At 42.8% G+C, this 57671-nt stretch carries 61 protein-coding genes, 1 other RNA gene and 1 other annotated feature (2 of these 63 cut by a window edge); of the genes, 12 read left to right on the top strand and 50 right to left on the bottom strand.

Annotation, left to right across the window (positions count from 1 at the left end):
- The 4 genes from LG307_RS15920 to LG307_RS15935 all read right to left on the bottom strand — a co-directional run.
- Window positions 1-60: the start of a nitrilase-related carbon-nitrogen hydrolase gene (locus tag LG307_RS15920; protein WP_148987725.1), read on the bottom strand. The gene continues 831 nt to the left of window position 1, outside the view; the window shows 60 of its 891 coding nt (coding positions 1-60); it begins with the start codon at window positions 58-60; the stop codon falls past the left edge of the window.
- 340 nt (window positions 61-400) lie between these two features.
- Window positions 401-556, bottom strand: a complete 156-nt coding sequence (locus tag LG307_RS15925; protein WP_082153507.1) for a YrzQ family protein — start codon at window positions 554-556, stop codon at window positions 401-403.
- Between the two features lie 22 nt (window positions 557-578).
- Window positions 579-773 (bottom strand): hypothetical protein, encoded by a 195-nt coding sequence (locus LG307_RS15930; protein ID WP_047969446.1) that lies wholly within the window; start codon window positions 771-773, stop codon window positions 579-581.
- A 15-nt stretch (window positions 774-788) separates the two neighbouring features.
- Window positions 789-1262: a PRC-barrel domain-containing protein gene (locus LG307_RS15935; RefSeq protein ID WP_404443955.1), complete on the bottom strand. Its 474-nt coding sequence runs from the start codon at window positions 1260-1262 to the stop codon at window positions 789-791.
- A 186-nt stretch (window positions 1263-1448) separates the two neighbouring features.
- Here LG307_RS15935 and LG307_RS15940 point away from each other — a divergent pair, with 186 nt between their 5' ends.
- A complete protein-coding gene (locus tag LG307_RS15940; RefSeq protein ID WP_404443958.1) occupies window positions 1449-2072 on the top strand; it encodes a hypothetical protein in 624 nt (207 codons plus the stop codon).
- A gap of 94 nt (window positions 2073-2166) precedes the next feature.
- On the opposite strand, the gene LG307_RS15945 is transcribed toward LG307_RS15940, so the two are convergent.
- The 6 genes from LG307_RS15945 to LG307_RS15970 form a co-directional block, all read right to left on the bottom strand.
- Entirely contained in the window at window positions 2167-4569 is a 2403-nt protein-coding gene (locus LG307_RS15945) for an ATP-dependent RecD-like DNA helicase (RefSeq protein WP_404443961.1), read from the bottom strand.
- Between the two features lie 18 nt (window positions 4570-4587).
- Window positions 4588-5244, bottom strand: a complete 657-nt coding sequence (locus tag LG307_RS15950; RefSeq protein ID WP_404443963.1) for a tetratricopeptide repeat protein — start codon at window positions 5242-5244, stop codon at window positions 4588-4590.
- An 87-nt stretch (window positions 5245-5331) separates the two neighbouring features.
- Window positions 5332-6447 carry a tRNA 2-thiouridine(34) synthase MnmA gene (gene mnmA, locus LG307_RS15955; protein WP_404443966.1) on the bottom strand — a complete coding sequence of 372 codons (1116 nt, stop codon included), beginning with the start codon at window positions 6445-6447 and terminating at the stop codon, window positions 5332-5334.
- Between the two features lie 18 nt (window positions 6448-6465).
- Complete coding sequence (locus LG307_RS15960) at window positions 6466-7614, bottom strand: cysteine desulfurase family protein (protein WP_404443969.1); 1149 nt, start codon at window positions 7612-7614, stop codon at window positions 6466-6468.
- A gap of 46 nt (window positions 7615-7660) precedes the next feature.
- A complete protein-coding gene (gene cymR, locus LG307_RS15965) occupies window positions 7661-8077 on the bottom strand; it encodes a cysteine metabolism transcriptional regulator CymR (RefSeq protein ID WP_088018959.1) in 417 nt (138 codons plus the stop codon).
- Window positions 8078-8109: 32 nt separating this feature from the next.
- A complete protein-coding gene (locus tag LG307_RS15970) occupies window positions 8110-8784 on the bottom strand; it encodes a YitT family protein (RefSeq protein WP_404443971.1) in 675 nt (224 codons plus the stop codon).
- Between the two features lie 172 nt (window positions 8785-8956).
- On the opposite strand from LG307_RS15970, the gene LG307_RS15975 reads away from it, so the two are divergent.
- Together LG307_RS15975 and LG307_RS15980 are read left to right on the top strand one after the other, a co-directional pair.
- Complete coding sequence (locus tag LG307_RS15975) at window positions 8957-10228, top strand: replication-associated recombination protein A (RefSeq protein WP_404443974.1); 1272 nt, start codon at window positions 8957-8959, stop codon at window positions 10226-10228.
- Window positions 10229-10338: 110 nt separating this feature from the next.
- The gene (locus tag LG307_RS15980) at window positions 10339-11040 is read left to right on the top strand and encodes an RsfA family transcriptional regulator (protein WP_404443976.1); all 702 of its coding nucleotides are present in this window, start codon (window positions 10339-10341) and stop codon (window positions 11038-11040) included.
- A gap of 50 nt (window positions 11041-11090) precedes the next feature.
- Here the strand turns inward: LG307_RS15980 and LG307_RS15985 are convergent, their stop codons facing one another.
- A complete protein-coding gene (locus LG307_RS15985) occupies window positions 11091-11858 on the bottom strand; it encodes a ThiF family adenylyltransferase (protein WP_404443979.1) in 768 nt (255 codons plus the stop codon).
- A 200-nt stretch (window positions 11859-12058) separates the two neighbouring features.
- Here LG307_RS15985 and LG307_RS15990 point away from each other — a divergent pair, with 200 nt between their 5' ends.
- The gene (locus tag LG307_RS15990) at window positions 12059-12514 is read left to right on the top strand and encodes a hypothetical protein (protein ID WP_404443981.1); all 456 of its coding nucleotides are present in this window, start codon (window positions 12059-12061) and stop codon (window positions 12512-12514) included.
- Between the two features lie 174 nt (window positions 12515-12688).
- Here the strand turns inward: LG307_RS15990 and ssrS are convergent.
- From ssrS to LG307_RS16015, 5 genes are all read right to left on the bottom strand, one after another.
- A non-coding RNA gene (gene ssrS, locus LG307_RS15995) (6S RNA) lies at window positions 12689-12878 on the bottom strand.
- A gap of 65 nt (window positions 12879-12943) precedes the next feature.
- Window positions 12944-14716 carry an aspartate--tRNA ligase gene (gene aspS / locus LG307_RS16000; RefSeq protein WP_404450476.1) on the bottom strand — a complete coding sequence of 591 codons (1773 nt, stop codon included), beginning with the start codon at window positions 14714-14716 and terminating at the stop codon, window positions 12944-12946.
- Between the two features lie 3 nt (window positions 14717-14719).
- Window positions 14720-16000 (bottom strand): histidine--tRNA ligase, encoded by a 1281-nt coding sequence (gene hisS, locus LG307_RS16005; protein WP_404443984.1) that lies wholly within the window; start codon window positions 15998-16000, stop codon window positions 14720-14722.
- A gap of 250 nt (window positions 16001-16250) precedes the next feature.
- Complete coding sequence (locus LG307_RS16010; protein ID WP_404443987.1) at window positions 16251-16439, bottom strand: hypothetical protein; 189 nt, start codon at window positions 16437-16439, stop codon at window positions 16251-16253.
- Between the two features lie 107 nt (window positions 16440-16546).
- Window positions 16547-16723, bottom strand: a complete 177-nt coding sequence (locus tag LG307_RS16015) for a hypothetical protein (protein ID WP_010196002.1) — start codon at window positions 16721-16723, stop codon at window positions 16547-16549.
- Between the two features lie 133 nt (window positions 16724-16856).
- Between LG307_RS16015 and LG307_RS16020 the strand changes: the two genes are divergently transcribed.
- A complete protein-coding gene (locus LG307_RS16020; protein ID WP_404443990.1) occupies window positions 16857-18656 on the top strand; it encodes an SH3 domain-containing protein in 1800 nt (599 codons plus the stop codon).
- A gap of 57 nt (window positions 18657-18713) precedes the next feature.
- Here the strand turns inward: LG307_RS16020 and dtd are convergent, their stop codons facing one another.
- From dtd to LG307_RS16065, 9 genes are all read right to left on the bottom strand, one after another.
- The gene (dtd, locus tag LG307_RS16025) at window positions 18714-19154 is read right to left on the bottom strand and encodes a D-aminoacyl-tRNA deacylase (RefSeq protein WP_404443993.1); all 441 of its coding nucleotides are present in this window, start codon (window positions 19152-19154) and stop codon (window positions 18714-18716) included.
- A 20-nt stretch (window positions 19155-19174) separates the two neighbouring features.
- Complete coding sequence (locus tag LG307_RS16030) at window positions 19175-21373, bottom strand: RelA/SpoT family protein (RefSeq protein WP_404443997.1); 2199 nt, start codon at window positions 21371-21373, stop codon at window positions 19175-19177.
- Between the two features lie 379 nt (window positions 21374-21752).
- The gene (locus LG307_RS16035; protein ID WP_404444000.1) at window positions 21753-22265 is read right to left on the bottom strand and encodes an adenine phosphoribosyltransferase; all 513 of its coding nucleotides are present in this window, start codon (window positions 22263-22265) and stop codon (window positions 21753-21755) included.
- Window positions 22266-22279: 14 nt separating this feature from the next.
- Window positions 22280-24625, bottom strand: coding sequence for a single-stranded-DNA-specific exonuclease RecJ (gene recJ / locus LG307_RS16040; protein WP_404444003.1), 2346 nt, complete (start codon window positions 24623-24625; stop codon window positions 22280-22282).
- A gap of 22 nt (window positions 24626-24647) precedes the next feature.
- Entirely contained in the window at window positions 24648-24920 is a 273-nt protein-coding gene (locus LG307_RS16045; RefSeq protein WP_404444005.1) for a hypothetical protein, read from the bottom strand.
- 228 nt (window positions 24921-25148) lie between these two features.
- Window positions 25149-25469 carry a lipopolysaccharide assembly LapA domain-containing protein gene (locus LG307_RS16050; RefSeq protein ID WP_404444006.1) on the bottom strand — a complete coding sequence of 107 codons (321 nt, stop codon included), beginning with the start codon at window positions 25467-25469 and terminating at the stop codon, window positions 25149-25151.
- A 21-nt stretch (window positions 25470-25490) separates the two neighbouring features.
- Window positions 25491-26381, bottom strand: coding sequence for a cation diffusion facilitator family transporter (locus LG307_RS16055; protein WP_404444008.1), 891 nt, complete (start codon window positions 26379-26381; stop codon window positions 25491-25493).
- Window positions 26382-26505: 124 nt separating this feature from the next.
- On the bottom strand, window positions 26506-28755 hold the full coding sequence (gene secDF / locus LG307_RS16060; protein ID WP_404444010.1) for a protein translocase subunit SecDF: 2250 nt from the start codon (window positions 28753-28755) through the stop codon (window positions 26506-26508).
- 176 nt (window positions 28756-28931) lie between these two features.
- A complete protein-coding gene (locus LG307_RS16065; RefSeq protein ID WP_404444013.1) occupies window positions 28932-29213 on the bottom strand; it encodes a post-transcriptional regulator in 282 nt (93 codons plus the stop codon).
- A 143-nt stretch (window positions 29214-29356) separates the two neighbouring features.
- On the opposite strand from LG307_RS16065, the gene spoVB reads away from it, so the two are divergent.
- Window positions 29357-30913 (top strand): stage V sporulation protein B, encoded by a 1557-nt coding sequence (spoVB, locus tag LG307_RS16070; protein ID WP_404444015.1) that lies wholly within the window; start codon window positions 29357-29359, stop codon window positions 30911-30913.
- 59 nt (window positions 30914-30972) lie between these two features.
- On the opposite strand, the gene LG307_RS16075 is transcribed toward spoVB, so the two are convergent.
- A complete protein-coding gene (locus tag LG307_RS16075; RefSeq protein WP_404444017.1) occupies window positions 30973-31641 on the bottom strand; it encodes a DUF421 domain-containing protein in 669 nt (222 codons plus the stop codon).
- A gap of 133 nt (window positions 31642-31774) precedes the next feature.
- Between LG307_RS16075 and LG307_RS16080 the strand changes: the two genes are divergently transcribed.
- Entirely contained in the window at window positions 31775-32164 is a 390-nt protein-coding gene (locus LG307_RS16080) for a TIGR04086 family membrane protein (protein ID WP_404444019.1), read from the top strand.
- A gap of 43 nt (window positions 32165-32207) precedes the next feature.
- Here LG307_RS16080 and yajC read toward each other — a convergent pair whose 3' ends face one another.
- From yajC to nadB, 14 genes are all read right to left on the bottom strand, one after another.
- Entirely contained in the window at window positions 32208-32471 is a 264-nt protein-coding gene (gene yajC, locus LG307_RS16085; protein WP_010195975.1) for a preprotein translocase subunit YajC, read from the bottom strand.
- Window positions 32472-32515: 44 nt separating this feature from the next.
- Window positions 32516-33655, bottom strand: coding sequence for a tRNA guanosine(34) transglycosylase Tgt (gene tgt / locus LG307_RS16090; protein WP_404444022.1), 1140 nt, complete (start codon window positions 33653-33655; stop codon window positions 32516-32518).
- A gap of 223 nt (window positions 33656-33878) precedes the next feature.
- Entirely contained in the window at window positions 33879-34907 is a 1029-nt protein-coding gene (gene queA / locus LG307_RS16095; RefSeq protein ID WP_404444024.1) for a tRNA preQ1(34) S-adenosylmethionine ribosyltransferase-isomerase QueA, read from the bottom strand.
- A gap of 244 nt (window positions 34908-35151) precedes the next feature.
- Complete coding sequence (locus LG307_RS16100; RefSeq protein ID WP_404444027.1) at window positions 35152-35349, bottom strand: DUF2905 domain-containing protein; 198 nt, start codon at window positions 35347-35349, stop codon at window positions 35152-35154.
- Window positions 35349-36350 (bottom strand): Holliday junction branch migration DNA helicase RuvB, encoded by a 1002-nt coding sequence (gene ruvB, locus LG307_RS16105; protein WP_404450477.1) that lies wholly within the window; start codon window positions 36348-36350, stop codon window positions 35349-35351. The genes LG307_RS16100 and ruvB overlap by 1 nt, the downstream gene beginning before the upstream one ends.
- Before the next feature lie 42 nt (window positions 36351-36392).
- A complete protein-coding gene (gene ruvA / locus LG307_RS16110; protein ID WP_404444031.1) occupies window positions 36393-37004 on the bottom strand; it encodes a Holliday junction branch migration protein RuvA in 612 nt (203 codons plus the stop codon).
- Between the two features lie 166 nt (window positions 37005-37170).
- Window positions 37171-37737, bottom strand: a complete 567-nt coding sequence (locus tag LG307_RS16115) for a BofC C-terminal domain-containing protein (protein WP_404444034.1) — start codon at window positions 37735-37737, stop codon at window positions 37171-37173.
- A 166-nt stretch (window positions 37738-37903) separates the two neighbouring features.
- Window positions 37904-38659 carry a YhcN/YlaJ family sporulation lipoprotein gene (locus tag LG307_RS16120; protein WP_404444036.1) on the bottom strand — a complete coding sequence of 252 codons (756 nt, stop codon included), beginning with the start codon at window positions 38657-38659 and terminating at the stop codon, window positions 37904-37906.
- A 100-nt stretch (window positions 38660-38759) separates the two neighbouring features.
- Window positions 38760-39500 carry an NAD(+) synthase gene (gene nadE, locus LG307_RS16125; RefSeq protein ID WP_404444038.1) on the bottom strand — a complete coding sequence of 247 codons (741 nt, stop codon included), beginning with the start codon at window positions 39498-39500 and terminating at the stop codon, window positions 38760-38762.
- 32 nt (window positions 39501-39532) lie between these two features.
- On the bottom strand, window positions 39533-40543 hold the full coding sequence (locus tag LG307_RS16130; protein ID WP_404444041.1) for a phosphotransferase: 1011 nt from the start codon (window positions 40541-40543) through the stop codon (window positions 39533-39535).
- Window positions 40497-41987, bottom strand: coding sequence for a SafA/ExsA family spore coat assembly protein (gene safA / locus LG307_RS16135; RefSeq protein ID WP_404444044.1), 1491 nt, complete (start codon window positions 41985-41987; stop codon window positions 40497-40499). Before safA ends, LG307_RS16130 begins: the two co-directional genes overlap by 47 nt.
- A 352-nt stretch (window positions 41988-42339) precedes the next feature.
- A complete protein-coding gene (gene nadA / locus LG307_RS16140; RefSeq protein WP_404450478.1) occupies window positions 42340-43443 on the bottom strand; it encodes a quinolinate synthase NadA in 1104 nt (367 codons plus the stop codon).
- A gap of 4 nt (window positions 43444-43447) precedes the next feature.
- A complete protein-coding gene (nadC, locus tag LG307_RS16145) occupies window positions 43448-44290 on the bottom strand; it encodes a carboxylating nicotinate-nucleotide diphosphorylase (protein WP_404444046.1) in 843 nt (280 codons plus the stop codon).
- Window positions 44247-45878 carry an L-aspartate oxidase gene (nadB, locus tag LG307_RS16150; RefSeq protein ID WP_404444049.1) on the bottom strand — a complete coding sequence of 544 codons (1632 nt, stop codon included), beginning with the start codon at window positions 45876-45878 and terminating at the stop codon, window positions 44247-44249. The genes nadC and nadB overlap by 44 nt, the downstream gene beginning before the upstream one ends.
- A gap of 135 nt (window positions 45879-46013) precedes the next feature.
- Here nadB and LG307_RS16155 point away from each other — a divergent pair, with 135 nt between their 5' ends.
- Window positions 46014-47156, top strand: coding sequence for an IscS subfamily cysteine desulfurase (locus LG307_RS16155; RefSeq protein ID WP_404444051.1), 1143 nt, complete (start codon window positions 46014-46016; stop codon window positions 47154-47156).
- Between the two features lie 4 nt (window positions 47157-47160).
- Complete coding sequence (locus LG307_RS16160; protein ID WP_404444054.1) at window positions 47161-47697, top strand: transcription repressor NadR; 537 nt, start codon at window positions 47161-47163, stop codon at window positions 47695-47697.
- Between the two features lie 117 nt (window positions 47698-47814).
- Here LG307_RS16160 and pheA read toward each other — a convergent pair whose 3' ends face one another.
- The 10 genes from pheA to LG307_RS16210 form a co-directional block, all read right to left on the bottom strand.
- Window positions 47815-48675 (bottom strand): prephenate dehydratase, encoded by an 861-nt coding sequence (gene pheA, locus LG307_RS16165; RefSeq protein WP_404444056.1) that lies wholly within the window; start codon window positions 48673-48675, stop codon window positions 47815-47817.
- Between the two features lie 51 nt (window positions 48676-48726).
- Window positions 48727-49170, bottom strand: a complete 444-nt coding sequence (locus LG307_RS16170) for an ACT domain-containing protein (protein ID WP_404444059.1) — start codon at window positions 49168-49170, stop codon at window positions 48727-48729.
- 69 nt (window positions 49171-49239) lie between these two features.
- Entirely contained in the window at window positions 49240-50523 is a 1284-nt protein-coding gene (gene obgE / locus LG307_RS16175; RefSeq protein ID WP_404444062.1) for a GTPase ObgE, read from the bottom strand.
- A gap of 55 nt (window positions 50524-50578) precedes the next feature.
- Complete coding sequence (locus LG307_RS16180; protein WP_404444065.1) at window positions 50579-51109, bottom strand: Spo0B C-terminal domain-containing protein; 531 nt, start codon at window positions 51107-51109, stop codon at window positions 50579-50581.
- Window positions 51110-51321: 212 nt separating this feature from the next.
- Entirely contained in the window at window positions 51322-51612 is a 291-nt protein-coding gene (rpmA, locus tag LG307_RS16185) for a 50S ribosomal protein L27 (protein WP_148987769.1), read from the bottom strand.
- 12 nt (window positions 51613-51624) lie between these two features.
- A complete protein-coding gene (locus tag LG307_RS16190) occupies window positions 51625-51951 on the bottom strand; it encodes a ribosomal-processing cysteine protease Prp (protein WP_339147038.1) in 327 nt (108 codons plus the stop codon).
- A 15-nt stretch (window positions 51952-51966) separates the two neighbouring features.
- Complete coding sequence (gene rplU / locus LG307_RS16195; protein ID WP_064100111.1) at window positions 51967-52275, bottom strand: 50S ribosomal protein L21; 309 nt, start codon at window positions 52273-52275, stop codon at window positions 51967-51969.
- A gap of 15 nt (window positions 52276-52290) precedes the next feature.
- Window positions 52291-52379: a sequence feature (ribosomal protein L21 leader region), on the bottom strand.
- A 58-nt stretch (window positions 52380-52437) separates the two neighbouring features.
- Window positions 52438-53889, bottom strand: coding sequence for an Rne/Rng family ribonuclease (locus LG307_RS16200; protein WP_404444069.1), 1452 nt, complete (start codon window positions 53887-53889; stop codon window positions 52438-52440).
- Window positions 53890-53921: 32 nt separating this feature from the next.
- Complete coding sequence (locus LG307_RS16205; RefSeq protein WP_404444072.1) at window positions 53922-54791, bottom strand: M50 family metallopeptidase; 870 nt, start codon at window positions 54789-54791, stop codon at window positions 53922-53924.
- Window positions 54784-55566: a peptidoglycan DD-metalloendopeptidase family protein gene (locus tag LG307_RS16210; protein ID WP_404444075.1), complete on the bottom strand. Its 783-nt coding sequence runs from the start codon at window positions 55564-55566 to the stop codon at window positions 54784-54786. The genes LG307_RS16205 and LG307_RS16210 overlap by 8 nt, the downstream gene beginning before the upstream one ends.
- 196 nt (window positions 55567-55762) lie before the next feature.
- Here LG307_RS16210 and LG307_RS16215 point away from each other — a divergent pair, with 196 nt between their 5' ends.
- The 3 genes in view from LG307_RS16215 to LG307_RS16225 are tightly spaced (at most 19 nt apart) and all read left to right on the top strand, a layout consistent with a single transcriptional unit that may run on beyond the window.
- Window positions 55763-56131 (top strand): prepilin-type N-terminal cleavage/methylation domain-containing protein, encoded by a 369-nt coding sequence (locus LG307_RS16215; protein ID WP_404444078.1) that lies wholly within the window; start codon window positions 55763-55765, stop codon window positions 56129-56131.
- Window position 56132: 1 nt separating this feature from the next.
- Complete coding sequence (locus LG307_RS16220; protein WP_404444081.1) at window positions 56133-56651, top strand: hypothetical protein; 519 nt, start codon at window positions 56133-56135, stop codon at window positions 56649-56651.
- A 19-nt stretch (window positions 56652-56670) separates the two neighbouring features.
- Window positions 56671-57671: the 5' portion of a prepilin-type N-terminal cleavage/methylation domain-containing protein gene (locus LG307_RS16225; RefSeq protein WP_404444084.1), read on the top strand. The gene runs 361 nt beyond the window's last position; only the first 1001 of its 1362 coding nucleotides appear in the window; it begins with the start codon at window positions 56671-56673; its stop codon lies off the right edge, out of view.

The following is a 57671-nucleotide window of genomic DNA, read 5'->3' on the forward strand; positions in this document are numbered from 1 at the left end:
CTCTGAACCATCCACATCATTGGATGCCTGGATTAAACCTATCATCACTTTGTCGGACATATATGAGCCTCCTTTTTGATGAGTGCATGCTTTCGAAAAATAAATTATTAGAATAATTAGAACTTTATGTATATTCTACTGTCTTTAGGCTCCTATTTCACTATACATAATGTCAAATGATACAGGGGGAGGACTGTCCAAAATGTAAAACGGCAGCAACCTAGTTGATTGTAGTGGAAGGCGCGTAGACGCCCGCGGGAGGAAGGGACAGGTGAGACCCCGGAAGGCGGAAGCCTGAGGAGGCTCACGGACCGCCCGCAGGCAAGCGAAGCACCTGGAACGAAAATCAACTGTTCAAACGAAAAAAACCCGTTCCTCTTAAAAGGAACGGGCTCATGCATTAAGAAAACAATCGCTTGGCTTGCTTTCTCATTTTCTTCATATTGCGTTTGGAAGTCATATCTCCCAAAAAGTTTTGCACATCATTATTTCGGCTAAGTCGAGTGGCAGCGGCTCCAAGGCCAATCATTAACAAGGATGTCATAGCTCTGTTCATGCGACTCACTCCCAAGTTTTAGTTACATACTAATTTGTCGATCGTCTTCATGAAACAAATCATCCAAAGAACTTAACGTTCCATCCTCTTCCACTTGATGAGTATGGACCATCCCTTTGGATACGGAAAGCTCAATAAAACAACCCCAACAATAATACTGATTCACACCGATTTTACCGATATCTTTACTTTTGCAATTAGGACAACAAAGGACCATCATTGACACCTCGCGTTAGGATAGTACAGAAACGACGACGGTATCTTTTCCAATGACAAGGTCTGAAGGATTCTTTACTATTTTCTTTCCTTCTGACAAATCTGCGAAAAAACCGTCCGTTACTTCATATCCTACGATTGTGCCCGTTTCTTCCTCAAAGTATACATCATCCAACAGGCCAAGCTTATCTCCTTCGGCCGTTATAAAGGACTTCCCTTTTATACCGTGAAAGTGATGATAATACACTTGGCCGTCCTCTTTGTCAATTGGTGTGAGGGCATGATCTCCTACCATGATCCCTTCATCACCAAAGGAGCGGATGTATTCAAAAGGCAGAAACTTTGCTCGACGGAACAAACCTTTTCCATCGATGATCAGTCCTCTAATATGCCCTGGTTCTTCCATGCAAAGATCTTTTACTCGGCCAATCTTGTTGCCTGATGCCGTATCATAAATTAGCATCCCAATCACTCGAGAAAATGTTCTCAAAGAATCCACCTCTTTTCGAACATTACTAGCTTTTGTTTGAATGGTTCTGTTGATACTGCGAAAGGTTTTCCATTTTAAAATAGGTGTTTTCATTTAAAAACAGGCCAATTTTCTCCACCTTTGACCAAGCAGTATTTCGCAAATCGAATAGTATGTAAAGAATTCAATTAAAGGAGGTGAAAATTTATGCTTAAATATTACTATTACAAAAGTGAACACAAAATGGCTATGGAAGACGATGCAGCAAAATTTGACTATAAGAAGCATGATAAGAAGGATCATTGTGAGAAGCAAGACAAGAAGGACCATTGCGACAAGCATGACAAGAAAGATCATTGCGACAAGCATGACAAGAAAGATCACAAAAAGGATCATTCAAAATTAGTGGAATTTGCTTATGAAACATCCGACCCTATTACAGTATTACCGTTATCTCTAACCTTTCCCCTAAGCACACAACCACAAGTCATTGCTACAGCCACTCTGAAGGATGTCGAAAAAGGGAATGTCGTATGGCTAAATGGCCTTTACCATGTAAACAACAACTCGCCGGAATTTGCAGATGTATTTACAAGAATTTATCGAGGGAACATCTCTCCAGCAAATTTAATTTATCAAAGCATTGTAGAAATTGACGCAGAAGGAAACGACGATGCAACAGAATCTGTTACTCAGTTCGTGGATGTGATTCCTGCTGATGCAAAGAATGTAACCTATTATCTGACAGCTCAAAAAGGTCCGTTTTCTGACGACTTAAGTGTCTTTGCATACGGTCCCATTACTTTTACTGTTGCAGAAATCAAACAGTAAGGTGAACACGTAAAAACCCAAAGAAGCTTGCCCATTGGTGGACAAGCTTCTTTCCCATTTGTAATTACCCTAATTTAGCCTATTGACACCGCCATTATTCTTCATCCATAAAATCGTATGGACTTATATTTTCCATGCCGATGCTGGCGTCTTTCCAGAAAGGGACTTCTTGGAGGACAGGATCCATGACTTCTTCGTCTGGCAACGTTCCGGACTGTTTTATTTGAAGCCTTTCTTTCAATGATGTTTGCCTTGCCATTTCATCCGCTCGCTGCACTCCGAGTTTTAATGCTTCTTCTTCGCCGCAAAGAATTAAAAAACGTTTGGCACGTGTCACAGCAGTGTAAAGTAGATTCCTTCGTAACATCCTGTAATAACTTTTCACTACGGGTAATACCACAATAGGGAACTCACTTCCTTGAGACTTATGTATGGAACAGCAGTAGGCGTGGGTTATCTGCCCAAGATCCTGCTTGGTATAAGTTACCTCATTGCCATCAAAGGATACAATCACCATATCCTGTTTTTCGGTATTTTCTTTCGCATAAAAGATGGAGACAACTTCACCGATGTCACCATTGAAAACATGACTTTCCGGTTGATTGACAAGCTGCAGGACTTTATCACCTGTTCGGTAGACGACATTGCCGAAGCTCAGTTCTCTTCTTTGGTCACTTTTAGGATTAAAAAGTTCTTGAAGCATTTCATTTAGTTTGTCTATTCCAGCTGTTCCCCTATACATCGGAGCAAGCACTTGAATATCACGTGCTGAATACCCTTTGCTTTGCGCATTTGCACACACCTTTTTTACTACATCCAATATTTGCGTTTGGCCACATTTTATAAAAGATCGGTCTTTCTGTCCAGATGAAATGTCTGCTGGCACTAGACCGTCTTTCATATCATGCGCAAGCTCGATGATAGACGATCCATCTGCTTGTCTGTAGATATCTGTCAGCTGAACAGTAGGTATCACTTTGGACGCGAGTAAATCTTTTAACACCTGACCAGGACCTACGGAAGGAAGCTGATCCTCATCCCCTACTAAAACAACCTGGACGTCTTGTGGAAGAGATTTAAATAATTGATTGGCAAGCCAAATATCCACCATTGACACTTCATCCACAATCAGAAGTTTCCCTGGGATGGGATTTTCTTCGTCATGTTGAAACCCTTCCGAACCGTTCCAGCCGAGTAGCCTATGGATGGTCACAGAAGGCAGCCCAGTTGCTTCACTCATTCGCTTGGCAGCACGGCCTGTTGGGGCCACAAGCATAATGGGAAATGGATCTTCCTTGCTGTAATCATTAGGTTCCAAAGAACAACCATGAAGATCCGCGTACAGTTCAACAATTCCTTTAATAACGGTCGTTTTACCTGTACCAGGTCCTCCTGTCAAAAGTAGCATCGGAGTCATTAATGCTTGCTGAATCGCCTCTTTTTGCGAAGGAGCATACTGAACCTTCAATCTGTCTTCTAGTTCACCTAATGCCAGCAAAAACTCCGACTCTGGAAACTGTTCGGCATATTGGGTCTGTTCCAGCACCCTTTGGATATTTGTAACAACACCTTGCTCTGAAAAATAGAGACTAGGTAAGTACACTTTACCTTCTTCTGCTTTTAGTTTTCCTTCTTCAGTCAGTTGCAAAATTTCCCGAGAAATGTCAGAGTCTGCAACTAAACCATGTTGCTTTTCGTTTAGTAGCCTGACGACCGCTTCGGTAAGCTGATTCTCGTACACATAACAGTGGCCATCCTGCATGGAATGCTGTTCCAACATATACAAGCAGCCTGCCCTGATGCGATCTGGATGATTGCCTGATATCCCGAAATCATTTCCAAGTTCATCTGCTCTAGCGAACCCGATGCCTTCCACTGTTTCCACAAGCGCATACGGGTTTTTCTGAAGGGTTTCAATCGTTTGATCTTTATAGGCTTGATAAATTTTCATGGAAAGCTGAGGTCCAAATCCAAACTGTGACAGGGCAATCATGACCTGCTCTAAACCTTGATGTTCCATCAACGTGTCATACAGCAGTTTTGCCTTATCGCCGGCAAGCTTTGGGATGGAATCCAACACAGAAGGATTTTCCAATATTTTGGAAATAGTATTTTCACCAAGTGCATCCGCTATTTTCTCTGCTGTCTTTCTTCCTATTCCTGAAAAGAGATCACTTGAAAGATATTGGACAATACCGTGTCTTGTTTGCGGAATATCCTTACGAAAGTGCTCTACATGGAATTGGAGACCGAACCGGGGGTGTTCCTTCATCTGTCCAAAAAATATGTATGTCTCGTCTTCATGGATACGAGGGAAATAACCAGTAACGACCGCTTCTTTTTCATCATATGCAACATTCGTCTCCGTCACCCTGATCCTCACCACTGAATACATATTGGATTCATTATGGAAAATGGTGACTAGATGCGATCCTTTTATAAACTTTTCATGTTCCTCGAATAAATCGAGAGAGGATTGTTGCTTTTGGTCCTTCATGGGATTTCCCTCCTTTCCCTAGTTTTCTTCTGTAAGAATTTTTTTCGCATGGGCAGCTAGCATGTGATCTGCTTGTACGTTCAATGCATTATCCAGATTCTCCAACGCTTTTTCCCTATTTTCTTGGTAGGCATAGGCAACCCCTAGATTATAAAAAGCATCGGCGTGCATAGGATCAGCTTCTACCACCTTTTCAAATTCCGTTGTCGCTTCTTTAATCAAGCCTTGTCCTGCTAAGCACAATCCGTATTGGAATCTTGCTTCGGCATCTTCTGGCTTCAATTCTACAGCTCGTTGAAAATACGGAAGAGCAAGCTTTGGCTGATCAAATTGCAATAAAGTCATCCCCAGCATAAAGAAGATATCACTGTCGTTCACACCTTTTTTCATCGCAAGTTCAAACTGATCTTTTGCTTCGTTCCATTTTTCTAGTTGATAATAAACATTTCCAAGACCATAGTGCGCAGTTCCGATTGTGTCGTCTTTTTCCAACGCACGTTCAAAAAACTTCATCGCTTTTTCTAATTCACCGACAGCACTTAGGACATTTCCAAAGTTCACATATGCTACCGAATTATCCGGATTCTCTTCTATTTCTTTTGAAAAAGCCGCAAGTGCTTCTTCGTATTTTCCTTCTTGAAGGTATTGAATACCTAACGCATTATTATCTTTCATCTGTTCAGACACCTCATCTATTTCATAAGTCTTTTTAGTATATCATAGAGAAAACCTCCATTCCTTATGGAATCGAGGTTTTCACTTTTATCCTACATACCAAAGCTTTTCATTGTTTTTAAAGACATGGTCGATGGTTCCCCCGCCAAGACATTCGTCGCCATTATAAAAAACGACTGCTTGACCAGGAGTAATTGCTCGAACTGGCTCATCAAAAATAACCTTTACTTGGTTATCCTCCAAATGCTGAATCGTAACCTTGTTATCTGCTTGACGGTAACGGAACTTGGCAGTTAGTGAAGTTCCATCGGCTGGTGGGTTGTCAGACACCCAACTGATATCGGTAGCAGTAATGGAATCAGAGTATAGTAATTCGTTGTGGAAACTTTGCCCAACATACAGAACGTTCTTCTCCAAATCTTTTCCGATAACAAACCAAGGATCTCCGCTTCCGCCGATACCAAGACCGTGACGTTGCCCGATAGTATAATACATCAAACCGTCATGCTTGCCTTTCACTTCTCCATCCATTGTCAACATGTTTCCAGGTTGCGCAGGAAGGTATCCGCTTAGGAATTCTTTGAAGTTGCGCTCCCCGATGAAGCAAATTCCCGTGCTGTCTTTTTTCGTTGCGGTTGCTAAGTTGGCACGTTTGGCAATTTTACGCACTTCTGATTTTTCGATATTGCCGATTGGGAACATTACTTTAGATAATTGCTCTTGACCTAGTTGATTCAAGAAATATGTTTGGTCCTTGTTGTCATCAAGCCCGCGTAGCATTTTATATTCGCCGTCGCGGAATTCCACTTGTGCATAGTGTCCGGTAGCTAAATAATCCGCACCAAGGTCCAATGCATGCTCAAGGAAAGCTTTGAATTTAATTTCTTTGTTACACATAACATCAGGATTTGGCGTGCGTCCTGCTTTGTACTCATCTAAGAAGTATTGGAACACTTTGTCCCAGTATTGTTTTTCAAAATTTACCGCGTAATAAGGGATTCCAATTTGGTTGCAGACACGAATGACATCGTTGTAGTCTTCTGTTGCCGTACAAACCCCGTTTTCATCGGTGTCGTCCCAGTTTTTCATGAAAATGCCGATTACATCGTAGCCTTGTTCTTTTAGGAGAAGGGCTGCTACGGATGAATCTACTCCACCAGACATTCCTATTACTACACGGGTGTTTTTTGGTTCTTTTGTCATCTTGATCACCCCGTATTATTATTTCTTTCGTGTTAATCTTTTTACGACTTTGGCTGTTTCTTTGGCAGCGTGTGTGATGTCTTCGATTGTGTTTCCTAGTCCGAAGCTGAATCGGATGGAAGAAGCAATTTTGTTTGAGTCTTTTCCGAACATGGCGACTAGGACATGGGATGGGTCGATGGAGCCTGCTGTGCATGCCGATCCGCTAGACACTGCAATTCCTGCCAAATCCATGTTAACCAGCAAGGACTCTACATTTGTCCCTGGAAAATAAACATTCAACACATGCGGCAATGTTTCTTCTGCTCCGCTGTTAACCTGAAACGAGACGTCTTCTTCGTGCCAAATTTGAAGCATGGTTTCTTTATATTTTTTATACAATGCCACTTTTTCTTCTGCTTGTTCCATGCTCAGTTCAATCGCTGTTTTCAAGCCGACGATCCCTGATACATTTTCCGTACCCGCACGGCGTTTCCGTTCTTGTTCGCCGCCGTAGGTTAAGTTTGTAAAAGTAGCCCCAGACCTTGCATATAAGAAGCCTACTCCCTTAGGTCCATTGATTTTGTGAGAAGACATAGAAAGAAAATCAATGCCTTGTTCCTTTACATTAATTGAAAGAAGTCCGAAAGCTTGTACAGCATCTGTATGAAAATAAGCTTGATGTTCTTTTAGTAATTCGCCGATTTCTTTGATTGGCTGAACCGTTCCAACCTCATTATTTCCATACATGATGGTGACAAGGATAGTTTGATCAGTCAGTGCACCTTTCAAGTCATCGAGATTAATCTGGCCGTATTCATCGACAGGCAAATACGTTATGTCAAAACCTTCTTTTTCTAGCTGTTCACATGTATGCAGAACCGCATGGTGCTCGATTTGCGTTGTAATGATATGATTTCCGCGTGATTTGTTGGCGCGAGCGACTCCGATGATGGCTAAGTTGTCTGCTTCTGTCCCGCCGCTTGTAAAAATGATTTCTGTTTCTTTCGCACCAATGGAAGTGGCTGCAACATGTCTGGCCTCATCCACCAGATGCCTTGTTTTTCTTCCAAATCCATGGATACTGGAAGGATTTCCGAAATCCTCCCTCATTACAGGAAGCATACTATCGAGGACAGCTGGATGCATGGGTGCCGTTGCTGCATGGTCTAAATAGATCTGTTTCAATGAGGACGCCTCCTTTCGTACAGTTAATATTCCCCTGATCTATTTCTTAGATGTAGAACATATATGCTTCTTGATCTCCGCCTTCATAATTGGCCAGATCATCAAGTGTTGTGCTGTCCAATACGTCTTTTACCGCATCACGAATTCGGATCCACAACTCTCGTTTTGCTGGTTCTTCATCGTCGATTACCTCAACCGGGCTGATTGGTCCTTCAAGAACACGAATGATATCTCCAGCCGTAATTTTCGCTGGTTCATCTGCTAGAATATAGCCACCGTATGCGCCTCTTATACTTTTTACTAGCCCTGCATTACGAAGAGGTGCAATCAATTGCTCTAAATAATGCTCTGAGAGGTCATGCGTTTGTGCGATCGTTTTTAACGAAAGAGGACCTTCCCCCACATTTTTTGCAAGTTCAATCATTATGGTTAATCCGTAACGTCCTTTGGTTGAAATTTTCATCTCCGAACACCTCTACTCTTTCTATTCAGTCTCTATATTGGAAAGGTTACTTTTTTATCTTTTTTATGTTGTATTTTATATAGTAATGAGTCCGCTGCTTTTTGACAGGCAGGCAAAGTCAGACCGACGATGCTTCCAATGGAAAGGCTGAATAGTATGGTTCCGATAAAGACCGGTCCACCCAAAAGCCAACCTAAACATAATACTACTAATTCCATTCCTAATCTAATATATTGCACTTTCCATCCTGTCACTTCGGTCAGGGCAATCATCAAACTGTCTCTTGGTCCTGCACCGCATCTGGAAGAAATATAAACGCCTATTCCAATTCCAATGACTACCACGCCTAATAAGAGCATGGTCACCTTACCGATAAACATCTCCGGTGTGTGCAATTGTGGAATCATCATATACAAGTCAATGAATATTCCGACCATCAGCATGTTTAAAAAAGCTCCTAATGGCGGCATTTTTTTGGTAATCATAGAAGAAATCATCAAAATAAAAAAGCCCACAATGATGGACCATGTACCAATCGTGAGTCCGATTTGGTAGAAGAGTCCGATGTGAAAGACATCCCATGGCGCGCTGCCTAAGTCAGCTCGTATCATTAAGACAATTCCAAAAGCCATGATCAACAGCCCAATAAAATAGATGCCCCATTTTGCCAAAAACAACCTTCTGACTATACTCCGCTCTTCCTGCATGCTGCCTCTACCCTTCTGTCTTTACTCGTTTCTGTCTCTAATTAAAATCTATCCTATTATAGCATAATTTCAAAGGTTTTACATTTTGTCTGTTTTGTTTTAATGCATGATGATAATTATGGTACAGTGGGTATGGGACACTAGATGTCATTGTATGCAGGAAGGTGTTTAAATGAACAATAAACCACTGGCCTTTCGGATGAGGCCTCGCACAATAGATGAAATGGTAGGTCAGGAGCACCTTGTAGGAGAAGGCAGAATCATTCAAAGAATGGTAAAAGCAAAACATCTCTCCTCCATGATTCTCTACGGTCCACCCGGTATAGGAAAGACGTCTATAGCCACTGCCATTGCCGGAAGCACACAATATGCATTCCGGACATTAAATGCGGTAGTACACAATAAAAAAGATATGGAAATAGTGGCAGAAGAAGCGAAGATGTCAGGAAAGGTCATTCTTATTTTGGATGAAGTGCATCGACTTGATAAGGCAAAACAGGACTTCCTGTTGCCTCACCTTGAAAATGGACGAATTGTTCTGATTGGGGCCACCACAAGCAACCCTTATCATGCGATTAACCCTGCCATTCGGAGCAGATGCCAGATTTTCGAGCTTCATCCTCTGTCTGTAACGGAAATCAAACACGTCATCATGCAAGCATTGGATGACAAGGAACGAGGTCTTGGAGATTATCAAGTTGAACTTTCTGAAGGTGCCCTGGAGCATTTTGCAAATGGCTGCGGCGGGGACGTTCGTTCTGCGTTGAATGCTTTGGAGCTGGCGGTACTTTCCACCACTCCAAGTGATGATGGAAGAATAATGATTGGTGTGGAAACAGCTGAAGAATGCCTGCAGAAGAAAAGCTTCTATCATGACAAAGATGGAGACGGGCATTATGACGTTCTCTCGGCGTTCCAAAAATCCATTCGCGGCAGTGATGTCGATGCAGCCCTTCATTATTTGGGACGCTTGATTGAAGCGGGGGATCTAGTGAGCATTGGAAGACGACTCCTTGTAATTGCCTATGAGGATATCAGCCTGGCTAATCCACAAGCGGGCGCACGAACATTATCAGCAATTGAGGCCGCAGAAAGACTCGGATTTCCAGAAGCACGAATTCCTTTGGCAAATGCAGTTATTGAACTCTGCCTATCTCCTAAGTCCAACTCAGCATATAAAGCGCTGGATGAGGCATTGGCGGATATCAGAAAAGGACTTGTCGGCGAAGTTCCTGCCCATTTGAAGGATGCTCACTATAAAGGTGCCGCCGCTCTTGGACGAGGGGTTGAATATAAATATCCACATGACTATCCGAGTGGATGGGTGCCGCAACAATACTTACCCGACAAACTCAAGCACAAATCCTATTACAAGCCGAAAGATACAAGCAAATTCGAAACAGCGCTTGGGCAAATATATGAAAAAACCAAGAAGAAAAAATAAGGGGCCGAGTTGCCCCTTATTTTTTTATGTTAATCTAGTAAACTTTCGTATATTATTCCTCTTTTCTGGAAAAGATGGTAGAAAACGACCGTTTTAAGGAGTGGATTGAAATGAAAGTTAGACAAGACGCATGGTCTCACGAGGATGATTTATTGCTTGCAGAGACTGTTTTACGATACATAAGAGATGGTGGTACACAACTTGCTGCCTTTGAAGAAGTGGGAGATGCACTAAACCGCACATCAGCCGCATGCGGATTCAGATGGAATGCCGAAGTCAGGAAAAAATATGAACCTGCAGTCGCCATAGCCAAAAAGCAACGGAAAGAGAAAAAGCGTGCGCAGGATAAACTAGCAAAACTACAACAAAAAATCGATACTGTTTCAGCTAAGACAGTATCCAATCAATTATTGGAAATGGAATGGTTGCCTGCACCAAAAGCGGCTTCCAGTGAAAATGTCAGCCTGCCATTTGAATATGATATAGAAGAAGACGAAGAGTATGCACCGCTCCCAGTTCGAAATGCGACTGCAGTTGCGGCTGCTCCAACTTCCATTACCCTAGACGATTGCATTCACTTTTTACAGAGCTTCCAACAAAATCAGAATTCTGATTACCGCTTGCGGTTGGAAAGTGAGAGGTTGCAAAAAGAAAATCAATTGCTTAAACAGAAAAATCAGTCCCTCGAAAAGCAGCTTAAGAATTTAGAAGAACAACAAGTTGCGATAAAAGAAGATTATGAAATGCTCGTCCAGATTATGGATCGTGCAAGAAGATTGACCGGCAACGGCGTGCAGGATGAAGTAATGTAAAAAACAGAAAAGAAGGCCTCGTCATGAGTTGACGAGGCCTTCTTTCTTTATTATTGTTGTCCACCGACACGTTGGATTTTAACATCTTTCAAAATGTCGTTGATGACATATCCACCAAGGATAAGTCCCGCTACAGACGGAACGAATGCATTGGAGGAAGGTGGCATTTTGGCTTTTCGGATTGGAGCATTATCATTTCCGACCGTTTTACGAACGTCCTCACGAATGACAATCGGGCTCTCGTCAGAGAATACCACTTTGATTCCACGGTGAATGCCTTCTTTACGCAGACGTGTTCGGATGACTTTTGCAATAGGATCTGTATGAGTTTTAGAGATGTCCGCCATTTTAAAGCGGGTTGGATCCATCTTATTTGCAGCACCCATACTGGAAACCATCGGAATCTTGCGCTTTAGACACTCTTTCATTAAGTGTATTTTATAAGAAATCGTATCGGATGCATCAATGACATAATCAAGGCCATAGCTGAAGAACTCTTCGTACGTTTCTTCTGTATAGAACATTTTTAGTGCAATTACTTCACAATCAGGATTGATGTCTTGGATTCGGGCTTTCATCAAATCTGCTTTTGGTTGTCCCACTGTGGACATAAGTGCATGAATCTGACGGTTCACATTTGTGATATCCACATCATCTTTATCAACCAAAATAAGACGGCCGACGCCGGAACGTGCTAGCGCTTCTGCTGAAAAAGATCCTACTCCGCCAATTCCTAATACTGCAACCGTACTATTTTTAAGGGTTTCTAGACCTTCTTTACCTATTGCCAATTCGTTTCGTGAAAATTGGTGTAACATTGCATATCAACTCCATTTATCGCTTGTTTCTTTTTAAATGTCTTTTAAAGATTGTACCCGAAATCGAATATAACATACTTTGGGTGAAAAGCAAGTAGTCGGATAGGAATTTTTCTTTTTTACGAATTGGGTTTCAATACCTTATAATGAAGGGAATAGTAACTGGATATTATTTTTTTATTGAAAGCGGGGAGTTTGTATTGAGAAATCTATTAAAGGCCTTATCTTACTTCTTAGTGATTGGCAGTGGTTTAGTAACAATCTTTCGCTTGAACAAAACAAATAAGCAGTTGATGGCACGGGAAACAACTTCGTTTCAAGTGAAGCAAACATTGGAAGCGATTGCTGCAACATTGGAAAAGACACAAGAAAGTGAGCGTTCCACCCCAGCAGAAAGCAAGCAGCAAACTTTGGAGCTTACTGAAGTTGGGGGTTCGGACGTGATGATTTCGGATATAGAAGTTGAAGAGAATGATCAAGAAGCTGCCGAGGAACAACAAGAAAATCCCCCTTTGATAAAAGCAAACAAGAACGCACGTGGTGAATACATCTATCATGTTCCGGGCGGCGTTTTCTATAACCGGACGACGCCAGTGGAATGGTTTCATACGGAAGAAGAGGCGCAGGCGAAGGGGTATCGGAAATCTGCGAGGTAATAATTGTTTGTGGTACAACCTTCATTTTTTGTGGGGGTTGTTTTTTTGTGTTGGGCGGCGGGGTATGAGGAATATGTTGACGTGACTTTGGCTGCTACAGGAGTCATACAAATCTCCACAAAAAAACCGGTATCCCGCAATAATGCGAGATACCGGTTTTTGATTCGTATGTAGGCAAGTCCCAATCGTGCCGTCGTCGATGCCTTCGTTTTGATCCCCGCTCACAGCAGGTGGGTGCTCTGTTTCATGCATGTAGTAAGTCCTCACGAGGAAGGCATTTACGCAGCGACGAAAACTCTGAGCTCCCGTATAATCTATTGTTCGGTCAAAACAATAGGTTATACGACGAACACATCAGGACTTGCGACTTCTTGAAGTAATCTTAACACACAGGTATTGTATTTTCAAGCCATCACCGTCTAGCAAAATCTACTCTTTTTTGACAGCTAGCGACAAACTTAACTCGTCTAATTGACCACCTGCAACTGGACTTGGCGCTTCTGTCAGGATGCAGCTTGCGCTTGCGGTTTTAGGGAATGCAATGGTGTCACGCAAGTTCGTTCTACCTGCCAACAACATAACTAAACGGTCTAGACCTAGGGCGATTCCACCATGTGGAGGAGTTCCATATTCGAATGCTTCAAGAAGGAAACCGAATTGTTCTGTTGCCTCTTCTTTACTGAAGCCAAGTACTTCAAACATTTTTTCTTGAATGTCACGTTCGTAAATACGTAAGGATCCACCGCCAAGCTCATATCCGTTCAGTACTAAGTCATACGCTTGTGCGCGGACTTCACCTGGATTTGTTTCCAGCAATGGAAGGTCTTCACGTACCGGCATTGTGAATGGGTGGTGAGCAGCAAAGTAGCGGCCTGCTTCTTCATCGTACTCTAGTAACGGCCAGTCAGTAACCCATAAGAAGTTGTATTTGCTTTCGTCGATCAGCCCAAGTTCTTTTCCAAGCTTCAAGCGAAGAGCGCCAAGGGCATCTGCAACAACAGATTTTTTATCTGCCACGAATAGGATCAAGTCCCCTTCTGCAGCGTCTAAAGATTGAATGAAACCTTGTTGTTCTTCTTCATTGAAGAATTTTGCGATAGGTCCTTTCAATCCTTCTGCTTCTACTTTTAACCATGCTAAACCTTTCGCTCCATAAACAGCGACAAATTCAGTAAGGGCATCGATGTCTTTGCGGGAGTACTTGCTTGCCGCACCTTTTACATTGATTGCTTTGACTTGACCCCCATTATTAACAGCTGCGCTGAATACTTTGAATCCGCAGTCAGCAACCTGCTCGGACAGATCAACAAGTTCCATTTCAAAACGAGTGTCCGGCTTGTCAGAACCGTATCTGTTCATGGCATCCTGATACGTAATACGCGGGAAGGATTCTGGCACATCCACACTCTTCGTATTTTTCATCACCATTCTCATCATATCTTCCATCATGCCGATAATTTCTTCTTGTGATAAGAAGGAAGTCTCGATGTCGACTTGTGTGAACTCAGGCTGTCTGTCTGCACGAAGGTCTTCGTCACGGAAGCAACGAGCGATTTGGTAGTAGCGCTCTACACCGGAAACCATCAACAGCTGCTTGAAAATTTGTGGTGATTGTGGCAACGCGTAAAACTCACCTGGATGTACACGGCTAGGTACTAGATAGTCACGAGCACCTTCTGGCGTGCTTTTGGTTAAAATAGGTGTCTCCACTTCCATGAACTGCTGATCGTTCAAGAACTCACGGATAGAACGCGTTACATCATGACGCATCTTCAATGTGTCAAACATAACCGGACGGCGAAGGTCCAAGTAACGGTATTTCAGACGGATATCTTCGTTCACTTCTGTTTTGCTGTCCACTACGAATGGAGGTGTTTTCGCAGCATTTAAGACTTCAATTGCCTCGGCCTGCACTTCGATTGCACCTGTTTTCAGGTTAGGGTTTACTGTCGCCTCGTCACGCGCAACCACTTTCCCTTTAATATATAAAACGTACTCGTTACGAACATTTTCAGCTGTTTGTAGAGCTTCTGCGGATACGTCTGGATTGAATACGATTTGAACGATTCCTCTACGGTCACGAAGGTCTAAGAAAATAAGTCCTCCAAGGTCACGGCGCTTTTGCACCCAGCCTTTTAATTCAATTGTTTCTCCGATGGATGATTGTGGGACTTCGCCACAGTTATAAGTTCTACCTTGCATCATTTATCTCTCCCCACTTTTCTTTTCTGTGATGAATGCTACTGCTTCTTCGAAAGAAACTTCCTGTTGCTCGCCTGTTTGCATTTCTTTAATGGAAACAACGCCTTTATCAAGCTCATCATCGCCAAATACGATGGTGTATTTTGATTGCAAACGGTCGGCAGCTTTGAATTGTGCTTTTAATTTTTTGTCCTGATAGTCTTTTTCCGCTACTATTCCAGCTTTTCTTAAATCAAATAGTAACTTTACTGCTGCTTCTTTTGCCTTGTCTCCAAGTGCAACCACGTAGCAGTCGATGGAATCTTCAAAAGGAAATTTCACATTCTCTGCTTCCATGGCGGATATTAGGCGCTCGATGCTTAAAGCAAATCCGATACCAGGTGTTTCGGGTCCGCCGATTTCTTGAACAAGGCCATTGTAGCGACCTCCACCACAAAGTGTGGTGATTGCACCAAAACCTTCTGACGTGCTCATGATTTCGAATGCCGTGTGATAATAGTAATCAAGTCCGCGCACCAAGTTCGGGTCAATTTCATATTGAATTCCCAGTGCGGAAAGATAGGCTACCACTTTATCAAAATAGACCTTGGATTCTTCATTCAGGTAATCAAGGATGGATGGAGCCGTTGCCATCAACTCGTGATCACGGTCTTTCTTGCAATCAAGGATTCTTAATGGGTTCTTCTCAAGACGGCCTTGACAATCCCCACAGAATTCGTTGATTCTCGGTTGGAAGTGGTTGATCAGTGCATCTCTGTGAGCTTGTCGGCTCTCTTTGTCACCTAGGCTATTGATAACCACCTTTAAGTTGTTAAGACCTAAGCTTTTATATAATTCCACTGCCAATGCAATTACTTCGGCATCAATGGATGGATCATTGCTTCCAAGTGCTTCAATACCGAATTGAACGAACTGACGAAAGCGGCCTGCTTGTGGACGTTCATAACGGAACATCTGGCCAATATAGTAAAGTTTCGTTGGTTGAGTTGGTGATCCGAACATTTTGTTATTTACATAAGAACGAGCCACTGCAGCTGTTCCCTCTGGACGTAGTGTCAGGCTTCTGCCACCGCGGTCTTCAAATGTGTACATCTCTTTCTGTACCACATCCGTCGTATCCCCCACACCTCTTAAAAACAACTCCGTGCTCTCAAAAATCGGCGTCCTGATCTCCTTATAATTATATAACTCACAAATCTCCTTCGCCTTCGCCTCAATATACTGCCACTTCTCCACCGTACCAGGTAAAATATCCTGCGTACCACGCGGTATCTGAATCGCCATTAACGGTTCCTCCTTATAAAGGGGTCAGACCCCTCTTTCGTTATTTAAAGTGGTAAAGAGGGGTCTGACCCTCTCTACGTTAATTCATTACATCAATAAAGCATCTTACCTATTTTTCCAAATAAAAAACTCCCGTCCCTTGTTTATTAACTAAACAAGGGACGGGAGTTGTATGTCCCGTGGTGCCACCCTAATTGAAGTAGGTTGAAGGCATATGAGCATTATGCTCTGTTCCTTCGGTTACTTCCACTCAAGCAGTTAACGCCTGCAACGTCCATCTCCTAGTAGAGGGTTTTACACGGTCTGCATCAATAATCAAAGCTGCAGATCTGTGAAAAAGCTTTTTCAGAGCGGATCCTAAGGAGTGTTCATTCATTGAGTCATCAAGGGGAAATGCTTTCAGCCCAGGGCATTTCTTCTCTTTCCATGTGGTTCCCAACTACTGTTCTCCATCATCGGTATCTAGTATTTTAGTCCATTAACGCGACTAGTTGTTATGTAAGATACTTGCTAGTATATATACTTTCAAATCTAATTGTCAAGACTTTATTGAATTCGATTCAATTGTTTTTTCAACGACTTGACATCACGCATCGTAATTCCGAACTCTGATGCCAGTTCCACGTAGGTCGAATCCTTTTCTTTTTCAATGAAATCATGAAAACTTACCCCAAAAACATCTCTACTTCCGTATGCACGATTATGTTTATCACTAAATTTCATCTTTTTACGCTCCTTTTTTGCTACACTAGTACTTATCCTGTCCCTTTTTTGCCTGTTTCTTTCAAAAATAGCAGGAATTTTTTTCACTTTTGTAGAAAAAGAAAGTTTGAACAAAAATTAAGGAGGACAAAATTTGGGTCACAAAGTACATATTTTTCTTATTGCACTTTTATTATTTTCTACCATCTTTTCCTTTTTGGACCCTTCCACTGTGCAGGCTAATAGAACGGTCGTAGTGGCAACAGACGTGTTAAACGTAAGGGAAACACCTGATGCAAATGGCGTTATCGTCTCCAAAGTGCAACGAGGTGAATCCTACCCGGTTGTAGAGAGCCAAGGAGAATGGCTGAGGATTCAAGTCACTTCTTCAAAGACCGGATGGGTAGCATCATTTCTTGTGACAGAAAGCAGCAACGGAGCTCGTTCCACTGCATCTAGATCAAGCGATGGTGCGGATGTTCAAGTCTTGACCGATGACCTTCGTGTTCGATCAGGACCAGGCACAAATTTTTCTGTTGTAGGATTTCTTCATACAAACGCTACTTCGGTACAATACCTAGAAGAAAATGAAAACTGGGTGAAGGTTCATTTTGACGGAGTGGAAGGTTGGGTGGCGAAAGAGTTTGTGACGATTCTTGCCAAGAAGAAGAGGAAGAAAGAACAACAAGAGGAAACACCACCTGAAACGGACGAGACCGAAGAAACCGAACAAACAAGTGGTCAAAGTGCCACCATCACGACAGACGGCTTGAACATCAGAAGTGAACCAACTACCAATAGTGAAGTGCTTGGCTCTTTATCGAGCGGTCAGCAGGTAGATGTCCTTGCAACCCGTGGCGAATGGTTGAACATCTCCTTTAACGGGACAGTCGGCTGGATACATAGTGATTACGCAAATATGATGAAAACCCCTTCCGCCTCGCAAAGGTCAGGCTCTCCAAAAGCGGAAGCAACCATTAAGGTAGCAGGCCTTAATGTAAGAAGTGAACCGACACTTAACGGAAAAGTAACCGATCAGCTAGCAGAAGGTACTGTGGTGATGGTCATCAGCGAGAGAAACAACTGGTGTGAAATAGAATATGACAATGGGAAAACAGGCTGGATAGCTGGATGGTTTCTAGAAAAAAGCGGCGTTTCATCTCCAACTCCATCTCAAAGAACTGATGGAACCATTGTAATCGTGGATGATGCGACCAATATTAGAAGTGCACCTTCCACCGATTCCAAAGTGATAGTGCGTGCAGATGAGGGAGAGGAATTCTCCATTGTTGCTTTGGAAGACAACTGGTACAAAATAAAGCTACATGACGGATCGGAAGGCTATGTTGCTGGATGGATCGTGGCAACGAAAGGAAACGCCACCAGCATTAAAAGGGCCGGTGCAGAACAATATTTATCTAATAAGGTGATAGTCATAGACCCTGGTCACGGTGGCCGGGATGTTGGAGCAATTGGTGCGCAAGGAACGTTTGAAAAGGATCTAACACTTCGAACTTCGCTACTCTTACAAGACAAGTTGAAAGCTGCAGGTGCGACGGTGTACATGACTAGAATGTCTGATACATCCGTCCCATTGCAATCCAGACCGCAGATGGCAAACTATCATGGTGCAGATGCTTTCCTTAGCCTGCATTATGATAGTATTGATGATACAAGCGTTACCGGAACCACAACTTACTATTATGGCTCTTCTGATAAGGACTTGGCGGATAGTGTACATTCCTCTCTTGTACAATTTACGAATTTACGAGACAGAGAAGTACGTCAAGAAAATTACTTAGTATTGAGAGAAAGCATGCAACCTTCCCTTCTTTTAGAACTTGGGTATATCAGTAACCGCGGAGAGGAAATAACCGCCCTTTCAGGAGATTTCCAGGAACGGGCATCGACTGCAATATATCAGGGGTTGGCTCAGTATTTTAGAGGGAACTAATTAGTTAAAAAAAGAAAGAGGACCTATGATTTCAGGTCCTCTTTTTAGCTTCAAAAATTATTTACTTTCCAAAATCAACGTTACCGGACCGTCATTGACAAAATCCACGTCCATCATGGCACCGAACCGGCCTGTCTCCACCGTCACGCCTTTGCCGCGCAATTCTTCGTTGAACGCTTCATAGATGGTTTCTGCATGGTCAGGCTTAGCCGCATCCATGAAATTCGGGCGGCGTCCCTTACGGCAGTCGCCATATAAGGTGAATTGTGAAACAGACAGAATCTGGCCTTTCACATCAAGTAGGGAAAGGTTCATTTTATCCTGTTCATCTTCAAAAATGCGGAGGTTGGCCACTTTTTCCGCAATATAAACTGCATCCTGAGGAGTATCTTCATGCGTAACGCCGACAAGCAGCATCAAACCACGGTCTATTTTCCCTACTACTTCCCCATCTACGCGCACTTCTGCTCTTTTTGCTCTTTGTAATACAACCTTCATCCTATCAAAACCTCACTTACTTACTGCATAATTCTTCGAACAGCATAAATATCGGAAATCTGTTTGATTCGCTCCACCACTTTATGCAGATGGTTAATATTGTGGATGGCAATTGCCATGTGAATGGTTGCCATCTTGTTACGATCAGAACGGCCGGAAACTGCCGTAATATCGGTCTTCGTTTCATTAACAGCTTGCAGAACTTCATTCAACAAGCCACGGCGATCATAGCCTGTTATTTCGATTTCCACATTGTACTCACGGTTGTCTTTTACATCGCTTTCCCAATCAACATCAATCAGACGGTCAGTGGTACCTTCCGCTTCAACATTTGCACAATCTGAACGGTGTACAGACACCCCGCGTCCTCTTGTGATGAAACCTACAATCTCATCCCCCGGTACAGGATTACAACACTTAGAAAGACGAACGAGCAAACTGTCGATTCCTTGTACAACAACACCAGCGTCCTTGCGTTTTTTAACAGGAGCCGTCTTCTTTTTCTCTGCATTTTCAGTTATATCTGTGATTTGTTGTTCTTTATCACGCTGACGACGTTGCTTTTCAGTCAGACGGTTGGCCACTTGAAGAGCGGTGATTCCGTTATAACCGACTGCGGCAAACATATCATCTGCTGTCATGAAGTTGAACTTTTCAGAAACCCTGTTAATGTTTTCGGCATTCAAGATTTCCTTCAAGTCAAAGTCCATTCCCTTGATTTCTTTTTCAACAAGGTCACGGCCTTTTTCCACATTTTCCTCACGGCGCTGCTTCTTAAAGAACTGTCGAATTCTATTTTTCGCCTGGGAAGTTTGAGCAAGTTTCAACCAGTCCTGACTTGGTCCGTAGGAATGCTTGGACGTCAGGATCTCAATGATATCACCAGTTTTTAATTTATAATCCAATGTGACCATTTTTCCGTTCACTTTGGCACCAATTGTCTTGTTTCCAATTTCAGAATGAATTCGGTAAGAGAAATCAATTGGCACGGAACCGCTAGGAAGCTCGATAACATCCCCTTTTGGCGTGAAAACAAATACCATATCCGAGAACAAGTCGATTTTTAAAGACTCCATGAATTCTTCTGCATTTGTAGCATCGTTTTGCCACTCAAGGATTTCGCGGAACCATGTTAATTTTTCTTCAAAAGATGCGCGGTCGTCCGCTTCTTTATCTTCTTTGTACGCCCAGTGCGCAGCAATTCCGTACTCGGCAATCTGGTGCATGTCGCTTGTGCGGATCTGCACTTCCAAAGGATCCCCTTTTGGTCCGATGACGGTCGTATGCAGGGACTGGTACATATTCGGTTTTGGCATGGCAATATAATCTTTAAAGCGGCCAGGCATCGGTTTCCAGCATGTGTGAATGATTCCGAGGACGGCATAACAGTCTTTAATGCTGTTCACGATGATGCGCACAGCTAATAAATCGTAAATTTCGCTAAACTGCTTATTTTGCTTAGCCATTTTACGATAGATGCTATAAATATGCTTCGGACGACCGGATAGCTCTGCAGTGATCTCTACTTCTTCAAGACGGTCGTTTACTTCATTCATAACCTCAGAAATATACTGCTCACGCTCTGCACGCTTGCGTTTCATCAGGTTAACGATGCGGTAATATTGTTGTGGGTTCAAATAACGTAAAGCCGTATCCTCAAGTTCCCACTTAATTTTACTGATCCCCAAGCGATGGGCAAGCGGTGCGAAAATTTCAAGGGTTTCGTTTGAAATCCTCCGTTGCTTTTCTTGCGGAAGGTGTTTCAACGTCCTCATGTTATGAAGGCGGTCTGCAAGCTTGATTAAAATGACGCGGATATCCTGCGCCATTGCCACAAACATTTTCCGGTGGTTTTCCGCCTGTTGCTCTTCATGGGACTTGTACTTGATTTTCCCAAGCTTGGTCACACCGTCGACAAGCATTGCGACTTCGGCATTAAAGGCTTGCTTGATCTCTTCCAAGGAAACGGCCGTATCTTCTACAACATCATGAAGAAACCCAGCCGCAATGGTGGATGGATCTAGATCAAGGTCCACAAGGATTCCTGCGACCTGTATTGGATGTATGATATAAGGCTCACCGGATTTACGATACTGTTCTGCATGAGCGTTTTTCGCAAACTCATACGCTCTCTCCAAAAAGGCGATGTCCTCACCCTTTAGATAGCGCCTTGCATTATCTATCACCTGGTCTGCAGTTAATACTTGCTCATTTGCCATATTTCTACTCACCTTTTTGACTTTCTTTTTTTATTTTCTAAACAAATCCTATTAAAAAGCGCTAGCGCTTATTGTAGTCATATAAGTTTCTTAACATTATGGTCAAGATTCTTTCGTTCTTTACTTGAATAGAACAAAAAAGTATATTGTTTTTATTATCGTGAAATTTTATGTAGATGTAAAGAGATTATGAGGGAAAAATAAAGATTTGTCGACAGATTTTTCAGGAATTGGTGTAAAAAATATACTTTTCTAATAAAAGCGGTCTTTTTACCTATCATTTCATTTTATTTAGGAGGGCAGGAAATAGTACTAGGCAGTTATAATCATATATGAAAAAAACTAGAGCAATCCCATTGCCCTAGTTCTTTAGAAAAAATTAATATTTCATTAATGTAAGGATATCGAATCCGTCTAACTTGTTGCGTCCATCTAAGTAGGATAGCTCGATAAGGAATGCAATACCTGCAACTACTCCGCCAAGCTCTTCAACAAGCTTGATTGTCGCTTCGATTGTACCACCTGTTGCAAGCAGATCATCTGTGATTAATACGCGTTGACCAGGCTTGATCGCATCTCTGTGGATAGTTAGTACATCTTTACCGTACTCCAAACCGTATTCAACACGAGCTACTTCACGTGGAAGCTTCCCTTCTTTACGAACCGGCGCAAAGCCAACTCCTAGAGAATACGCTACCGGACAACCGATGATAAATCCACGTGCTTCCGGTCCAACAATTAAATCTACTTCTTTATCGCGAGCATATTCAACGATTTGGTCAGTTGCATAACGGTATGCGTCACCATTGTCCATTAACGTTGTAATATCCTTAAACTGTATACCAGGTTTTGGCCAATCAGGAACGATTGTTACGAATTTCTTTAAATCCATCTTCTATTTTCCTCCTATGAATGAACAGTGCATTGCTTGGTTAGATGCTGATCAAACCACGCTTTTAATTGTTTATATGAAGAGTATAAAAACAAGTTTTCAAGCATCACTTGCTGTTGCTTTTTACGATAAGTTGGAGACTCTTCAAAGTCCCGTTTTTTCGCTGCATGGTTTAACGCGATAAAACCCTTGTCTATTGTAACAAATTCTAAGTCAAAAAACACCTGTGATATGAAATCCACTGTTTCTTTTGACCAGCCGCGATGTTTGGCTATATCTTCTGCATGCTTTTTAAGATCAAAGGACCCCTTTTTAGCAAGTAATGCGTAAAACCATTTAAAGTGTTCCCTTGTTGGAATCGTAGAGAAGAAATGATTTTCCTTTTGATAGAAAGAAGCGTAAATTCTTTCTGGTGTACTGTTATCTAATAAATTCGATAGGAGCTCTTCTTCAGCCGGGATATCCAAGATGACGATATACTTTCCTGTCACATCTTCATAAGTGCCCTCTGTTACCATACTTGCATATGGTCGCAACTCAGCATGCAGGTTTATTTCATCGAGCGTTGATTCGTTAAAATATAGGATGTGGAGTTTATTTTTATCTATTCCATCTAATGTTTGATTCAATTGTTTGATTGAACGAATATCAAACAGCTGCCAATCTGCCACTCTGATATCTTTTAAAAATAGTTGCGGCTTGCGGAAATTGTTCCATTCATTGATGGAGAGTTCTCCTAACACGTCAAGGGAAGCCCCCGGGGAGACATGATGATACGTTTCTCCAAAGCCAAAACCTACACAATCAAGCGAAGTCCCTTCCTGTTCAATGACAAGTTTCAGGTGGTTGCTTTTATTTCCGATTTGACGAATTTGCTGTGGCAGAACACCTTTAACCAGCACTTTCGGTTTTGGATTGGCCACACCGAATGGGGCAAGCATTTCCAACTGCTCGATTGTTCCAAGTGTTACCTCTTCCACCTTGCATTCAATATCCACTTCCGTAATAGGGGTGAAATCTTCCTCTGTCAGAATTTCTAATGCCTTTTGATTCATTCTTCGTCTGAGTTCATCCACATCTTCCATTTTTAATGTCATTCCTGCCGCCATCGGATGCCCACCAAAATGAGGCAAAATATCACGACACTCTGAAAGGTTCTCAAAGAGGTCAAAACCAGTAATGGAACGGGCAGATCCTTTTGCCAACCCTTTTTCCTCATCAAGGCTTAGCACGATGGTCGGCCTGTAAAAGCGGTCGACGAGGCGTGAGGCTACTATCCCGATCACTCCTGCATTCCAATTACTTCCCTCCACTATAATGAAACCATTCTCTTCAGGCGGGTATTTCTCTTCCACCTGTTGGATCGCTTCTTCTGTAATTTGAGTCACTATTTGCTGTCTTTCTTTGTTGTAACTTTCCATTTCTTCTGCAAGCATTTTGGCTTCTTCAAGATCATTTGTCATCAGGAGATGTACAGCTGGATCTGCATTATCCAGTCGTCCTACCGCATTGATTCTCGGCCCAATCGAAAACCCTACCGTTTCTTCTGTTACGGTGTGCAATTCAACGCCACACTTTTGGAGAAGAGCCTTCAGTCCGACCCGTGTGGTTTGCTGCATCTTTTTAATTCCTTTAGACGCAAGCAATCTATTCTCTCCAACTAATGGAACCAAGTCTGCAATGGTACCAATGGCAGCCACATCCAGAAGGTGCTCTGGATTTTTTCCGAGCAACGCATGCGCCACTTTGTAGGCAACACCGACACCAGCCAGGTCATCAAACGGGTAGGAGCACGTTTCTTTTTTAGGATGAATGATCGCAAAAGCATCAGGCAACTCCGGACCAGGTTCATGGTGGTCAGTAATGATAAGGTCCACCCCTAATTCCTTCGCCACTTTTGCCTCATAGATGGCCGAGATTCCTGTATCAACTGTAATGATGACAGAATATCCGTTTTCTTTTGCTTGTTTAAAGGCATTTTCATTGGGCCCATAACCTTCTGTAAAGCGATTCGGGATATAAAAATCAACCAGTGCACCAACTTCACGTAGAGCAGTCACCATAACGGTGGTGCTGCTGACTCCATCTGCATCATAATCACCGAACACAAGAATCTTCTCTTCGTTTGTTATTGCTCTATTTACTCTTTCCACAAGCTTATCCATATCCTCCATTAAAAAAGGATCATGGAATTCTTGATCATCTGTATATAAAAATTCTCTTGCTGTATCTATTGTGTCAAACCCTCTGTTTACCAAAAGTGAAGCAATAAGAGGGGCAATATCCAATGAAGCTGCTAACTGTTCAACTTGCTCACTACTTGACTCATTTACATTCCACCTAGATTTAGAAGCTAACAAACTAATTCCTCCCTTAGCCTAACTAATTATACAAGAGAGTTGTGGTAGCTTCAATGGGTCTAAAAAGGGTACCTGACCCCAAAGACAAACAACCTTTGTACTTACCAAACCTACTGCTGGGGTCTGGTACCGCACTTAAGCTCTTAATTTTTTTTATCAATCGTTTATGTTTTGTTGCTGATTCTAACAAATGTCCGAAGATTTTCCGATTTTGACCGAAGTTTTCCGAAAGTTGACCGAAGATCCCGCGAATTTGTCCAAAGATTTTCAAAAGTTGACCGAACCAAAATTTCAAATGACCGACCCCCTAGTATATTTGTCCAAAGACCACCCCAAAATGTCCGAAGCCTTCGAAATTCCAACAAAAATTGACCGAACAAAGAACATAAATGTCCGAACCATTTTTCCACAACAAAAAAAGCATGTTTTTTAAAAAAACACACCTTTTTTACAGGTACCTGACCCCAAAAACTGATACTTAAAATTCTTATCACACCTAATATTGGGGTCTGGTACCGCACACCTACCGCGACCTGCGTCTCTCCCCTACTGTTTCTACCGCACTCTCTTTGTCAGTTACCGGCTCAGAAGATACCGGTGTTTCCACAGATGCCTCAGCATGCTTCTGCTGCAGCCTCCTTTTCACCATGACCACCTGATAAATCCCGATAGATCCTGCAATGACAATTCCCATTAAAGTGGAGAACAGTATGACTAACACCAACGGCCATTCCGCCGTACCAAATAAATAATTCACCTCGACAGGCGCCACATTTAATACCGCAAAAATAGCAACAACTATCGTAAAGAGCACTCCAGCCAATAGGTACCATTGCGTCTTCATAAAAATATCCCCCTCTACCTCTTATTCAGAGTATGGATTGATGTGCACAAACACGTCCTGCACTTCTCTATTTTCCATGAGTTCTGCTTTCACGTTCTTCCCTATTTTATGACCATCTTCCACCGTAATGTATGGATCTACGGAAATTTTCAAATCAATGATGACATAATGACCATGTTCCCTTGCATGCAAGCTGTCAATTTTCATAACCCCAGGGACAGTCAAGACAACCTCCCGGAACTCTTCCGTATCTTCCTCATGCATAACATGGTCCATCGTATTGTGAATGGATTCTGAGCCTAGCTGCCAAGAAATCTTTATTATCATAAGAGCTACAACAATTCCTGCTACAGGATCTAGATATACTAACCAATCAACTCCGATATACCCTCCCAATACAGCACCGGCAATTCCTATCAGTGCGGCGATTGAGGAAAAAACGTCGGACCGATGTTCATACGCGTTAACAATGATAGCATCACTCTTTATTCTTTTTCCCAAACTGTACTTATATCGAAACATTATTTCTTTTACAATGATGGAAAAAACAACTACATAAATAGCCAAAGCCTTTGGTGCCTGGATCGGTTCGAAAAAAGCTTGAAAAGATGATTTTCCGATTTCAAAGCCGACGATTAATAAAAGTACCGCAACAATGATGGCAGCTATATTTTCCGCCTTTCCATGGCCATATGGATGGTCTTCATCAGGTGGCTGCTTGGCTGCCCTCAAACCTATGTAAACTGCTAAGGACCCTGCAACATCCGACGCAGAGTGAACAGCGTCTGCAACAAGGGCTCGACTGTTTGCTACAACTCCTGCCCAAGCTTTCAATGCGGCTAATACGATGTTCCCCACCACACCTACGAGGGCTGCAAATTCGGCTTTTTTAAATCGTTCATTATGTTCCATTACGTACGACACCCCTTTGCATTCATTCTCTACTTTCTATTGTACCCGAAATAGAGCATATCCCTCTTAAAACTTATGAAATAAAAATGTCACAGGGCACGTTTTGCCACTGTGACATTTTTCATTATACCTCTGGCTCTGGATCTTCTTCAGAAGCTTTCTTTGGTTTAGAGATTTGTTTGTATTTCCAATTCATCCATAGTTGTGAAGCGATGAATAGAGAGGAATACGTACCGACGACCAATCCAACTAATAAGGCGATGGAGAAGTTCGTAATCGACTCACTGCCGAAAATAAGCAAGGCAATAACGGCAATAACTACTGTTCCAACCGTATTAATAGATCGTACAAAGGTTTGCTGTAAACTTTTATTTACAATTTTTTCTAGATCTTCATATGTTTTAACGCGCTTTTTCTTTTTCAGATTTTCACGAATCCGGTCAAACGTAACAATGGTGTCATTGATAGAGTAACCGACAATCGTCAACAAGGCTGCAATGAACGTAATATCCACTTCAAGTCTTGTTAAACTGAAGAATGCAACGATAAAGAATGCGTCATGGAACAGGGCCACAATGGCTGCCAGTGCAAACATCCATTCAAATCGGATGGTTACATAGATTATGATTCCCACGGCAGCTATCAGGATGGCGAAGAACGCATTCCTTGCAAGTTCCTCACCAACAGTTGGGGAAACAGTGCTGACACTAGGTTCTTCTCCGTATTTATTCTTCACATACTCTTTAATTTCTGCTATTTCTGTTTGTGAAAAATCATCCACATATCTAGCAACCGCTATTTCATTATTATTACCTGCAAGCACTACATCTTTAGGCTCCAAGCCAATGGAAGCTAATTCTTCTGTAATTTCTTCCGCTTTCAGGCTTGTCTCACTTAATATTTCCACCCTTGTTCCGGCTGCAAAATCAATTCCCAGGTTCAAACGGAAAACCGCAAGTACGATAATCCCGGCAACAATCAAAGCACCTGAAAGCATAAAGAACTTTTTACGATGCTTCAAGAAATCCCAGTTTTCAAAACGGTTTGGAGGCTCTGTGTTCTCATCCGTCATATTGATGTCAAGGATATCCTCTTTTTTCACACCGAACAGATGTGGCTTATTATTCATGAATCTACTGTTCACCCATAGTCCAAGAAGAAGTCTTGAACCGAACACAGCAGTAATGAAGCTTAATAGGATACTGACAATCAACATCGTTGCGAATCCTTTAACAGAACTTGTTCCGTAGACGAACATTACCCCTGCTGCAAGAAGCGTTGTCAGGTTGGCATCCAAAATGGTTGAAAACGAGTTTCTGCTTCCTGCCCGGAAGGCGGACATCGCAGATCTGCCAAGCTTTAGTTCTTCTTTTATGCGTTCATAGGTAATGATATTGGCGTCTACTGCCATACCCACACCAAGAATCAATGCAGCAATTCCCGGTAAGGTCAGCACCCCATTCATCAATTCGAACACAAGTAAAATCAAGAAAATATACGTACTTAATGTTACTACCGCAACCAATCCAGGCAAACGGTAATACACAAGCATAAAGATCAAGATCACACTGATACCGATGATTCCGGCAAGCACTGTTTTCTGAAGTGCTGTTTCTCCAAATTTGGCTCCAACAGAAGTGGAGTAAATCTCTTCCAACTCTACCGGTAAGGACCCGGCATTTAGAAGGTCTGCTAATTCTTTGGCAGATTCAATCGAGAAGTTCCCTGTAATCTGTACGTTTGTTTGATTTAAGACTTGGGTAACTTGAGCTGCTGAAAGATACTTAGGATCCGCTTTTGCTGATTCGGCTTCATATGAATCCACGCCTTCTTCGAAATCCAACCAAATAACCATCAGGTTGCTTCCAATTCCCATATCACGGACTTGACGTGTGATATCCCCAAACTCAGATGCAGAACGAAGTGTAAGAGCCACACTTGGTGCATTATTTTGGTCAAAGGACTGACTTGCTCCACCCTCTGCCAAAGCTGAACCATCCATCAATAGATTGTCATCCACATCACGGAAGGTTAATTTTGCTTCGGTGGATAAAAGTTCCCTTGCCTTTGACTGGTCTTCCACTCCGGCAAGCTGGACGCGGATACGATCATCGCCTTCAATTTGAATGTTCGGTTCGCTGACTCCCAAAACGTTGACACGTTTATTAAGGGCACTAACCGTACTAACAAGCAAATCACGGTCCACTTTACTATCTTCATTGATAGGTTTTACTTCATAAAGGACCTCAAAGCCCCCTTGAAGATCAAGACCAAGTTTAATATCTTTTGTAATTGGGTTCGTAAACACTCCAATTGTGCTTCCAATTAGAATAAGAAGTAAAAAGAATGCAACGATCCGTCCTCTTTTGACCATGCGTGAAAAATCCTCCTTCTGCACTTACAATCGATGAAATAATTCCGTATTATGGACACTTGGCTTCTGACATGCTTCACGAAAAATTATGTAAAAATGTTCAATAAAAGCCGATTCAATGCCATCATGTACCATTATGATTCATCTATTATTGTCTGTCAATTTTTGCTGAAAATTTAATTATTTTGATTTTCAAAGTAATTTGGTGCTTTGTATGCCTCGATCGTGATGTAACTCATGTAATCGGAAAGCGATAAACTGTATACATCGTTCACAAGCTCGAACAATCTTTTTGTTTCGGGTTTCTTCCACTTCTTTTTTGTCAGGCACTCCCAAAGTGCATCCTCTGTTATCGTGTCGTACCCAAAAAGCTGAAATTCCTCCAGCTTGCTTTGTAGGACAGGACCTAATTCATATCGGAACAGGTCGTAAGCATGGTCAGTTGCATTCTTCTTCATCGTTCATTGAACCCCCATTCAAATCACTCTATTTTTATCAATCTTTTACAACTGCTGTTGCTTTCCTTGTCATGCTTGGCCCACTCTTGTGCATATAGATAATTGTATATGATAAGTCAGTAATTGAGAAGGCAGGGAATGGCATGACAAAGCAAACATTTTTAAGAGGGACCTTAATATTAATCATTGCCGGACTGATTACAAGGGTTTTGGGGTTTGTAAACAGGATAGTGGTGGCAAGGTTTATTGGCGAGGAAGGCGTGGGTCTTTATATGATGGCGGTACCTACACTTGTACTGACCATTACCATTACCCAATTGGGTCTGCCTGTTGCCATCTCCAAATTGGTCGCAGAGGCGGAAGCACAGGGTAACCATCGGAAGATCAAAAAGATTTTGGTCGTATCCCTTGCCACGACAGGAGCACTCAGCATTATTTTCACTCCCGCCATGATTCTCCTCGCTCCATACTTATCCAATAACTTATTTACAGATCCAAGAACCTATTATCCATTGATGGCTATTGCTCCTGTAGTTCCAATCATCGCCATCTCGTCTGTTCTTCGCGGCTATTTCCAAGGCAGGCAGAACATGAAACCATCCGCCATCTCACAAGTCATTGAACAGGTGGTCAGGATTTCTTTGGTCGCCGCATGTACCAAAGCACTGCTACCATACGGAATAGAATATGCAGCTGCAGGCGCCATGCTTTCCGCAGTCGTTGGAGAACTGATGTCTTTGCTATATATGCTTTTTGTTTTCAAAAACAAAAAATCATTTCGTTTGCGTCGCAAGTTTTTTAACTATGTTGGCGAAGGAAAAGAAACATTCCGTGATTTGATGCGAATAGCCCTACCGACAACGGGAAGCCGGATGATCGGCTCTATTGCCTGGTTTTTTGAGCCGATTGTAGTGGCCCAAAGCTTAGCTATTGCCGGCGTCGCTACAGCCATGGCCACCAAACAGTACGGAGAACTAGTCGGTTTTGCCCTTCCGTTGATGATGTTGCCGTCTTTTATTACTTATTCCTTATCCACTGCCCTCGTTCCTGCAATAAGTGAAGCAGCAGCAAAGAAAAATAACATCCTAATTGAACATCGCCTTCAACAGGCATTGAGGCTTTCTTTTGTCACGGGTGGACTAGCCGTGGTACTTCTCTTTGTCTATGCGGATCCTATCATGTTATTGATGTATGGCAGCAGCAAAGCGGCCATTTACATTAAAGTGATGGCACCATTCTTTTTATTCTACTATTTCCAGGGGCCTTTGCAGGCAACACTGCAGGCACTCGATCTTGCAAAAGCTGCGATGATCAATAGTTTCATTGGTGCTGCGGTAAAAACAGCTGTCATCTTTGTTTTGGCAAGTAAGCCGGCTTTTGGGATAATGGGTGCGGCACTTGGTATTGTCATAGGTATGATGCTGGTTACCCTACTGCATATGGCTACCATCATGAAGGCCCTTAACTACTCCCTTTACGTTCGAGATTATGTAAAAAGCTTTATTACAATGGGGATTTGCGTGATAGCAGGAATGTGGATGGTCGATCATTTCCTGTTAGGTCTTGGAGTGGGACAACGGAGCGGGTTGATGATAATCCTGACATGCCTGTTGTATCTCGTATTATTATTGATTTTTGGATTAGTAAAAAGAGAAGAACTTGCAAGGCTGCCATTTTTAAAAAAGTGGTTGGCTAAATAAAGAGATTAACCTCTTGGGGTGTCTGGTAATTTTCATTCTGGACACCCCGTCTCTTTCCTTTACTCATCCATTAAATCGACAAAAAGCGCTCCCTTATCATAGCTGCAATAGGAAATCTTTTGAATATCTTTGTACCCAAGAGATCTGAGTTGTTGCCTTAGCCAAAGGTTTGTTTTACCTATATTCTTTAAATGTTCTTCTTGAATGACTCCGTCCATAATGAGCGGCAGATTCATGGAGCCCTCTTCGTCAGGAATAGTTTCCTCTTCCCTTTTTGTCTCTTTTTCGAATACCGATAGCTTTCCTGATGGTTCAAGAATGGCGAATTCTACATCAGCCACATTTTTTACATTCTTTTCCCTAAGCTGAACAAGGAGATCATCAAAGTTATATCGTTGTTTTTTCATCGCCTCTTCATCTATCTTGCCATTATTGATAATGACACTCGGTTTCCCATCAATAAGATCTCTGAAACGTTGACTTTTTAACGATACAAAGGCGAGCAATATTTGTATTCCCATTAGTAAAAACATTGGTAACAGCGAATGAATCAGTGGGTCTTTCGGATTCTCAATAGCCATAACAGCCATCTCGGCAATCATAATAAAGACGACCAGGTCCAAGACACTAAGTTCTCCTATTTCTCTTTTACCCATTACACGGAAGATGATAAGAATAAGGACATAAAGAAAAATGGTTCTTGCGATAATCAATATGTATTCTTCCAATACACCCACCTCCCCCTGAAAATAGACACTAATATCCTTAGTTTTCACCCAAAAAATATTTATATTCTAATATGTCTTTCTGGTGAATATGCTTGTATTACTTAGCATGTACTATGAAAGGGGAAAACTACACATGGAATCAAAACGACTAGGTTTAGCTATCATGTACGGCTTGATTACCGTTTTTATGTTGGCAGTTGTCATCAGTTTTATATTTTCCTTACTATTGCGGTTCACGTCACTTCAAGAAACTAGTGTGGCATGGATCATTGTGACCTTATCGTTTATTACGCTGTTTATCGGTGGATTCATTTCTGGTGGCAGAGGAAAAGAAAAAGGATGGCTGCTTGGCGGAGCAACAGGCGGTGCCTACACGCTTGTCATTTTTCTTTTTCAGTATTTAGGCAACGACTCCCTGTTCACCATGCATCAGATGTTGTTTCACCTTGGTTTTATCGGAACAGCCGCTCTTGGGGGAATTATCGGAGTGAATGTTAGCGGTGGTTATACCTCAAAAGCATAGAAAAAAAGAGCATGACCCAACAAGGGAACATGCTCTTTATTCATTAGTCTTGAACTACATCTCTAACCGCTTGACGGTCGTATGTAAGACGAGATCCGTCTCCTGCTTTGATGACAATCTTGTCCTCATCCAATGCATCCACGATACCGTGTAATCCACCGATTGTAACAACTTTGTCCCCTTTTTGCAGGCTAGTCTGCATTTCACGAACTTGCTTTTGACGCTTTTGTTGTGGGCGAATTAACAAGAAGTAGAAAATAGCAAACATTAATACTAAAGGTAAAATAGCACCAGCCATTCCTTCCATGTTGTAACGCCTCCTTTCTCATCAGTCATGTATGGGAAGAGATTTTAGAAGTTCTTTGCATTCGGTTTATTGAATCCATATTTCTCAAAAAACTCTTCTTTGAAGTCCCCCAGACGATCTTCTCTGATCGCTTGTCTGACATTCTCCATTAATTTTACCAGAAAATAAAGGTTATGGTAAGTTGTAAGACGAATTCCCAAAGTTTCGTCACATTTGATTAGGTGACGGATGTAAGCTCTGGAATAATTTGTGCAAGTATAGCAGTCACACTCTGGATCAAGCGGTCCAAAGTCACGTGCGAACTTCGCATTCTTCACAACCAAACGGCCTTCACTTGTCATTAATGTCCCATTTCGGGCAATTCTAGTCGGCAATACACAGTCAAACATATCAATCCCGCGAATCGCTCCATCAATCAGGGAGTCAGGAGATCCAACACCCATCAGGTAGCGCGGCTTATCTGTCGGTAACCATGGAGTTGTGAACTCAAGAGTGCGGTTCATCACATCTTTTGGCTCTCCCACCGATAGTCCCCCAACAGCATAGCCTGGGAAGTCCATCGAAACAAGGTCTTGAGCACTTAATTTACGCAGGTCTTCGAATTCCCCACCTTGAACGATACCAAACAGTCCTTGGTCTTGCGGACGTTGATGTGCTTCTAAGCAGCGTTCAGCCCAGCGTGATGTACGCTCTACGGATTTTTTCATGTATTCATGTGTTGCAGGGTATGGAGGACACTCGTCAAATGCCATCATGATGTCAGATCCAAGGTCGTTTTGGATATGCATCGCTTTTTCTGGCGATAGGAAAAGTTTGTCTCCATTCATGTGATTGCGGAAGTGAACTCCTTCTTCTTCGATCTTGCGGAGGTCACTCAGGCTGAATACTTGGAAACCACCTGAGTCCGTAAGAATGGCGCGGTCCCAGTTCATGAATTTGTGCAGTCCGCCTGCTTCTTTGACGATTTCGTTGCCTGGACGCAGCCATAGGTGATAGGTGTTGCTCAGGATGATGCCTGCTCCCATTGCTTTCACGTCTTCTGGGGACATTGTTTTGACTGTCGCAAGTGTTCCTACTGGCATGAATACTGGTGTTTCAAAGCTTCCGTGTGGGGTGTGGACGATTCCAAGGCGTGCGCCTGTTTGTTTACATGTTTTGATTAGTTCGTATCTGATTGCTGTCATGGTATTCTCCTTAGGATTTCTATAAAACTTTAAAAAAGTGTTCTCTCGGACTCCTGTAGATTTCCGTTCCGGATGTTCGCTTTCCGCGGGACGGTGCTTGAGCCTCCTCGGCTTCGCCTGTGGGGTCTCAACCTACCGTTTCCCCCCGCTGGAGTCTCACATCCTGCACTTCAATCTACAGGGGGACCTTTATTACAAAAGAAACAGCCTCTTTCATTTTTAATTAAAGTATTAGCATGGCGTCGCCGAAGCTGAAGAAGCGGTACCGTTCTTTTACGGCTTCTTCGTAGGCGTGCATGACGTGGTCACGGCCGGCAAGTGCGCTGACCAGCATGATCAAGGTTGATTTTGGCAGGTGGAAGTTTGTGATCATACCGTCAATGGCTGCAAACTTGTAACCTGGGTATATGAATATGTTTGTCCAACCGCTTGCCTCTTTAAACTCACCGTGATCACGGGCGATGGTTTCTAGTGTTCGTGTGGAGGTGGTACCCACTGTGATAATTCTGCCACCCTTACTTCGGACATCATTCAAAAGGCGGGCTGTTCCTTCTGACACCTGGTAGAATTCTGCATGCATGTCATGCTCTTCCACGGTATCCACACTTACAGGACGGAATGTTCCAAGTCCTACGTGAAGAGTAATGAATGCGGTATGAACGCCTTTATCCTTCAATGCTTGTAGCAATTCTTCTGTAAAATGCAGACCGGCAGTCGGTGCAGCAGCTGAACCTGTTTCTCTGGCAAAAACCGTCTGATAACGGTCTCGGTCTTCCAATTGTTCCTTAATGTAAGGAGGTAACGGCATTTCTCCAAGGCTATCCAGCACTTCATAAAAGATGCCTTCATAACGGAAATCAAGTTTTCTTCCGCCATGTTCGCTTTCGCCGGTGCATACAGCAGTCAGTCTTCCGTCACCAAATGATACAATCGTGCCTTCTTTTACACGCTTGGCAGGTTTAATGAGGGTTTCCCATGTGTCGCCTTCGAGCTGTTTTAAAAGGAGAACTTCAATTTTTGCTCCTGTTTCACTTTTGACCCCAAAAAGACGTGCAGGCAGGACTCTTGTGTCGTTCAAGACAAGGCAGTCGCCTTCGTTAACATAATCCATTATGGAACGGAAAGTGGGTTCGTGCGTTAGTGCCCCAGTTTCTTTGTTGAGCACCATCAGGCGAGATGCTTCTCTTTGTTCTAATGGTGTTTGTGCGATAAGTTCTTCTGGTAAGTGAAAATCAAATAAATCTATCTTCATAGTGTCACCTTTTCTTGTTTGCTATCTTAGAGTATTTCGTTGACTCCTGTATCCTTCCGTTCCAGGTGTTCGCTTATCCAAAGGACGGTGCTTAAGCCTCCTCACAACGCTTCAGAGGTCTCAACCTACCGTTTCCCCGCAGGACAAGGAACGCTGCGACAGCATTACATCGCACGAAGAAAATGCGTTAGCATTTTCGAGGAGTCTCACACCTTGCACTTTCAGTCTACAGGTAGACTATTTTTTATCTAAATCGGCCAATGAAATAAAATATTAGACTGAGTAGGATGCTGATGATGATGGAGGTTACGATTGGGAAAAAGAATGTGACGTTCCCTTTTTTGACGACGATGTCTCCAGGTATTTTTCCGACCACTTGCCAGAGGAGTCCTACTATTAATAGTACCGCTCCTAGCACCATCAGCATTTTAGGCAGTTCCATTATTCTTTTGGCACCTCCATATTGAAATGACGATATACCAAGTCCGTCACTACCCTACCGCGCGGGGTCCGTTGCAAAAATCCAATTTGCAAAAGGTACGGTTCATACACATCTTCAATGGTATGCGATTCTTCGCCGATGGTTGCAGCGATGGTATCCACGCCGACAGGACCGCCCCGGAATTTTTCAATAATCCCCATCAATAGTTTGTGATCGATATGATCTAATCCCAGTTTATCAACCTGTAAACGGTCCAACGCCTCTTTTGCCAAGGAAGCACTAATCGTATCTTTTCCTAATACTTGGGCAAAATCTCTGACCCTGCGCAACAGGCGATTGGCAATACGCGGGGTGCCCCTTGCTCTTCTGCTTATTTCTATAGCTGCGTCTTGCTCAAGCCCAATCTCAAGAATTTGTGCAGTGCGCAGGCAAATCTCGGTCAGCTGCTCTTCGTTATAATATTCCAACCTGCTCAGTACCCCGAAACGGTCTCTAAGCGGTGCTGTCAATAGACCAACCCTTGTTGTGGCTCCGACAAGCGTGAAAGGAGGAAGATCCAAACGGACAGATTTAGAGGTTGGTCCCTTTCCTATCACGATATCAAGGCAATAATCCTCCATTGCTGGATAAAGGACCTCTTCAATCGAGCGGTGAAGACGGTGAATTTCATCTATAAAAAGGACATCCCCCGGCTCTAACGCAGATAAGATTGCCGCAAGATCTCCCGGCCTTTCGATGGCGGGTCCTGCAGTAGTGCGAAGCTGAACTCCCATCTCATTTGCAATGATGGCCGCTAGTGTCGTTTTACCAAGTCCAGGTGGTCCGTAAAGCAACACATGATCCAATGTTTCCTGTCTCATTTTTGCCGCTTGGATAAACACCTCGAGGTTCTCCTTCACTTTATCTTGACCAATATATTGCTGTAATGTTTGCGGTCGCAAACTATATTCTAAAGAATGCTCCTCTAAGGTCGCATCTTGAGATACCATCCGTTCATCCATCATGTGGTTCCCCCTTTCCGAAGCATATTAATAGGCTCCATATTATTTCAGGAGCAGCTGTAACGCGCGTTTTACATATTGATCTGTTGAAAGGTCCTCTTTCTTCAGGGCAGGCACCACTTTTTTGATTTCCTTATCCGCATACCCTAACACTTTCAATGCCTCTATAGCTTCGTCCAAGGCAGAACTGGTTGCCGCATATGCATTAATCTCTACATCAGGCTGAAACAAGTCCGGGAAAGCGCTTGGAACAAGATCATTCAGTTTGCCTTTTAAATCTAAGATTATCTGTCTGGCTGTCTTCTTTCCCACTCCCGGGAATTTAACGAGGAATTTCTCGTCTTCATTTTCAATGGCATGGACTACCTGTGCAGGCTGTCCTGATGCTAAAATGGCAAGCGCCCCTTTTGGACCGATTCCCGTTACGTTCAATAACTTCATGAACAGGTTCTTATCTTCCCTTGTTTTAAATCCATAAAGGGCCAAAATATCTTCCCTGACATGCTGATATGTATAAATGGTCACTTCTTTGTCGCGGTCCACCTGATAAATGAAAGGGTTTGGCGCATTCACCTGATACCCAACTCCCATCACTTCCACCACCACATATTCCGGTGACACATATTCCACAAAACCTCTAATAAAATCGATCAACTAAAATTACTCCCCTTTTCGTTCTACTTCTACTCTTCATTTTACCATGAATAGAAGAAACAATCGGCTCAAAAGAAAAAGATAGCATATTTTAGAGGAATTGTTAAGGCAAATCACCATGATCTCCAATCAACGTCAAAAACAGACCAGCAAAGTGCCGGTCTGTTTATTGTTTTTTGGTTGTATATGGCTTGAATGTCTCTAACACCTGTACATAATCATCTTTAGATACCACTCTGATTCCACCCTTTAATTGTTCATGTTGATGGCTTTCGAGTTTGCCTACATCGATCTGGAAGAAGGATTGTATGATTTTGGATGCTTCTGTTGGCTTCCCTTCATAGATGGTAAGAATTCCATCTTCAGAGATTCCAAAATATCCATTGGATTTCAACAGCGGCGAGATATCATCCACGTATTGCTGGAACACAACTTGTTCCCCGTCTAAGTCAATTACTTGCCAGTCTTCGTATTGAGCCCAGAAATCCTCCATTGCCCAAACGGTCTCATCTAAAATCTCTTCACTGACCTCGCCATCGAGATAGATGCGCTCTAACACGACCTTCAATGATAACGGACCGTTCACTTCAAACGCATCCTCTAGAACTTCTTCGTCCACATATTCATTTTCATCTGCTGCACCTTCATAAGTGGCAAACGTATAAAGCAATCCAGATGCGGCAACGAACACAACTACCAGAAGGATCCACTTTTTAATTATGATGGGTTTCATTGTTACATTGCCCCCTCACATTCTCATTAGTTTAATTTCTATTCCTTAAATATGGATGATCTCATCTTTTTTAGTTTGACCATATTTAGGAATATTAACCATGAGCTTAAAGGGAATTTTTCTGCATAAAAAAACAGCCCCTAAAAATACAGAGGCTGCTCCTACATTATCTTGTCATGGTGCGATAAATGCCACGCATCGTGTGATCCAAATCATGCAAATGCCATTCTCCATTACGCAAGTCATTGTCCACACTGCGGACTGTACTGTATACACTTGCATCAGCAGCAATGCGAAGCTCTTTATCTTTCACAAGAGACTCTACTGCTTGACGCACCTCGCGTTTTACTTGGCGTGTATCTTCTGTCCCATTTTCTGGATTTATCGCGACAAGCACTTCATTCCCATTGATGAGAACACGGGCATCTTCCACACCTTCTACTTTTGTAGCCTGTTTCACAATACGGTCAGCAAGTTTCCCATCATAATTATTGTAATAAGATGGGTTGCCCACATTCTCGACCCCGTTAAGATGGCCGTGATAATTTTTGTCCGTACGGCTATAATGTGGCGAATCGTACCCGATATCCATCATACCGCCTTGATCATTACGGTTTCTTGCTTCTCTGACTCCAATCTCTTTGTTACGTCTTACTCTGTTTTCGTCATAGACAACAGAACGGTCCAAAATTTCGTTTAATGGACCATCATTATCTTCCAAAAGACGGGCATTGCCCTTTTCTTCCGGTTCGCGACGTGTACGGTCATTGTTTACATAAGGATTGTGTTCGCTTGTATAGTACCCAATAGGTCTTGTTTCCTCATAATACCTATTGTCTGTTGCACTTTCCTTTTGGCCGCATCCGGCTAGACCGCCAACTAAAAGTGCCGCAGAGGTTACAGTGAATAGTGACTTCCTCAATGTAAAAACCCCCTAACGAGTCAGTTGAGTACAATAGATGTACTCTCCTTTAGGGTGACAAGTTAAGGGGTGTTTTATTTTGTTAGTTCTCTCCAAGCTTTTAAAATTTTGGAGGGGCATATGCCAATTGACGTTTATGTTCTGTACGTTTATGCATTCTGTCGATGATTTGCTTGTCTTTTTCGGGAATTTCTTCCCCTTTAAGGTAGCTGTCAATCATATTGTAAGTTGTTCCCATTTCATTTTCGTCCGTTTGACCTTCCCATAAACCGGCACTTGGGGGCTTGTTGATGATGCCCTCCGGCACTCCAAGAACTTTAGCCATTTCACGGACTTCTCCTTTAGTAAAATGAACAAGCGGAACAAGGTCCACTCCTCCATCACCAAATTTAGTGAAATAGCCTGTGTGCCATTCCGCTGCATTGTCTGTACCGACTACAAGATAGCCATAGTTATTGGCCACGGCATAAAGCGTGGTCATGCGAAGGCGTGCCCTCGTATTCGCGTCTCCAAGTCTGGCGCTTTCTTCGTTCCATTCTCCCTTTTCCTTTAACTGCTTTTCCATTGTGGAAAACAGGACTGTATGCGTCTCTGAAAGGTCCACCGTCGTATGAGAGATTCCACAGCTTTCAATGACTTCCAGTGCATATTCTTGATCTTTTGGATCACTTTTACATGGCATAATGACACCAAGGGAGTCTTCCGGAAATGCCCGTTTAATTAGATGAGCAACGACCGCAGAATCAATCCCTCCACTTACCCCGACGATTGCTCCGTTCAAGCCTGCATCTTTCACTTTTTCTTGTATCCACTGTACCAACTTGGCAATTTTTTCTTCCATTACGTATTCTTCCCTCCATTTAGCAATATTGATTATTGTATCAGATTGTTGTAATTCGTCAAAAATTGTTTGCGCAATTCCCAGGTAGAAATAAAGAAAGAAAGGTTGGCGAAGCTGCTTGGCATCCCTTCATCGCCGATCGCTTTGGAAAAATGGTTACCCTCCCGTAAAATGTCCATGGGAAAAGAAAGTCCCGTCGCAAACCATTTTGTTTCTTTGCCCATATCAATAAAGGAAGAATGAGCTTGAAAAAGGGGAAGATTCCATTTGATGAAAGGGAGAATTCTGCTTGCATATTGCACATAATCCCATTCGGCACTTCCTACAGAAAGCAGATCATAATCAATTAAATACACTTTATTATTTGCAGTTCGAATAAAATTATGACTTGCCAGATCCCCATGAAGAACCACTTCTTCTGTTTTTACAAATTCTTTTGAAAGCCTATTCAGAGAAAGGTGGCTATAGTATACAATTTCACCAATTACTTGGGGATTAAACCACTTTATCAAAAAGGGAAGATTACTTTCAAAAACCTGAAGTCGATTTTCCCATTTGGCTATCATGTTTTCCTCTGGAAGGTCAGACGGAATGCTCGAAAGAATGGATTTACTGTGCAGGTGAAATTTTTGGAGGGTGAGAAGTCCTTGCACTCTATCCTCATCCTTTAAAAAACTAAATTTTCTCTTTGGCTCGATATATTTTAACAGCACCCAGTATCGGCCCTGTTCATGGAGAAGAAAAAAGCCGTCATTAAATTTCTCGTACATAAGCCCCGCATGAAAACCGCTCTTATGTAAATGCTGACTAAACCGTATGATGGATTCGAGGTTTCCAGATTCTTCATATCCCTTTAAAACGTAGATGCCTTCTCCAGTAAGAATTTTAAACAAATTGTTTTTTATCTTATTGTAGGAATGGATCGTAAGCTTTGTTTCCTGAGAGAGACGAAAGAAAAGACGATTTCTATTGAAATCGTCTCTAAATACCGGCTGATTAGTTCTCATCATCATTTTCTGGACCATCAAAATCTGATCCTTCATGTCGCTCTTCATTTGTGTAACCTGTATAGCCGTAGCCATAACCTTGAGGATTATAATAACCTGGAGCTACAGGGTATCCATACGGTGCATACCCATAAGGTACATCATTTCGATATCCTTGAGGCGCTCCACAACCGCAATCTCCACCGGAACTTGCTCCTGCTACTTGTTGCTGTTGCTGGTCACCGCCCATTTGTCCGAACCCTGAACCTGGAGCAACCGGCCCCATCGGATAGCAAGGATAGCCTCCCATTGGTCCCATTGGCATTCCTTGAGGCATCATTTGCGGCATGCCCATCCCTGGCATCATTCCAGGCATACCCATTCCTTGCATTCCTGGCATCATTTGTGGCATGCCCATTCCCTGCATTCCGTTTTGAGCCATTTGATCTTGAACGCCCATTACGGCAGTCTCCATCTCTTCATTACTCATATTCGGCATTTGCCCCATTTGTTGCAGTTGTTGCATCTGCTGCATCATCTGTTGTTGCATTTGCCCGTAATCCACATCAGGAGATTCTTCGCCTTGCTGAACCCCCATTACTTGCGATCCATCCATTCCTTGCATTCCTGGCATCATCCCTGGCATACCCATTCCTTGCATCCCTGGCATCATCCCCGGCATGCCCATTCCTTGCATCCCTGGCATCATCCCTGGCATGCCCATTCCTTGCATCCCTGGCATCATCCCTGGCATGCCCATTCCTTGCATCCCTGGCATCATCCCTGGCATACCCATTCCTTCGCCACCCCATCCTGGACCCCATCCGTGGTGGTGATGATGGTGTTTAGGAGGACATGGAGGACATAAACCGCTTCCCGGCAGTACTGGTGATACAGGATAGCACTCTTCCATTGCTGGCTGTTGCACTCCCATCACTTGCTCCGGACTTTCAGGACTTTCTTCTTTAGGTTTTGGTATGTTCACTGGCATATTTTCATTAGCCATTCCGATATTAGGCATGTTCACATTTGGCATCTTTATGTTTGGCATTTTCGCATTTGGCATTTTGATATTTGGCATCTTCGGCATTTTTTCATTAGGCTGTTTATGCGGAACATTAACAGTCAGATAGTTATTTACATCCACTTCTGGAAAATACGGCTTTAATTGCGGCATTTTCGGTGTGTATGGAGTTTTGGGAGCTTCTTTCACCGGTTGCTCTTTCACCGCAGGCTTTTTAGGCATCTCCTTATAAGGATGCTGCGCTTTAGGCGCCTGTACTCCCATTACTTGTTTTGGTGCTTCTTTCGTCACACCCATCACTTGGCTTTCTTTCTTGACAGGTACTCCTGCCATCGGCACTTTTATTTTCATTCCAGGCATAATCATGTCAGGATTGCTTAGTTGTGAATTCGATTTCTTTAGTTCTTCGAAGTTCACATTGTATTTCTGGGCAATCTTCCACAATGTATCCCCTTTTTGGACAATATGGATTTTCAAGGATTTTCCCTCCTTAGCAAAGTCTTTACAGTCTATGAGTTGTGTAGGCATTTTGCCACTATTCTTCAACTCAACTTATGCGTCAAAAGGGGAGTTTATGATAAAAAACATGGACACCGCTGGGGAAAATAAAATTTTTCCTAGGAAAAATAAATTTTTTACCCGGCTGCGCCCATTTTTATGATTGCCTTAAATACCGCTGTTGATTTCCGCGTTTTCCGTGGGGCGACCTTGAGCCTCCTCGTTTCACTGCGGGGTCTCAACAATGTCGCTACTCCCCCACTGGAGTCTACGCCTTTTGCTCCAATCAACAGCTAGAAATTCCCTTAAATATTTTACATTTCTGATATTATCAAGCGTGTTCTAGCATTTTGTTTAGGGCGGATATGGCTTGGTGTGCTGTTTCTTGTTCGACTTGGATTCTGTTGATGATTTGTCCGCTCTCGATTGATTCTAATGCCCATAAAAGGTGGGGCAGGTCGATCCGGTTCATGGTAAGGCATGGACACATGTTTGGATTAAGCGAGACAATCTCCTTGTCTGGGTGTTGTTGGATGATTCGGTTTACCAAGTTCATCTCTGTCCCGATCGCCCATTGACTGCCTGGGTCCGCTTTTTCAATTGTTTCGATGATATATTTTGTGCTTCCTGCCAAATCACTTTTTTGTACGACTTCCCATGTACATTCCGGATGTACGAGAATGTTCATCTCAGGCTTATCCGTTCTCAGCTGTTCGATATTGCTAAGCGTGAACTTTTCATGAACAGAGCAATGCCCCTTCCACAGAATCACTTTCACTTTCGAAAGATCACCGTCATATTCCAACTCATCTGTTATGGGATTCCAAACGGCCATTTCTTCAAGTGGAATTCCCAAGTCAAAGGCTGTGTTTCTGCCTAAGTGCTGATCTGGCAGGAACAAGATTCTTTCTTTTTGCGAGAATGCCCAGTTCACCATTTTATGGGCATTGGAAGAAGTAACAGTCGCTCCTCCTCTTTTGCCGCAAAAGGCTTTAATGGCTGCGGTGGAATTTACGTAAGTCAAAGGCAGCATCGTGTCCCCAAAAACCTTTTCAAGCTTTTCCCATGCACGCTCCGTTTGATGAATATCCGCCATATCCGCCATCGAACAGCCTGCCCTCATATCCGGCAAGACCACCACTTGATTTTCATTGGTCAAAATATCTGCTGTTTCTGCCATAAAATGGACGCCGCAAAAAACAATATAAGTCGCGGTCGTGTCTGCTGCAGCTTGCGCAAGTTGTAGCGAATCGCCAGTCGCATCGGCAAATTCAATCACTTCATCTTTTTGATAGTGATGCCCCGGAATAAATAGATCCGCTCCAAGCTTCTCTTTTATCTCCTTCACTCTTGCTCTCATTTCATCTGTAGTCATCTCACGATATTTAGAAGGCAATAGCCCGTTATCTTTTTTTACCAAATCTAGTATGTTCATCATGTCAAACTCCCTTCGCCCCAACGTTAAAACTGATATCTAGTGATTTTGCTGAATGGGTTAACAGTCCTAACGAAATATAATCAACACCAGTGTCCCGGTAGGATGCGAGGTTGGTAAGATTAATGCCGCCGGAAGCTTCTGTTGTAATGTGCTTTGGCACATGCTCGATGTACTCTTTTATTTCTTCAGGTGTGCGGTTGTCGAACATAATAACATCTGCACCAGCCTCGACAGCTTCCTGCACCTGTGCCAACGATTCCGTTTCCACCTCAATTTTGACCATATGCCCGACTTTTTCACGGACACGGTTTACCGCGTTTGTGATGCTACCGGCAAATTCGATATGATTATCCTTAATCATCACTCCATCGTACAAACCAAAACGGTGATTATATCCCCCGCCGCATGTGACCGCGTATTTTTCCAACATTCTCAACCCCGGTGTCGTCTTTCTCGTATCACAGACTTTTGTAAGAGTGCTATCAAGTATTGCTACGGCCGCTGCCGTCAGCGTCGCAATTCCGCTCATACGCTGCATCAAATTCAATGTCACTCTTTCGGCACCAAGCAACGCCCTCATGTTTCCTTCCACTTTTGCAATGATTTCCCCTTTTTCCAGGCTGTCACCATCTTTTTTGAAAAGAGTCACGCTTATGGCTGGATCTAGTATGCGCATTGCTTCTTCCACAATCTGTTCTCCTACAAAAACACCATTTTCTTTTGCAATAAAGGTCCCTGAACCTTTTTCATTTTGAGTAAAAAGCGCCTCCGAAGTAAGATCTTTTTCCCCAATATCCTCTTTATAAAAATGACGCAGCATCTCTTGCAGCATGATTGTATTCATCTAACTCTTTCTCCTTCCCCAATGCGGTTTCCCCTTTTTGACCATGCAAAATCCGGACCTGCCTCCAGGATTCTTTTGCTACAGGAAAGTCAGAACGATAATGGGCTCCGCGACTTTCCTTTCGTTTTAGGGCCGCTTCTGTAATCAATTGGCATAACTGAAGCATGTGAATGGTTTCTATTTCTTCTATTTGCAAAATATCCGTAAGTTGAGTGATCGCTTTGCAGTAAGGCTGGAAAAGTTCAAGCCAATTCCTTAACTCTACCAACCCTTCCTCGTTACGGACAATTCCTGCATGCTTCATCATCATGTGTTGAATCTCCGCCTTTAACGGAAGTGGTACAACCCGTTGCTGCAGCAAATCCATATCAAATGTATTGTTCGATTTTTTGTGCCAAATTAAAGGATGGACTAACGTTCTCTCTGCCAACAGATGATCAGCAAGCGTCTTTGAAAAAACAATCGTCTCAAGTAATGAATTGCTTGCCAACCTGTTTGCCCCATGCACCCCATTGCAGGCAGCTTCTCCAACAGCAAATAAGCCCTTCAGCGAGGTTTCTCCATGAACGGTGGTGTAAATCCCACCCATATAAAAATGAGCACCCGGCACAACCGGAATAAGGTCAGCCTTTAGGTCAATTCCGTGCTTGGCGCAAAGTTTAGTGATGGCAGGAAACCTAGTTTCAAAATGCTCCACTTTGGAGATATTCAAGTATACTTTTTCACCGGAATCGAGCTCTTGGAAAATTGCCCTTGACACTACATCTCTTGGTGCCAGGTCATTCATTGGATGAACATCCTCCATAAATCTTTGTCCTTGACCGTTTTGGAGAAATGCCCCTTCCCCTCGAACCGCTTCCGAAACTAGCCCGACCGCTTTTCCATTAACAGAAAGCATCGTAGGGTGAAATTGCATGAATTCCAAATCTGTCAAAGTTGCTCCCGCCTGATAGGCAAGTGACAACGCCATTCCTGTAATGCTTTCATTATTGGAGGTATAAGGATAAAGGGAGCCCGCACCACCTGTAGCTAAAATTACTCTTGAGGCGAAATAGTTTGTCCGTTCCCCATTGGAATTGAGGGTTTGAACACCGCAACAACGTTCATTTTCAACATGCAACTTGATAACGGTTTCATGTTCTACCATTAAAACCTTTTCAGAAAGCGTTGATTGGAGCCATTCCATTAAAAGCTTCCCTGTCTGGTCTCCGCCAGCATGAAGGATCCTCCTTTTCGAATGGGCTCCTTCCATCCCCAGTGAAAATTCACCCAAACCGTTTCGATCAAACTGCATCCCTTTTTGAATCAATGCCTGCAACTCACCTGGCCCGCATTTTGTAAGTAATTCCACTGCATCTTCCTCGTTGTGGTAGCATCCTGCCGAAAGGGTATCTTCATAGTGCAATTGCCAAGAATCTGTATGTTCGATGGCACAAGCAACTCCTCCTTGTGCAAGAAAAGAATTATTATCATTTTTACTCGACTTTGTGAAAATAATCACATTCATATGCTCACTTAAATAATTTGCAGTCAACAAAGCGGATAGTCCACTTCCGACTACAATGACATCTCGCTGTATACTAGACACAAAAAAACCTCCTGTGTATATAAGTGTCTTGACACCTATATTTACATATTTCTATACTAATGACAAGAGATTTTTTACAAGACCAACAGTTTGCTAGATTTAGCAGTCTTTTAGCGGGGAAGGAGTTTTTCAAACATGATATATCTCGATTACGCAGCTACTACCCCCATGAGCAACGAAGCCTTGGAGGCCTACCAACATGTGGCACGGAACTATTACGGTAACAGCAGCAGCCTGCACGACACAGGCACCACAGCAGCGGATTTGTTGGAAACCTGCCGTGGCGAGCTTGCACGTATGATTTCAGGGGAAAAGGAAGGAATTTATTTTACAAGCGGAGGAAGTGAGGCGAACTTTCTGGCCTTGCGCACCCTGTTGAAAGGGAATGAACAGAAAGGAAAGCATATCATCACCACAGCAACCGAACATGCTTCCATTTTTTCTTTGTGCAAGGTTTTAGAAAAAGAGGGCTATGAAGTAACCTGGCTGCCTGTGGACGCCAATGGAATCATTGCCCTTTCACAGTTAAAAGCCGCATTAAGGGACGATACTTGCCTTGTATCCATCCACCATGCCAACTCTGAAACAGGGATCTTGCAACCGCTTGAAGCGATAGGCGCATTATTAAAAGAGAAAAACATCCACTTTCATAGCGATTGTGTCCAGACATTTGGTAAAATACCAATAGACGTAAAGAAGCTCCATCTAACAAGCCTCTCAATCTCATCCCATAAAATTTATGGACCAAAGGGAGTCGGAGCTTTATATATCAATCCAAAAGCATCCTGGAAATCCATCTATCAAGGTACGACTCATGAAAGAGGAATGCGCCCCGGAACGGTTGACGTTCCAGGCATTGCAGCCTTCCTGACCGCTGCTCAACAAATGGAGTCGTCCATGAAAGATTTAAAAGAAAAATATGAAACGATGCGAATTCATTTTCTAAGGCTGATTCACCAATCATGGCTTCCCATTGTCATCGAAGGAGAACATGGTCAAGCGTTGCCGCATATTCTCGGCCTGAGACTATCTGGGTTGGAAGGACAGCACGTGATGCTTGAATGCAACCGAAAAGGCATTGCCATTTCAACAGGAAGTGCCTGTCAAATGGGTTCCCAATCCCCTTCCAGAACGATGCTAGCCACCGGAAAAACTGCCGACGAAGCAAGAGAATTCATTCGCATTTCATTTGGCAAAAAAACCACCATCAGAGACCTCGAGCTAGCTGTACAGGCACTCAAGGAAATCATAGAAGAACAGATGAAAAGGAGCGGCTAAACTTATGACGCAAGAAAAGAAAGTACTGGGGGAAGAGCGGAGAAACCTCCTACTGCACTGGCTGCAAACGGAAGACAAGCCACTGACAGGCGGAGAATTAGCAGGCCGGACCAATGTAAGCCGACAAGTCATCGTCCAAGACATCTCCCTTTTAAAAGCAAAAAACGAACCAATCCTGGCAACCAGCCAAGGCTACGTCTACATGAAGCCGTTCGGCGAGCAGGTAAAAAAAGAGCGAATCATCGTAAGTTTCCATGAACCGCATCGGACAAAAGAAGAACTCTATATTCTCGTCGACCACGGCGTAACAGTAAAAGACGTCCGCATTGAGCACCCGGTATACGGCGATTTAAATGCATCTGTCATGGTTTCAAGCCGCTCGGAAGTGGACGCCTTTATCCGGAAAATAAAGCAAACCAACGCTTCCTACTTATCACAGTTAACCGATGGTACACACTTGCATACGATAGAGGCTGATTCTGAGGAGAAGCTGGATGCAGCGTGTGCGGCGTTGAAGGAAGCTGGGATGGTGGTGGAGTAGGGAGAGCGTGGGGTTGCTTCTGGCGTATAGAACAACCCCACGCCAAAACAAACAAATAGAAACCTGCCCAAAAATGCACACTACCTCTGCACCCCTAGACAGGTTCCCTCTTCCCTACTATTTCAACAAATAACTATTATATCTCCCCAACACTTTCACAGAACACCCCAGCGCCTCCAGCTCCTCAATCGCAGGCGGGATCAAAGGGTGATCCACTTCCTCATTAACATCGATAATGAAAAAATAATTACCCAAACCCGTTTTCATTGGTCGGGATTCAATTTTCGACAGGTTTAGTTTTCTCCAGGCAAATACCGATAACACTTGATGAAGTGCTCCAGATTGGTCTGTAGGGAGCGACACCATCAGTGTTGTCTTTTCGCCAATATTATCATACTCTTCATTTTGAATCATCACCGTTTCATCGCGATGGAGGATGATGAACTTAGTATGGTTGTTGTCGTAGTCATGGATGTTTTCCTGCAGCACACGTAAGTTATATTCTTTTGCAGCAAGAGAATTTGCGATGCATGCAGCCTTCTTGGAAACTCTGTGATCAGAAATTAGTTTTGCGGCAGCCGCAGTGGAAGAAGTGGTTTCATACACTGCATTCGGGTACTTTTTATGTAAAAATTTATGGCACTGGGCAATCGCATGGGAATGTGAATAAATCACTTCCAGCTCGCCGCCATTTTTAAAATGATCAGGATGAACCAGCAGATGCTGACTGATTGGAATGGTCAGCTCCCCGACAATTGGCAAGGGACAATCGTGAATAAGGTAATCAAGCGTCACATTCACCGATCCTTCAATTGCGTTCTCGAGCGGCACGACCGCCATGTCGACTTTTCCTTCTAACACCGCATCCATGCATTCCGGTATCGTGGAATAAGCCTTTTTAAACGACTCTGGAAAAAAATTTGTTACCGCCATGTCGGTAAATGTTGCTTTCGGTCCTAAAAATCCAATTCTTGTCATGCTCTCTACTCCCTTATCTCCACTATGCTTCCTTAGGATCACAGTAAAATACTAAGCGCCTGTCCCTAAGATCTCTACTTTATCTACAAATTCTAATCGCTTCAGCATGGAAAGTAAAGCGTTGATATCCCCTCTTAGCCCAGACATATCAAGAGAAAGGGTCACGTTTGCCTTCCCCTGAAGTGGAATAGTTTGGTGAATGGTCAACACGTTACAGCCGACAGTTGCGACTGTTGCCAGAAGTTGCGATAATGCACCTGTTTGATCTTCCAGGTGAAAAAACAATGTCATGATTTTTTCTTTTACCATCGTGTGAAACGGAAAAACGGTGTCGCGGTATTTGTAAAAGGCACTGCGGCTGAGGTCCACTTTTTGAACCGCTTCGGCGATGGAGTCTACCTTTCCGCGCGCAAGCATTTCTTTTACTTCAATCGACTTTTTCATCGCTTCTGGCAGGACATCCTCCCGCACTAAAAAGAACTTCTCCTCTAACATCGGATATCTCTCCTTTTTTCCGTATATGTAAAGAAGAGAGGATAAAATGAATTATCCCCTCCGGCCAATCTATTCAACAAATTCGAATTCGTATTTCAGTAGGCGAACGATGTCGCCGTCTTGTGCACCGCGTTCGCGCAAGGCTTCATCTACTCCCAAACCACGAAGTTGACGCGCAAAACGTTTGATGGACTCTTCATGATTGAAGTTTGTCATGATAAACAGTTTTTCAAGTTTTTCACCTGAAAGGACAAATGCACCATCTGGATCACGTGTAATCATGAATGGAAGTTCTTCCTTCTCATGCGTGTAAACAACACGTTGCTCGATTGCTTCTTCTTCATATAATGGATATTCCGGAGCTGTTTCAAGCTCGTCTGCCACTGCATATAAAAGGTCACGAAGACCGCTGCGAGTCAGAGCTGAGATAGGGAACACCTTTACATCGTCCCCAAGCTGCTGCTTGAATATTTCCAGATTTTCCTCTGCATCCGGCATGTCCATTTTGTTGGCTACAACAAGTTGGGCACGCTCTGTCAGACGCATGTTATATTGTTTCAGTTCTTCATTAATTGTTAGGTAATCCTCATATGGATCGCGGCCTTCTAATCCACCCATATCGACCACATGGATAATAACCCTAGTACGCTCGATGTGACGAAGGAATTGATGTCCTAGCCCCACACCTTCATGTGCACCTTGAATCAATCCCGGTAGATCGGCCATTACAAAGCTGCGACTGTCTTCGGTTTCTACTACACCAAGGTTAGGTACGATAGTGGTGAAATGGTATTCAGCAATTTTGGGTTTCGCTGCAGATACAACCGATAGAAGAGTTGATTTTCCTACACTTGGGAAACCAACAAGACCGACGTCCGCAAGCACTTTCAACTCAAGAACAACATAACGCTCTTGACCTGGTTCCCCGTTCTCCGCAACTTCTGGAGCCGGGTTTCTAGGCGTTGCAAAACGTGAGTTACCACGACCTCCGCGGCCACCTTTTGCTACAACATACTGTTGGCCGTGCACTGTTAAGTCAGCCAACGTTTCTTTTGTATCATCGTCCATGACGACAGTTCCAGGTGGAACCTTGACAATCATGGCTTCAGAGTTTCTTCCATGCTGGTTTTTGGACATTCCGTGCTCTCCACGAGTTGCTTTAAAGTGGCGTTTGTAACGGAAATCCATCAGTGTGCGCAAGCCTTCTTCTACTTGAAGAATAACGTCCGCCCCTTTACCACCATCACCGCCGGCTGGTCCACCATCCGGTACATATTTTTCACGACGAAAGGCAACCATTCCGTTCCCGCCGTCGCCACCTTTTACATAAATCTTGACCTGATCGACAAACATTGATTATTCACTCCGATATGTCAAAAGGTAAAAAACAACCTTTTGCGTTCATTTTTTAAAGCTTGTAAGACACTTGGATGGTGCTCTGCTCTTGGCTTACTTCTTGTCCTACCACTGAGAATCCATCCGGCTGTGTTTGCAGCCACTCCGTTAAAAAGTTTGTATCTTCTAGTATTCCATTTATATCAAAAAAGAAACGAACTTCCGCTTCTTCTATATGCAAATTTAAAAACAAATGGTTATCTGCTTTTTTGTTCACCGCATGTTCCAGGTCGGTAAACAAAGAAGAAATCCATTTGTATAATGGTTCATCTGCTTTTGACAGATTTACAGGCTCTCCGATAATTTCGTATTCCATCGAAAACAATCTCGGTTCCCAATGAAAAGTAATCAGATATTCCGCAAATGCAGGGGCTTGTAAATTCGTCAAGAAAGATTCGTGATTGGCTTCCAGCACAATCTCATCTATCAAATTATTCACTCGCTCCAAGCGTCCAAGCGACAAATTCGCCTTAATCAACTGAATACGATTAAGCCAATCATGCCTCGAATGACGCAACACATCCAACGTCCCTCTATTTCTCATAATACCGTACTCCTAGTCCAAACATAAATTCCATACCTTCTTAACTATGTCGATTATAGCATAAAAAAAGAAGAAAAGGGGGTCAGACCCCCAAAGGATTTTCATTAATGACTTCGAATAGCATAGAGTTTCCTCTTGTTCAACGGGAATACGCGCGCTTAGCGCATTAAAAAAACTCTAACCTAAACATAGGCTAGAGTTCCTTTTGTTAATTATGCTTCTTGAGCAACAGGATATACGCTAACTTGTTTGCGGTTACGGCCTAGGCGCTCGAAACGAACGATTCCGTCAACCTTCGCGAACAATGTATCGTCTCCACCACGTCCAACGTTTGCTCCAGGATAAATTTTAGTACCGCGTTGACGGTATAAAATAGAACCACCAGAAACTTGTTGACCGTCTGCACGCTTAGCGCCAAGACGTTTTGATTGAGAGTCACGACCGTTTTTAGTACTACCTACTCCCTTTTTGGAAGCAAAGAACTGAAGATCTAATCTTAACATGTATTCCACCTCCTACTTAGAAATGGTTATATAATTTCCATAGTCACGTTCAATAGTCTCTAGAGACACAACCATACCTTCCAGCAACAGTTGTACTTTCTCATGTGTCGCTTCATCCAAGCCAGATGGAACCGAACACTTTAAAAATCCATCTGCCCCTTGCTCAATATCAGGAGTAACCTGACATAATGACATGACCGCGTTCACTGCACCGAATGATACAGCAGAAACACCGGCACACACAATGTCTGCACCTTTTTTGGCAAAGTTAGCATGTCCAGTTATGGTAAACGATTGGATCAGCTTGTGATCGTCTCGCTTTATTGTAACTTTAATCATACGATCACCTTAAAATTACAGGTTGATTGCATCAACAGTAACTTTTGTGTAAGGTTGACGATGACCTTGTTTTTTACGGTAGTTTTTCTTCGCTTTGTACTTGAATACAGTAATCTTCTTCGCACGACCTTGTTTTTCAACTTTAGCCGTTACAGTTGCTCCCGCTACTAATGGGCTACCGACTTTAACATCGTCGCCACCAACGAAAAGAACCTTGTCGAAAGTTACTACATCTCCAGCAGCACCATCAAGTTTTTCGATGTAGATCGATTGACCTGCTTCAACCTTGATTTGCTTACCACCTGTTTCAATAATTGCGTACATTCTCTTGCACCTCCTCAATAGACTCAGACTCGCCAGTGTCAGGTATATGTAACGAATTCACGTTCATATTTCATGGAACCTGGACTGTGCGGTTGTAGCACGGGTGCTACAAACTAACAAAGAACATCTTAGCATATTTCAAACCCTTATGTCAATAAGGTTTCACAGCGTTTTTACCCTTTCTTTCGCATCCTCGACAGATCCGGCAAAACGTATTTCAAAACGCGGAACCCCGTCCTTTTTTATAAAATAAATCTGAAGGCCGCTACGTTCCATTATATCAGGTAACCCCACCAGCTTGTCCACCACTTCCGAACTTGCTTCCACTACAACGGCTTCCACATCGCTTCCTTTAAACTCCAACAGTTCCCGCTCCAGCTGATAGGTGACGGTGTCCATTGAGAACACCACCCCTTTTCCGTCGCATGGCGAACAAGGCTGCAACAACATCTTCGTCAACGGCTCCCGAACTTTCTTACGCGTCAATTGCAGCAGATTTAATTCCGTAAATCCAATCACTCTCACATGGGAACGATCTTTCTGAGCCGCATCCTTCACCTTTCGCAACACCTGCTCCCGCTCACCATCACTTGCCATATCAATGAAATCAACAATGATGATGCCGCCGATCTGCCTTAATCGAAGCTGTCTCGCAATTTCCACTGCCGCCTCGATATTTGTTTTCAGCACCGTCTCTTGCAAGCCGGTCTTCCCTATGTATTTTCCTGTATTCACATCAATGACTGTCATCGCTTCGGTATGTTCAATAATGATGTACCCGCCGCTTGGCAGCCAAACAATCCGTTTCAACGCTTTCTCAAGCTCCTGCTCCATGCCCCTTCTTTTAAAAATGCCTTCCTTGCCTTGATAAAAACGGACAGGATAGCCTTTCTTTTTCAGGAGCTGGGAGATTCCCGCATCGTCCACCTCTACAAGTTTTACCTCAGCCGGTGAAATCTCGCGAATTATTTTTGATAAAAAATGGTCCTCCTCGTGAACAAGGGAAGGCACCTTGATTGACGTACTCTCCTTCTCCTGCACCTCGAGAAACTGCCGCTGCAGCTCAAGCAATTCTGCTTCGACCACATCGGCGGCAACGTGCTCACTTGCCGTTCGTAAAATAACTCCCTCTTCCGCAGTCAGCCATTCTTGGAGAAGCTTACGCCATTCCTGCCTTTTAATTTCCGACATCTTTTTGGAAATGGCTTTGTACTTACCGTAAGGCTGATACACGATATGCTTGCCTGGAAACTCAAGAAGCCCAGTCAATTTGGCACCCTTCGTCCCCTCGCCCTCCTTCACTACCTGCACAAGGATTGCTTCCCCTTGGTGGACAAAATGGGAAATCCCTTTTTGCTCCTTTTCCGTTTTAGAAAGGGTGGAGGTTTGATAGGAACATAAATGGTCGCGGTGAAGATATCCTGGCTTCTTTTGTCCAAAATCAACAAAAGCGGCTTGCATGCCGGGCAGGACATTCACAACGCGACCAACATAAATATTCCCTTCTATCGGATGAGATGTCGGCCGGTCCAGCAGTAATTCGACAATTTTATCATCCTCTTTTATCGCGACTCGTTTCTCTGTCGCCTTCATATCCATAATTAACTCTATCAATGAATTAGCCTCAGCTTTCGAAGTGAAGTTTTTTAATATGAATACAGGATATCTCCTATATCAATTGTCGTCAACTTCTCCTTGAAATAAGCATGCAGCAGTTCATTTTCATCAAGCGGAGGCTGTTTGTCGCTCCCTTTCATCACAATAATATTGTGCTTGCAATCACGCTTGAACTTTTGCAGAACGTGATGAATCTTCTCTTTTTCATCCACCACAATCGGTGTTATCGTTGAAAACGTATTGTTCTTTCCATAATACCGCTCCATCAAAAAACGCATAAAGACAAAATGCCTTTGCTTCCATTCCGTATATAAGGAATAAAACAAGAACACGGTGATAATCCAAATATTCAAATGCAATGGATCAATGACGAGATACGTCGCAAAAAAAAGCGCTAAAAAAACAAAGGACGCCTGCAAAGTCCGCTCATGAGCCTGTGCAAAAGCTGCCGTCCGACTAAACAGCAACCCCATTATTTTCCCGCCATCTAATGGCCAGATCGGCAATAGATTTACAAGGAAAATCATTATATTGAAAGTGAAAAACATTTCCCACATCTCAATAGAAAGATAGCCCAGCTTGAAAAAAAGAAAAGCACCCGCTGCAAGCCATACATGCTGCAACGGACCAGCAAGCGTCACAACTAACTCTTCTTTCAACGGTCGGTTTCCATGTTCCTCCATTTCGGCGACCCCTCCAAACGGCAGCAACAACACTTGCTTGATACGCCAATTGTAATGGGTCGCCGCAATCCCGTGGCCCAGTTCATGAACAAGCACAATAAAGAATAAGATCAGCAGCTCCCTGAAATTCGCCGTCATGATGGCCAACCCCGCTAGAAACCACATAAGTGGATGTACATGAATCTTCTGTAATAGCCTCAGCCATTTATTATTCAAATGAGATCACCTGCATAGGGTCGATAAATTCATTGTCTTTTTGGATGGCAAAATAAAACATCCCTTTTGAACCATCTTCCAGCACCGTTGTTTTACCAAGCACATCGCCCGTTTCGATAAAATCAAACAGCTTCACATCTACTTCCCCAAGCTGTCCATACCACGTGTAGCTGTCATCTGGGTGCTGGATGATAATCGTCTTGCCTGTGTCCTCCCTATTTCCGACAAACGACACAAACCCGCCATTCATGGCTTCAACATTCGAATGGGCAATTGTTTCCACCATCACACCCTGCCCGTTCGCTTCAAAACTTTCGAAAACTCGTCCAGATACGGGAATGACATAATCGTCCGCATTAACATTTGGCTGCTCTGTCGTTTTCGGCAAAGGCAACAATGCCAACGACTTCCCGAATTTGTCCTCATACCAAGAAGTGAACGCCGCAAACTGAAAACTCTGCTCCATCGTTTTTGAAACGTACTGGCGCGGTTTTTCAAAAGCACTGGAAGGATTCTGGAACATTATTGCCACGACCAACACAAGGATGGCAGAAGCCAAAATCTTAAACAAAAAATGTTCCTTGTTAAATAGCGGATGCCCCCCGCCACCATCCGGTCCCCCTTCATAGGAGGTATAACTTGAACCTCCATATTTATCTTCATCACGCACCATGTGTTGTGTCGGTCCTAAGTTGTTCCGTTTTGGCAACTGCGTCTGGCGCTGCCGTCTTCTCTTCGCGGCCCTTCTTCTGATTTCCGCTATCCGATCGTTCATACAAACACCCTTCCCGCAAATAGGTTTGTACCATTTTATGACTTGTCCGGGGAGGATATGACGGGTCGTCAAGCAGCTTTTTAAATCTATTATTTTAAGTAAAAACATATTAAGTTTTACAAGTTTTAGTATAATAGGATTATAGGAAAAAAGTAATGTTTGATAACCTTGAAAAAAGTAGGGGAATGTAGTGAAAATGATACAAAGAATACATAAAGAAAAAGGATTAACGTTGATAGAAATTCTAGTTTCCATTGTTATTCTAGGAATTATCCTTACTGCTATGCTGGGGTTCTTTTCTCAAACGGTAAAGTACTCCTCTCAAAATGAAAACAAGATTACTTCCATAAACTTAGCCGAAAAAGTGCTATCTCAATATAAGGCGAGTAATTCTTATACCTCAGAGCACAATATAAACGGGAAAATTTATTATGTTGATGTTGCTGAACTCACTGCTCATCAAACCAAGGACTTAATACCGTTAGCTGTGAAAGTGTATACTGATCCATCTCTTACACCTAAGTCGTTAACTACAGAACTCTATAGTTATATGGAGGCAAAATAAAATGAAAACAAATCAAAACTCCCAGAAAGGCTATGCACTTTTATATGTGTTGTTAACTATTGTATTGATTGGATTATTTATTCCACCTTTAATGAATTCAGTGCTTTCAAGTAATCTCCAATATAAAAAAACAGAGGAAAGCATTCAACATGAAAAGCTTGCTGAAATGGGAACTATTTTTTTCGAGAAAAAAGTAATTGATATACTTGAAGATTGGAAGTTACCTGATGATTGGGTACCTGATAATAGAGAAGCTTGGAACGCAAAGTCAAGTGAAGAGAAAAATGAAACGTTAAATCAATATGTTCTCCAAAGTGTAACAAACAATATTGAGGGAAATCATACCTCCAATTTTTTAGATACTGACGAATATAAAATTGAACTGACAAATATTCGTGTCATGCAAGTAACTGGAACAATTAACTATCAAATTTCAACTTCCTTTAATAATGGTGCACCGAGGTATTTTACAAAAGAGATGACCATTCCCAAAATTGATTTTGAAATAAGGGAAAATTAAAAACAGGAGATTATTACTAATGAATAGAAAAAATTCACTTGATCAATCCGGTGTCACTCTTTTAGAAGTGCTAGTTTCCCTTGCCATTCTAGCATTCGTAGGAAGTTTAACTTTCAGTGTGCTTACTACCACAATTAAACATGAAGAAACAACCAGCTCCCACATTACTTTAAGGCAAGAATCAAATATTATTATTTCAACCATTAGACAAAATCATCATGAAACGTCACCTAATTACAATCTGTGTCCTAAAGACTTATTAGTAAATGACGAATTGAAATTCCAGGATTTCTCCATCAATGATACAATCGTAGACAAAAATAATTGCATAGAAATAAACCCATCTGAAAAAACAAATGTGTCTTTTACACTTATAGATAAATTAAACAAAACATTTGATGTAAGTACAACGCTAGATCCTAGTCATGTCCAGAGTTCTATAAATATAAAAAAAGACCCACCACTTATAGAAGAACCACCACCAACTATTTACGAATCTTTCCTATATGAAAATATTTTTATTTTCGGATCGGATTTTGGTATTTATGGTTCAACACCTGTAAATGGGGTACCAAAAGAAAGGTTAGGAACGATTCTGATAAACAACTACAACAAAAAAGATCTAAGATTTACCGGTAACAACCAAGTAGTAGTGCATCGAATTCTAATCGATAAAAAAGGGAATGCCGTAACGTTTGATAGTAGTACTAAACTTGGGAGAATTGGAACAACTGAGACTATTCATATTAATGGGGATGTTAATCTGAATAATGGTGGATCAGAAATTAATGCAGATACCGTTATTATTAATGGAAATGTGCACTTCGGAAGTAGTGGAAAAATCACCGCCAAAAAAGTTTTTATAAGTGGGAATGTTAATTTTGGAAACTGGTCTGCACTGATACAAGCAGATGAAGTGTATATTGCAGGAAGAATTACAGAACGGCACAGTGGAAATGTTATAGGTAGTAAAAAAACATATAATCCATTGGATGTGCCTACCAATGAAGATTTATTTGA

Origin of the sequence: Sutcliffiella horikoshii, from assembly GCF_044809035.1 — a bacterium.
In the GTDB taxonomy this organism is placed as follows: Bacteria; Bacillota; Bacilli; order Bacillales; family Bacillaceae_I; genus Sutcliffiella_A; species Sutcliffiella_A horikoshii_G.

Coding starts and splice junctions, on each gene's coding strand:
- LG307_RS15925 (WP_082153507.1), bottom strand. CDS start 556: ATGAACAGAGCTATGACATCCTTGTTAATGATTGGCCTTGGAGCCGCT.
- LG307_RS15930 (WP_047969446.1), bottom strand. CDS start 773: ATGGTCCTTTGTTGTCCTAATTGCAAAAGTAAAGATATCGGTAAAATC.
- LG307_RS15940 (WP_404443958.1), top strand. CDS start 1,449: ATGCTTAAATATTACTATTACAAAAGTGAACACAAAATGGCTATGGAA.
- LG307_RS15945 (WP_404443961.1), bottom strand. CDS start 4,569: ATGAAGGACCAAAAGCAACAATCCTCTCTCGATTTATTCGAGGAACAT.
- LG307_RS15950 (WP_404443963.1), bottom strand. CDS start 5,244: ATGAAAGATAATAATGCGTTAGGTATTCAATACCTTCAAGAAGGAAAA.
- mnmA (WP_404443966.1), bottom strand. CDS start 6,447: ATGACAAAAGAACCAAAAAACACCCGTGTAGTAATAGGAATGTCTGGT.
- cymR (WP_088018959.1), bottom strand. CDS start 8,077: ATGAAAATTTCAACCAAAGGACGTTACGGATTAACCATAATGATTGAA.
- LG307_RS15970 (WP_404443971.1), bottom strand. CDS start 8,784: ATGCAGGAAGAGCGGAGTATAGTCAGAAGGTTGTTTTTGGCAAAATGG.
- LG307_RS15975 (WP_404443974.1), top strand. CDS start 8,957: ATGAACAATAAACCACTGGCCTTTCGGATGAGGCCTCGCACAATAGAT.
- LG307_RS15980 (WP_404443976.1), top strand. CDS start 10,339: ATGAAAGTTAGACAAGACGCATGGTCTCACGAGGATGATTTATTGCTT.
- LG307_RS15985 (WP_404443979.1), bottom strand. CDS start 11,858: ATGTTACACCAATTTTCACGAAACGAATTGGCAATAGGTAAAGAAGGT.
- aspS (WP_404450476.1), bottom strand. CDS start 14,716: ATGCAAGGTAGAACTTATAACTGTGGCGAAGTCCCACAATCATCCATC.
- hisS (WP_404443984.1), bottom strand. CDS start 16,000: ATGGCGATTCAGATACCGCGTGGTACGCAGGATATTTTACCTGGTACG.
- LG307_RS16015 (WP_010196002.1), bottom strand. CDS start 16,723: ATGAAATTTAGTGATAAACATAATCGTGCATACGGAAGTAGAGATGTT.
- dtd (WP_404443993.1), bottom strand. CDS start 19,154: ATGAAGGTTGTATTACAAAGAGCAAAAAGAGCAGAAGTGCGCGTAGAT.
- LG307_RS16030 (WP_404443997.1), bottom strand. CDS start 21,373: ATGGCAAATGAGCAAGTATTAACTGCAGACCAGGTGATAGATAATGCA.
- LG307_RS16035 (WP_404444000.1), bottom strand. CDS start 22,265: ATGGATTTAAAGAAATTCGTAACAATCGTTCCTGATTGGCCAAAACCT.
- LG307_RS16050 (WP_404444006.1), bottom strand. CDS start 25,469: ATGAAGACGCAATGGTACCTATTGGCTGGAGTGCTCTTTACGATAGTT.
- LG307_RS16055 (WP_404444008.1), bottom strand. CDS start 26,381: ATGGAACATAATGAACGATTTAAAAAAGCCGAATTTGCAGCCCTCGTA.
- secDF (WP_404444010.1), bottom strand. CDS start 28,755: ATGGTCAAAAGAGGACGGATCGTTGCATTCTTTTTACTTCTTATTCTA.
- LG307_RS16065 (WP_404444013.1), bottom strand. CDS start 29,213: ATGAAGAAGAATGCAACTGACCATGCTTACGACCTGTTCCGATATGAA.
- spoVB (WP_404444015.1), top strand. CDS start 29,357: ATGACAAAGCAAACATTTTTAAGAGGGACCTTAATATTAATCATTGCC.
- LG307_RS16080 (WP_404444019.1), top strand. CDS start 31,775: ATGGAATCAAAACGACTAGGTTTAGCTATCATGTACGGCTTGATTACC.
- yajC (WP_010195975.1), bottom strand. CDS start 32,471: ATGGAAGGAATGGCTGGTGCTATTTTACCTTTAGTATTAATGTTTGCT.
- tgt (WP_404444022.1), bottom strand. CDS start 33,655: ATGACAGCAATCAGATACGAACTAATCAAAACATGTAAACAAACAGGC.
- queA (WP_404444024.1), bottom strand. CDS start 34,907: ATGAAGATAGATTTATTTGATTTTCACTTACCAGAAGAACTTATCGCA.
- LG307_RS16100 (WP_404444027.1), bottom strand. CDS start 35,349: ATGGAACTGCCTAAAATGCTGATGGTGCTAGGAGCGGTACTATTAATA.
- ruvB (WP_404450477.1), bottom strand. CDS start 36,350: ATGGATGAACGGATGGTATCTCAAGATGCGACCTTAGAGGAGCATTCT.
- LG307_RS16115 (WP_404444034.1), bottom strand. CDS start 37,737: ATGAAACCCATCATAATTAAAAAGTGGATCCTTCTGGTAGTTGTGTTC.
- nadE (WP_404444038.1), bottom strand. CDS start 39,500: ATGGAAGAAAAAATTGCCAAGTTGGTACAGTGGATACAAGAAAAAGTG.
- LG307_RS16130 (WP_404444041.1), bottom strand. CDS start 40,543: ATGAAGGATCAGATTTTGATGGTCCAGAAAATGATGATGAGAACTAAT.
- nadA (WP_404450478.1), bottom strand. CDS start 43,443: ATGAACATACTAGATTTGGTAAAAAAAGATAACGGGCTATTGCCTTCT.
- nadC (WP_404444046.1), bottom strand. CDS start 44,290: ATGAATACAATCATGCTGCAAGAGATGCTGCGTCATTTTTATAAAGAG.
- LG307_RS16155 (WP_404444051.1), top strand. CDS start 46,014: ATGATATATCTCGATTACGCAGCTACTACCCCCATGAGCAACGAAGCC.
- LG307_RS16160 (WP_404444054.1), top strand. CDS start 47,161: ATGACGCAAGAAAAGAAAGTACTGGGGGAAGAGCGGAGAAACCTCCTA.
- pheA (WP_404444056.1), bottom strand. CDS start 48,675: ATGACAAGAATTGGATTTTTAGGACCGAAAGCAACATTTACCGACATG.
- LG307_RS16170 (WP_404444059.1), bottom strand. CDS start 49,170: ATGTTAGAGGAGAAGTTCTTTTTAGTGCGGGAGGATGTCCTGCCAGAA.
- obgE (WP_404444062.1), bottom strand. CDS start 50,523: ATGTTTGTCGATCAGGTCAAGATTTATGTAAAAGGTGGCGACGGCGGG.
- LG307_RS16180 (WP_404444065.1), bottom strand. CDS start 51,109: ATGAGAAATAGAGGGACGTTGGATGTGTTGCGTCATTCGAGGCATGAT.
- rpmA (WP_148987769.1), bottom strand. CDS start 51,612: ATGTTAAGATTAGATCTTCAGTTCTTTGCTTCCAAAAAGGGAGTAGGT.
- LG307_RS16190 (WP_339147038.1), bottom strand. CDS start 51,951: ATGATTAAAGTTACAATAAAGCGAGACGATCACAAGCTGATCCAATCG.
- rplU (WP_064100111.1), bottom strand. CDS start 52,275: ATGTACGCAATTATTGAAACAGGTGGTAAGCAAATCAAGGTTGAAGCA.
- LG307_RS16210 (WP_404444075.1), bottom strand. CDS start 55,566: ATGAACGATCGGATAGCGGAAATCAGAAGAAGGGCCGCGAAGAGAAGA.
- LG307_RS16215 (WP_404444078.1), top strand. CDS start 55,763: ATGATACAAAGAATACATAAAGAAAAAGGATTAACGTTGATAGAAATT.
- LG307_RS16220 (WP_404444081.1), top strand. CDS start 56,133: ATGAAAACAAATCAAAACTCCCAGAAAGGCTATGCACTTTTATATGTG.